53 protein-coding genes (1 of these 53 cut by a window edge) are annotated in these 57,671 nt (G+C 21.8%); 11 read left to right on the forward strand and 42 right to left on the reverse strand.

The features are described 5' to 3' along the window. Window positions 1–91 precede the first annotated feature (91 nt). The 19 genes from ruvB to infC all read right to left on the reverse strand — a co-directional run bounded on the left by ruvB (window position 92) and on the right by infC (window position 21,046). Window positions 92–1,060 (reverse strand): Holliday junction branch migration DNA helicase RuvB, encoded by a 969-nt coding sequence (gene ruvB / locus AADV48_RS02305; protein ID WP_341266460.1) that lies wholly within the window; start codon window positions 1,058–1,060, stop codon window positions 92–94. A gap of 51 nt (window positions 1,061–1,111) precedes the next feature. Next, window positions 1,112–1,669, reverse strand: a complete 558-nt coding sequence (ruvA, locus tag AADV48_RS02310) for a Holliday junction branch migration protein RuvA (protein ID WP_341266461.1) — start codon at window positions 1,667–1,669, stop codon at window positions 1,112–1,114. A gap of 692 nt (window positions 1,670–2,361) precedes the next feature. Next, entirely contained in the window at window positions 2,362–2,967 is a 606-nt protein-coding gene (locus AADV48_RS02315; protein WP_341266462.1) for a nitroreductase family protein, read from the reverse strand. Between the two features lie 134 nt (window positions 2,968–3,101). Beyond that, window positions 3,102–5,039 (reverse strand): threonine--tRNA ligase, encoded by a 1,938-nt coding sequence (gene thrS / locus AADV48_RS02320; RefSeq protein WP_341266463.1) that lies wholly within the window; start codon window positions 5,037–5,039, stop codon window positions 3,102–3,104. 115 nt (window positions 5,040–5,154) lie between these two features. Further along, window positions 5,155–6,525 carry a tRNA uridine-5-carboxymethylaminomethyl(34) synthesis GTPase MnmE gene (mnmE, locus tag AADV48_RS02325; protein ID WP_341266848.1) on the reverse strand — a complete coding sequence of 457 codons (1,371 nt, stop codon included), beginning with the start codon at window positions 6,523–6,525 and terminating at the stop codon, window positions 5,155–5,157. Between the two features lie 17 nt (window positions 6,526–6,542). Next, complete coding sequence (locus tag AADV48_RS02330; protein WP_341266464.1) at window positions 6,543–7,496, reverse strand: bifunctional oligoribonuclease/PAP phosphatase NrnA; 954 nt, start codon at window positions 7,494–7,496, stop codon at window positions 6,543–6,545. Between the two features lie 72 nt (window positions 7,497–7,568). Beyond that, window positions 7,569–9,077, reverse strand: coding sequence for an extracellular solute-binding protein (locus AADV48_RS02335; protein ID WP_341266465.1), 1,509 nt, complete (start codon window positions 9,075–9,077; stop codon window positions 7,569–7,571). 55 nt (window positions 9,078–9,132) lie between these two features. Further along, complete coding sequence (locus AADV48_RS02340) at window positions 9,133–10,047, reverse strand: carbohydrate ABC transporter permease (RefSeq protein ID WP_341266466.1); 915 nt, start codon at window positions 10,045–10,047, stop codon at window positions 9,133–9,135. A gap of 16 nt (window positions 10,048–10,063) precedes the next feature. Further along, window positions 10,064–10,987, reverse strand: a complete 924-nt coding sequence (locus tag AADV48_RS02345) for a sugar ABC transporter permease (protein ID WP_341266467.1) — start codon at window positions 10,985–10,987, stop codon at window positions 10,064–10,066. Beyond that, window positions 10,980–12,083 (reverse strand): ABC transporter ATP-binding protein, encoded by a 1,104-nt coding sequence (locus tag AADV48_RS02350; protein WP_341266468.1) that lies wholly within the window; start codon window positions 12,081–12,083, stop codon window positions 10,980–10,982. Before AADV48_RS02350 ends, AADV48_RS02345 begins: the two co-directional genes overlap by 8 nt. 43 nt (window positions 12,084–12,126) lie before the next feature. Further along, window positions 12,127–13,515 carry an asparagine--tRNA ligase gene (gene asnS, locus AADV48_RS02355; RefSeq protein ID WP_341266469.1) on the reverse strand — a complete coding sequence of 463 codons (1,389 nt, stop codon included), beginning with the start codon at window positions 13,513–13,515 and terminating at the stop codon, window positions 12,127–12,129. A 640-nt stretch (window positions 13,516–14,155) separates the two neighbouring features. Beyond that, the gene (locus AADV48_RS02360; RefSeq protein ID WP_341266470.1) at window positions 14,156–15,568 is read right to left on the reverse strand and encodes a 2-hydroxycarboxylate transporter family protein; all 1,413 of its coding nucleotides are present in this window, start codon (window positions 15,566–15,568) and stop codon (window positions 14,156–14,158) included. A gap of 168 nt (window positions 15,569–15,736) precedes the next feature. Next, window positions 15,737–17,338 carry a YidC/Oxa1 family membrane protein insertase gene (locus tag AADV48_RS02365; RefSeq protein WP_341266471.1) on the reverse strand — a complete coding sequence of 534 codons (1,602 nt, stop codon included), beginning with the start codon at window positions 17,336–17,338 and terminating at the stop codon, window positions 15,737–15,739. 21 nt (window positions 17,339–17,359) lie between these two features. Continuing rightward, complete coding sequence (gene rnpA / locus AADV48_RS02370; RefSeq protein WP_341266472.1) at window positions 17,360–17,695, reverse strand: ribonuclease P protein component; 336 nt, start codon at window positions 17,693–17,695, stop codon at window positions 17,360–17,362. A 387-nt stretch (window positions 17,696–18,082) separates the two neighbouring features. Further along, entirely contained in the window at window positions 18,083–18,217 is a 135-nt protein-coding gene (gene rpmH, locus AADV48_RS02375; RefSeq protein ID WP_341266473.1) for a 50S ribosomal protein L34, read from the reverse strand. A 574-nt stretch (window positions 18,218–18,791) separates the two neighbouring features. Then, a complete protein-coding gene (locus AADV48_RS02380) occupies window positions 18,792–19,181 on the reverse strand; it encodes a hypothetical protein (RefSeq protein ID WP_341266474.1) in 390 nt (129 codons plus the stop codon). Between the two features lie 247 nt (window positions 19,182–19,428). After that, window positions 19,429–20,220, reverse strand: coding sequence for a 50S ribosomal protein L20 (gene rplT / locus AADV48_RS02385; protein ID WP_341266475.1), 792 nt, complete (start codon window positions 20,218–20,220; stop codon window positions 19,429–19,431). A 53-nt stretch (window positions 20,221–20,273) separates the two neighbouring features. Beyond that, window positions 20,274–20,462, reverse strand: coding sequence for a 50S ribosomal protein L35 (gene rpmI / locus AADV48_RS02390; RefSeq protein WP_341266476.1), 189 nt, complete (start codon window positions 20,460–20,462; stop codon window positions 20,274–20,276). Between the two features lie 23 nt (window positions 20,463–20,485). Continuing rightward, window positions 20,486–21,046 carry a translation initiation factor IF-3 gene (gene infC, locus AADV48_RS02395; RefSeq protein ID WP_341266477.1) on the reverse strand — a complete coding sequence of 187 codons (561 nt, stop codon included), beginning with the start codon at window positions 21,044–21,046 and terminating at the stop codon, window positions 20,486–20,488. 677 nt (window positions 21,047–21,723) lie between these two features. On the opposite strand from infC, the gene AADV48_RS02400 reads away from it, so the two are divergent. Next, a complete protein-coding gene (locus tag AADV48_RS02400) occupies window positions 21,724–22,704 on the forward strand; it encodes an IS3 family transposase (RefSeq protein ID WP_341266478.1) in 981 nt (326 codons plus the stop codon). 103 nt (window positions 22,705–22,807) lie between these two features. Here the strand turns inward: AADV48_RS02400 and AADV48_RS02405 are convergent, their stop codons facing one another. The 7 genes from AADV48_RS02405 to AADV48_RS02435 all read right to left on the reverse strand — a co-directional run bounded on the left by AADV48_RS02405 (window position 22,808) and on the right by AADV48_RS02435 (window position 29,981). Continuing rightward, complete coding sequence (locus tag AADV48_RS02405) at window positions 22,808–23,722, reverse strand: hypothetical protein (protein ID WP_341266479.1); 915 nt, start codon at window positions 23,720–23,722, stop codon at window positions 22,808–22,810. An 82-nt stretch (window positions 23,723–23,804) separates the two neighbouring features. Continuing rightward, window positions 23,805–25,448 (reverse strand): hypothetical protein, encoded by a 1,644-nt coding sequence (locus AADV48_RS02410; protein WP_341266480.1) that lies wholly within the window; start codon window positions 25,446–25,448, stop codon window positions 23,805–23,807. Between the two features lie 86 nt (window positions 25,449–25,534). Beyond that, window positions 25,535–26,881, reverse strand: coding sequence for an ATP-binding protein (locus AADV48_RS02415; protein ID WP_341266481.1), 1,347 nt, complete (start codon window positions 26,879–26,881; stop codon window positions 25,535–25,537). 95 nt (window positions 26,882–26,976) lie between these two features. After that, on the reverse strand, window positions 26,977–27,600 hold the full coding sequence (locus tag AADV48_RS02420) for a hypothetical protein (protein ID WP_341266482.1): 624 nt from the start codon (window positions 27,598–27,600) through the stop codon (window positions 26,977–26,979). A gap of 106 nt (window positions 27,601–27,706) precedes the next feature. Further along, window positions 27,707–28,270, reverse strand: a complete 564-nt coding sequence (locus AADV48_RS02425; RefSeq protein WP_341266483.1) for a hypothetical protein — start codon at window positions 28,268–28,270, stop codon at window positions 27,707–27,709. Between the two features lie 231 nt (window positions 28,271–28,501). Next, window positions 28,502–28,999: a hypothetical protein gene (locus AADV48_RS02430; RefSeq protein WP_341266484.1), complete on the reverse strand. Its 498-nt coding sequence runs from the start codon at window positions 28,997–28,999 to the stop codon at window positions 28,502–28,504. Between the two features lie 241 nt (window positions 29,000–29,240). Beyond that, window positions 29,241–29,981, reverse strand: coding sequence for a hypothetical protein (locus AADV48_RS02435; protein ID WP_341266485.1), 741 nt, complete (start codon window positions 29,979–29,981; stop codon window positions 29,241–29,243). Between the two features lie 853 nt (window positions 29,982–30,834). Between AADV48_RS02435 and AADV48_RS02440 the strand changes: the two genes are divergently transcribed. The 9 genes from AADV48_RS02440 (at window position 30,835) to AADV48_RS02480 (ending at window position 37,891) form a co-directional block, all read left to right on the forward strand. Then, entirely contained in the window at window positions 30,835–31,191 is a 357-nt protein-coding gene (locus AADV48_RS02440; RefSeq protein ID WP_341266486.1) for a hypothetical protein, read from the forward strand. Continuing rightward, on the forward strand, window positions 31,160–31,399 hold the full coding sequence (locus AADV48_RS02445; protein WP_341266487.1) for a hypothetical protein: 240 nt from the start codon (window positions 31,160–31,162) through the stop codon (window positions 31,397–31,399). The genes AADV48_RS02440 and AADV48_RS02445 overlap by 32 nt, the downstream gene beginning before the upstream one ends. Window positions 31,400–31,823: 424 nt before the next feature. Further along, window positions 31,824–32,288 carry a hypothetical protein gene (locus AADV48_RS02450; protein ID WP_341266488.1) on the forward strand — a complete coding sequence of 155 codons (465 nt, stop codon included), beginning with the start codon at window positions 31,824–31,826 and terminating at the stop codon, window positions 32,286–32,288. Window positions 32,289–33,129: 841 nt separating this feature from the next. Further along, window positions 33,130–33,426: a hypothetical protein gene (locus AADV48_RS02455; protein ID WP_341266489.1), complete on the forward strand. Its 297-nt coding sequence runs from the start codon at window positions 33,130–33,132 to the stop codon at window positions 33,424–33,426. 98 nt (window positions 33,427–33,524) lie between these two features. After that, complete coding sequence (locus AADV48_RS02460) at window positions 33,525–35,009, forward strand: helicase-related protein (protein ID WP_341266490.1); 1,485 nt, start codon at window positions 33,525–33,527, stop codon at window positions 35,007–35,009. Window positions 35,010–35,025: 16 nt separating this feature from the next. Continuing rightward, a complete protein-coding gene (gene plsX, locus AADV48_RS02465) occupies window positions 35,026–36,054 on the forward strand; it encodes a phosphate acyltransferase PlsX (RefSeq protein WP_341266491.1) in 1,029 nt (342 codons plus the stop codon). A gap of 8 nt (window positions 36,055–36,062) precedes the next feature. After that, window positions 36,063–36,749 (forward strand): ribonuclease III, encoded by a 687-nt coding sequence (rnc, locus tag AADV48_RS02470; protein ID WP_341266492.1) that lies wholly within the window; start codon window positions 36,063–36,065, stop codon window positions 36,747–36,749. Beyond that, window positions 36,742–37,356, forward strand: coding sequence for a DnaD domain protein (locus AADV48_RS02475; protein ID WP_341266493.1), 615 nt, complete (start codon window positions 36,742–36,744; stop codon window positions 37,354–37,356). The genes rnc and AADV48_RS02475 overlap by 8 nt, the downstream gene beginning before the upstream one ends. Window positions 37,357–37,465: 109 nt before the next feature. Next, window positions 37,466–37,891 carry a hypothetical protein gene (locus AADV48_RS02480; protein ID WP_341266494.1) on the forward strand — a complete coding sequence of 142 codons (426 nt, stop codon included), beginning with the start codon at window positions 37,466–37,468 and terminating at the stop codon, window positions 37,889–37,891. A 62-nt stretch (window positions 37,892–37,953) separates the two neighbouring features. Here the strand turns inward: AADV48_RS02480 and AADV48_RS02485 are convergent, their stop codons facing one another. The 4 genes from AADV48_RS02485 to AADV48_RS02500 form a co-directional block, all read right to left on the reverse strand. Further along, the gene (locus AADV48_RS02485; protein ID WP_341266495.1) at window positions 37,954–39,567 is read right to left on the reverse strand and encodes a CTP synthase; all 1,614 of its coding nucleotides are present in this window, start codon (window positions 39,565–39,567) and stop codon (window positions 37,954–37,956) included. Window positions 39,568–40,523: 956 nt separating this feature from the next. Further along, window positions 40,524–44,993 carry an AAA family ATPase gene (locus tag AADV48_RS02490; RefSeq protein WP_341266496.1) on the reverse strand — a complete coding sequence of 1,490 codons (4,470 nt, stop codon included), beginning with the start codon at window positions 44,991–44,993 and terminating at the stop codon, window positions 40,524–40,526. Between the two features lie 949 nt (window positions 44,994–45,942). After that, window positions 45,943–46,275, reverse strand: a complete 333-nt coding sequence (locus AADV48_RS02495) for a hypothetical protein (protein WP_341266497.1) — start codon at window positions 46,273–46,275, stop codon at window positions 45,943–45,945. 178 nt (window positions 46,276–46,453) lie between these two features. Beyond that, window positions 46,454–47,113: a nucleoside monophosphate kinase gene (locus tag AADV48_RS02500; protein WP_341266498.1), complete on the reverse strand. Its 660-nt coding sequence runs from the start codon at window positions 47,111–47,113 to the stop codon at window positions 46,454–46,456. An 816-nt stretch (window positions 47,114–47,929) separates the two neighbouring features. Between AADV48_RS02500 and AADV48_RS02505 the strand changes: the two genes are divergently transcribed. After that, window positions 47,930–48,442, forward strand: a complete 513-nt coding sequence (locus tag AADV48_RS02505) for a hypothetical protein (RefSeq protein WP_341266499.1) — start codon at window positions 47,930–47,932, stop codon at window positions 48,440–48,442. A gap of 717 nt (window positions 48,443–49,159) precedes the next feature. On the opposite strand, the gene AADV48_RS02510 is transcribed toward AADV48_RS02505, so the two are convergent. The 12 genes from AADV48_RS02510 to AADV48_RS02565 all read right to left on the reverse strand — a co-directional run. Next, the gene (locus AADV48_RS02510) at window positions 49,160–49,690 is read right to left on the reverse strand and encodes an SVM family protein (RefSeq protein WP_341266500.1); all 531 of its coding nucleotides are present in this window, start codon (window positions 49,688–49,690) and stop codon (window positions 49,160–49,162) included. A 435-nt stretch (window positions 49,691–50,125) separates the two neighbouring features. Next, window positions 50,126–50,692: a Panacea domain-containing protein gene (locus AADV48_RS02515; RefSeq protein WP_341266501.1), complete on the reverse strand. Its 567-nt coding sequence runs from the start codon at window positions 50,690–50,692 to the stop codon at window positions 50,126–50,128. Between the two features lie 354 nt (window positions 50,693–51,046). Continuing rightward, window positions 51,047–51,214, reverse strand: a complete 168-nt coding sequence (locus AADV48_RS02520; protein ID WP_341266502.1) for an SVM family protein — start codon at window positions 51,212–51,214, stop codon at window positions 51,047–51,049. A 556-nt stretch (window positions 51,215–51,770) separates the two neighbouring features. Then, window positions 51,771–52,433, reverse strand: coding sequence for a hypothetical protein (locus tag AADV48_RS02525; RefSeq protein WP_341266503.1), 663 nt, complete (start codon window positions 52,431–52,433; stop codon window positions 51,771–51,773). Window positions 52,434–52,468: 35 nt separating this feature from the next. After that, window positions 52,469–53,734, reverse strand: a complete 1,266-nt coding sequence (gene obgE, locus AADV48_RS02530) for a GTPase ObgE (RefSeq protein WP_341266504.1) — start codon at window positions 53,732–53,734, stop codon at window positions 52,469–52,471. A 27-nt stretch (window positions 53,735–53,761) separates the two neighbouring features. Beyond that, window positions 53,762–54,058 (reverse strand): 50S ribosomal protein L27, encoded by a 297-nt coding sequence (gene rpmA / locus AADV48_RS02535; protein WP_423064660.1) that lies wholly within the window; start codon window positions 54,056–54,058, stop codon window positions 53,762–53,764. A gap of 79 nt (window positions 54,059–54,137) precedes the next feature. Continuing rightward, window positions 54,138–54,449, reverse strand: coding sequence for a ribosomal-processing cysteine protease Prp (locus AADV48_RS02540; protein ID WP_341266505.1), 312 nt, complete (start codon window positions 54,447–54,449; stop codon window positions 54,138–54,140). A 7-nt stretch (window positions 54,450–54,456) separates the two neighbouring features. Then, entirely contained in the window at window positions 54,457–54,774 is a 318-nt protein-coding gene (gene rplU, locus AADV48_RS02545) for a 50S ribosomal protein L21 (RefSeq protein WP_341266506.1), read from the reverse strand. Window positions 54,775–55,083: 309 nt separating this feature from the next. Continuing rightward, complete coding sequence (locus AADV48_RS02550; RefSeq protein WP_341266507.1) at window positions 55,084–55,224, reverse strand: hypothetical protein; 141 nt, start codon at window positions 55,222–55,224, stop codon at window positions 55,084–55,086. A 199-nt stretch (window positions 55,225–55,423) separates the two neighbouring features. Then, window positions 55,424–55,969: a DUF6119 family protein gene (locus AADV48_RS02555; RefSeq protein ID WP_341266850.1), complete on the reverse strand. Its 546-nt coding sequence runs from the start codon at window positions 55,967–55,969 to the stop codon at window positions 55,424–55,426. Window positions 55,970–56,638: 669 nt separating this feature from the next. Next, window positions 56,639–56,947 carry a hypothetical protein gene (locus tag AADV48_RS02560; RefSeq protein WP_341266508.1) on the reverse strand — a complete coding sequence of 103 codons (309 nt, stop codon included), beginning with the start codon at window positions 56,945–56,947 and terminating at the stop codon, window positions 56,639–56,641. 512 nt (window positions 56,948–57,459) lie between these two features. After that, on the reverse strand, window positions 57,460–57,671 hold the 3' portion of the coding sequence (locus AADV48_RS02565; RefSeq protein ID WP_341266509.1) for a hypothetical protein. The gene runs 373 nt beyond the window's last position; 212 of the gene's 585 nt are visible here — the last part of the coding sequence; the start codon falls outside the window, past its right edge; its stop codon occupies window positions 57,460–57,462.

The raw sequence follows: 57,671 nt of genomic DNA on the forward strand, positions 1-57,671 counted from the left end.
ATTATAACATTATTTCCTATCCATATTTATATAAAAAATTTGTTTTCTTTATTATATAAATGTTAAATTTACATACAAACAATGATTTTGATTATTTGTCAATTCCTCTTTTTTTCAAAAGTTGCGTAGATAATTCTGTTGCTACCCTTCCGCGAGAAGTTCTTTTAATATAACCTTCTTTAATTAAATAGGGTTCGTATACTTCTTCAATGGTTAAAATTTCTTCTCCAATTGTTGCAGCAATATTTTTAATTCCTACCGGTCCACCATTAAATTTATAAACCAGATTTTTTAAATAATTAAAATCTGTACCATCTAAACCATTTTCATCTATTTGTAATTTTTCTAAAGTATGTAAAGCTATTTCACAAGTTATATTTTTTTGAGAATAAATTTCAGCAAAATCCCTTGCTCTTCTTAATAAACGATTAGCTATACGTGGAGTGCCTCGACTTCTTTTTGCTAACTCTTCAACAGCTTTTTCTTCTATTTTATTTCCATAAACAGAAGCTGTTCTTTGTAAAATTGATTTTAATTCTTTTTTATCATAATATTCTAATTTTAAAATTAAACCAAAACGATCTCTTAATGGAAAAGAAATATTACCGAATTTAGTAGTTGCTCCAATTAAAGAAAAAGGTGGCAAATCAATTCTAATTGTTCTTTTTTCATCATTTTTCCTGATAACAAAATCTAAAATACGATCTTCCATAGCTGAATATAAAATTTCTTCAACGTTTTTAGGAAGACTATGCATTTCATCAATGAATAAAATATCACCTTTTTGTAAATTATTTAACAGAACAGCTATGTCACCTATTTTTTCTATATTAGAACCGCTTGCTGTTTGAAAATTAACTCCTAATTCATTTGCAATTATTTGCGCTAAAGTAGTTTTTCCTAAACCAGGAGGTCCGTAAAACAAAAGATGATCTATTGACTCTTTTCTTTTTTGAGCTGCTTTTAAATAAACAAACAAAATCTTTTTGATTTTAGTTTGGCCTATATATTCATTTAACATTTGAGGTCTTAATTGAATTTTATTTTCTATTTTGTTCATAAATATTTCATAACCTATATTCCAAAAATTTTCTTATAATTTTTGAAAAAACTATTTTATCATCAATAATAAAGCATCTTTAATAATCAATTCTATATCTTTATTAAAATCTAATTTTTTTATAATGTTATCTATTTCTTTATTTTTAAAACCTAAATTGTTTAATACTTCTTTGACATCTTTTTGTTTTGGATGCAAAAAAACTGTTTTATTAATTAAAGATTCGTTATTTTTTAAATGAAAAATAATTTGTTGTGCTGTTTTTTTACCAATCCCCGGAAATTTAGATAAATATAACGCATTGTCAAAATGTATTGCTTGCTGAATTTCTTTAAAAAGTACTTGACTAGTTAATAAGATAGCACTTTTAGGACCGATACCTGGAATAGAAATTAATTTTTTAAAAAAAAATAAAATTTCTTGTTCTAAAAAACCATATAAAAAATGAATATTTTCTTTAACATAAAAATAAGTAAACAGCTTAACTTCTTGATTAATATTAAAAATATAAGGATTAGAAAAACCAATATGATACCCAATACCATTATTATCTAAAACAATACTGTCGTTTTGTATAGATGTTATTTTACCTGTGATATAGAAATACATATAAAACTACTCCTTTAAGATGTTTTGTACAAAAATATTTATAATGAAAATATTTTATAATATAATTATCATTCATAATTCAAAATATTTTGAAATTTTTTTATTTTTGTTATTAAATCAACTTGTAACAATTGCAAATAAAAATAATAAATAAATTTTTATCTTATTAATATTATAAAATATTTTTAATTAAAACATATATAATCTCATTTATTAAATATACAATTCCAAACATTAGATATTAACTATCCTTAATTAAATTTTTAAAAATCTAAATTAGCAATTTGAATATTTTAAATTTATGATTGTTTTTTTAATTTCAATAAAAAAAGACTAACTTAATAGTTAGTCTTAAAGAATTTTAAAAAAAATGTCTAAACTTTTGTAACAGGAAGTGTTCTTAATATTTATGCAAATTAAAAAAGTTAAAATTTTAAAACTAAAACGTTTTTTTATAGTTTGTAAGTTAGTCATAACATAAAAAAACGTTTTGTTTAAAAAGATATAAATACATAAAAATTATATTTGTTTAAACAAAAATGTGAATTGCCGATTGTGCCATTTTGAAGTAACGCTCCAAGTTCCTAAATATGGGACCACTATAAAGTCTCAAAACAATAAATTTTTATATAATAAACAAATTACATTATATTCTTTTTAATTATTCTCCAATAATGAATTAGATTTACAAATTACAAAAAAGAAAAAATTTCTTTAGCATCTAATTTAAATTTTTTAGGTTTTTGTGTCAAAATTATATCAGGTTTACCAACAGAAATTAAAATAATAGGTTGATAATTGCTAGGGATATTAAAAAGAGCATTTATTTTGTCAAAACAATAACCACCCATAAAACAAGAAGCATAACCAAAATTTTTAAGTGTTGCAATCAAATTAAAAGAAATAAGACCACATTCAAAAAAAATTTCATTCTTTACTTGTTCAGAATCTATTTTTCCGTAATTTTGTTTGATTTTTGTAACTACTTGTTCTTTAGTTTTGTTATCAATTTCTTTATTCAACAACTTCTGATTATAAATGTAATCGCTTGAATTTTTTTTATCTAAAAGACCGCATACTAAAACTATAGCAGAACTGTTTTCTACTTGAAAAATATTCCCGTAATTCACAATTGTTTTTAATTTACTTTTAGCTTCTTCGCTTTCGATAATAAAAAAACGCCAAGGCTGTAAATCAAAAGAAGAAGGAGTATATCTAATATCATCAAAAATTTTGAACCATTCTTCCGAAGATATTTTATGATTTTTTTTAAATGTTCTAACTGTTGCAATACGCATAAAAATATTTCATTCCCTTAATATTTATTACAAAAACTTGTTCAAATCAATTGAATCAAAATCCAAAAACATATTAAAATATGTTTTATAATATTTTTTTTATCTTATTAAAATAAAAATGTTTACATAAAAATTTATGTTCTATCTATGATCTTTTTTTGTAACATTGTTATAAATTCTTCTATAGTTAATTCTTCTTGTTTGAAACTTTGATATTTTCTGACAGTTAAATAATCACTATTCATTTCTTTATCACCTATAACCATTTGATAAGGAATTTTTTGTTTTTGCGCTTCTCTAATTTTATAACTTAAACTTGCTTCTTTATCATTCAATTCTACTCTAAAAGAATTTTTTAATAATAGGTTTTTGATTTTTCGAGTATATTCTAAATGAATATCATTATGCACTGGAATCAAAATAATTTGAATAGGAGCTAGCCATAAAGGTAAAACACCTTTATTTTTTTCTAATAAATAAGAAATAAATCTTTCTAAAGTAGAAATAATACTTCTATGAATAACAATAGGAAAATGTTTTTTGTGATCTGGACCTATATAAGTTAAATTAAATTTTTGTGGTAATAAAAAATCCAATTGAATAGTCGATAAAGTTTCTTCGTTATGCAAAGCAGTTAAAATTTGAATATCTAATTTAGGACCATAAAAAGCAGCATCTCCTGGAACTTCTTTATAAGTTATATTATTTTCTTTTAAAATTTCTCTCAAAAAAGTTTCTGATTTGTCCCAAATCAAATCATTATCAAAATATTTATTTTTATTCAAAATATCTCTAGTACTTAAATTAAAACTATAATCTGTAATTTCAAAATCTTTATAAACCTCTAGTATCAACTGAATAATTTGAATTATCTGTTCTTTAATTTGTCCTTCGCTTACAAAAATATGAGCATCATTCAAAGTCATTCCTCTTGTTCTTTGTAAACCTGAAACAGCACCTGAATGTTCAAAACGATGCATCATACCTAATTCAGCAATTTTTAAAGGTAATTCTTTATAACTACGCAAATTTTGTTTAAAAATCATCATATGATGAGGACAATTCATAGGACGTAAAACTAACTTATCTTCATTAGGAAATTCTATTATAGGAAACATATTCTCTTTATAAAGTTCTAAATGTCCTGATTGTTGATATAATTTGATATTAGCTAAAATCGGAGTATAAACATGTTGATAACCATAACTTATTTCTTTATCAATAATATATCTTTCTATAATACGTCTGATTGTTGCTCCTTTAGGTAACCAAAAGGGCAAACCTATACCTACTTCCGAAGATAACATAAAAAAATTTTGTTCTTTATTAATATTTTTATGATCTCTTTTTTTTCTATCTTCTAATAATTGCAAATATTGTTTTAAGTCTTTTTTATTAAAAAAAGAAACCCCATATATCCTTATCAAAGGAGATTTATTTGCATCACCTTCAAAATATGAACCAGATATATTTAATAATTTAAAATTTTTTATTCTATTAGTATTCGCTAAAAAAACATTAAGCTTATCAAGCTGAAAATCTTCAAAATCTAAACAAGAATAAATCTCTATAAATTCTATATTTTGTATTTTCTGAAGTATATCTTTTTTATATTTGTTGACAGCAAATTTATCATATGCTTCTTGATAAGCTATTTTTTTTTTACTAATATCTAAATTTTCTTGAGAAATTTGATGCATCATTTTTTCTATTTCAGATAAATAATTTTCTGAAAAAATCATACTTTGAAAATCTATTTCATAATAAAAACCTTCTTTATAATTTGAACCAGAAACTAAAAGAGCATTAGGAAAAAGTCTTTTAATAGCTTGAGCCATTACAAAAGAAGTAGTATAATTTAAAATTTGCAAACTTTCTGGTTTATCTGAAGTAATAATTTCTAAACAACCATCTTCTTCTAACTCTGTGTTTAAATCAATTATTTTATCATTAAAATAAGCAGCTATCGGTTCATGAGCAAAATGAAAATTATTTTTTTGTATAATTTCTAAAACATTAATTTTTTTAGAAAATTTTTGAACTGAACCATTATTAAATTTAATATCAATCATTACTAAATTTTAAGTTTACCCCTTTTATAATTAATTATTAAAATTTTCTTAAAAATATAAAAATATTTTGAATACCATTAAAACATATTTAACATTTTATAATTATTGATATCAATTATTTGCCTAAACAAAAATTAGAAAATAATTCGTTCAGTAAATGTTCTGGGATATTTGTGCCTAAAATATTTCCTAAAGCATTATAAGCTTCTTTTAAATTTATTGTGTGTATATCGATAGGCATTTTTTTTTGAATATCTATAATAATATTTTGTAAAGAGTTTAAAGCGATTTGTATTTCTTTAATATGTCTTGCATTTAAACAATAATTAAATTCTGTATTTTGTAGATTATCTAATTGGAATTTTGTTAAAATTTTATTTTTTAATTCTTCAATGCCCTCTTGATTATAACTAGATAATAAAATCATTTCCTCTTTAATTTGACTTAAATTCAATTTATTCGGTAAATCAGATTTACTACCTATTATAATTCTAGAATATTCTTTAGTTAAATCAAGCAATATTTGATCATCTTTATCTAAAACATTGCTTTGATCTAATAACAACAAAACTAATTCTGCTTCTTTTAAAAGTTTGCGAGATTTCTCAACACCTATTTGCTCTAAAGGATCTTTAGTTTCGCGAATACCTGCGGTATCAATTAAACATAAAGAAACACCTTTAATATCAACATATCCATCTACATAATCACGAGTAGTACCAGCAATATCAGAAACAATAGCTCTGTTGTTCTGCAACAAAACATTTAATAAACTAGATTTTCCTACATTAGGTTTTCCAATGATTAAAGTTTTAATACCGTTTTTTAACAAACGGTTTTGAGTATACAAATTTAAAATCTCTTCCATTTTATAAATCAATTGTTTAATTTGAGGTAAAATTATTTGATTAGTAATTTCTTCAATATCTAAATATTCAGGATAATCAATATTGACTTCTATCTGGCCTATTATTTTAATGATTTTATTACTTAAATCTTCTATTAATTTAGAATTTTTTTTTTGCAAACCTAAATTTGCTAATTTAATAGCGTTTTCGTTTTGAGCAAAAATCAAATCCATAATTGATTCCGCTTGTATCAAATCTATTTTGCCATTTAAAAAAGCTCTTTTACTAAATTCTCCTGGTTCGGATAATCTAATATCTAATGATAAAATTCTCTCTAATAATAATTGAGTTATTAAAATCCCTCCATGACCTTGGACTTCAACAACATCTTCGCCAGTAAAAGAATGAGGATTTTTAAAAATAGAAATTAATACTTCATCTAATATATTTTGGTTTTGATCTAAAATAAAACCGTGATGAATAGTATGCGAAGGGGCTTGAGATAAATCAAAATTTCTTTTAGAACTTTTAAAAATTTGATTAATATTTTGAATAACTTTAGGTCCACTCACTCTTATAACATTAATACTACCACTTCCTAAAGGGGTTGCAATAGCAGCAATATTATCATAAATAATCATATATTTATTTCTTTCTATGTGGATAATATTTGTTGTTGTGAATTAAAATCTTTGATACTTTCTTTTATTGCTTGAATAACTTTATTCATTACATCTTCATTTTTAACAAAAATACCACAAGCCTTTTTATGTCCACCACCGCCAAATTTATATGCAATAGAAAATACGTCAAAACGTGAAGAACGAATACTAATTTTATAACAACCGTTTTTTAATTTTAAAATAAATCCCCATACTGGATTATTTTCAATATAATTTAAAACATTAACAATCGAAAAAGCTTCTTCAATAGTTAAATTAAATTTCTCAAGTGTTTCTTCACAAAATTTAAAATAAATAAAACCGCCGTCAATTATAAAATTAGAACATACATAACCCTTAAATTTTAATAAATTCACACTTTGTGAATGTATTTGTTTATCAATATCAAAAACATTTAAACCGTATTGTAATAAATCAATAGCATATTGAAAAGTTTTTTCATTAACTCTTTCAAAACGAAAATTATCTGTATCAGTTACAATACCTGTATATATTGGTAAAGCTCCTTTTTTAGTTAATTTATAATTATGAAATTTTTTAAAATAATAAATCATTTCTGAACAAGAAGCAAAATTACTATCTATCCATTCATAATCAGCAATTTTATTCAGAAATAAATGATGATCTATTCTAATACTCATCTTCCCTAATTTATATCTATTATCGCTAATATTAGAACTATTACCACAATCTACAATAAAAACTAAAGCATCTTTATAAACATCATCCGTTATTTTATCCATATTGCCTAAAAAAGATATTTTTTTTTCTTCATCTCCAACAACATAAACTCTTTTATCAGGATAATTTGTTTTAATTATATCTTTTAATCCTAATTGCGAACCATAACAATCTCCATCAGGTCTTTTATGACCATGAATAATTATTATATTAAATTTTTCAATTTGTTTTCTAATAAATTCCATTTATAAAAAACCTTTCTTTTGCTGACTTATTAGATAATATTAAATTAATAAAACATATTTAGAATTATTTTTTTAATTTGCTATTATTCTTTTAATAGCTATTTGTAACTCTTGTGCTATTTGTGAGTCTAATTCTGTATCATCATCAATATCTGTTTTAGGTAAAATCTCTAGAAATAAATCTGTTATAATATTTCGAAAAAAATCAGATTTTTCAAACACAGTAGTAATAAAAAAATCTTGTCTTCTTTGTTGATTATTATTTAAAATAAAATTTTCAAAAAAATTTTGTCTTAATTGTTTTAATTTAGGAGGGTAATTAGAATGTTCTATTCGATCTTTTATTTTGTTGATAAATTCATTTTTTTTGTGGATAATTTCATTTTTTGAAGAATCTGTATACTTGAAATAATCACGTGTAATATTAAATAACTTATTATTTTCTAAAAATTTTGCATATACGTCATAAGATATTAATTTTTTTAAAAAAAACCAAGAAGCATAATTTTCTTTTTTATCTGTTGAAAAAAATAAATTAATATTAGAACCTTGTATAATATTTTTTTCTTTATCAAATGTAGGTATAGAAGTAAAATCAGGTACAAAACCATCAATTGTACATAAGCTATCTATTTTTCTAGTTGACGTAATATAAAAAGCGATATTTTCATCTTTAATAATTTTTTGAATATTATCTTCTCCAGTTAATTTACTTAAAGTCAAATAGTCTTTTTTAGAAAATTGGTGAAAATACTTAATTATGTCTTTTGTTCTTGAATCTTCTAAAAATTCTCTTACCTTTTCTTTATTATCTGGATAAATGATTTCTTTTTGTTTAGTCGAAATAATAAATAAATTAGATTCGCTATCAACTAATATCGGAACAAAGTCTTTAGTTTTATATTTTTTTAATTGTTTACATATTGTATCCATTTCGTCCCAAGTTAAAGATGTGTGTTTTATAATTTTTCCTTCATTATCTACTATTGTTTTAAAATCTTGAAAAGTATCATCCCCACGATCGTTATTATAATGTTCATAAACTTTTTTTAACAAATCCTTATTATAAAACATAATTTCAGTTGTTTTCAAAAAAGGCAAATAATAACGTCCTTGTTTGTCATCATCTGTTGTAATTGTATCAAAATAACCATCAAAAAAAGGTTGGTCTTGTGTTTCTTTTTCAAATTCTTTATCTGTTTTTATAAATTCATCCAAAGATAATGCTTTATCGGATTTATGATAAAATCCTATATGATCTGGATAAGATACAACCAAATTAGGTTGTTTATTCACAGTCAAAGCACTATTAACACTTTTAAAAATTTGCTTCCAATAACCTTTATTATCTTCTAAAACTTCAATACCAGGATAATCTTTTTTAAATTCAGAAATAATTTCTTTTAATATTTTTCTTTCTTCAGGATATAAATTATGCCAAAAATTAATTTTAGTTACATCAGCATTTTCTTTTTTAAATAAATTATTGTAATAATCTAAATCAGATTTGGTGGGTTTAAAATTACTTATTTGTTTTTTATTTTGTTCTTCATTATATCCAGAAATTAAATTGCATAACAAAACGATAAGAAATAAACATAAAAAATAAACCAAAACAATTAAATAATTCTTAAGTTTAACCTTTAATACCACTTTTATTGTCTCCTGAAATAATATATTTTCTAAAAAAAATAAAAATTAAAATCAAAGGTATATTAATTAAGACAGCCACAGCCATTTGAATATTGATTGTTTCAATGCCTGTTTCGGTATCAAAATTTTTTCTCATCATATTAGTTAATAATTTAGCACCTATTAATTCTGGCCAAGCATAAGAGTTCCAAGTAGATACTATCCTAAAAATAACAGTAATAATAATAGTAGGTTTAGTTATAGGTAGTAATATTTTCCAAAGATATTTCCAATCACTGGTACCATCTATTTTAGCAGCATAATATAATTCTTTTGGAACATCATTAAAAGTTCTTAATAATAAGAAGACATGAACTATATTAATTAAATAAGGGAAAGTCATCGCAAAATCAGTACCAAAAGGAAATCGCGAACCTCTACCGAAATCAATCCATCCTAAATCAGAAACAATCCTATAATTAATTATTGTTAAAGTTTCAGAAGTTGTCAACAAACCTAAATATAATAATAACATTATTGCTGGTTTAAAAGTAAAATCAAAAATAGAACTCAAAGCATAAGCAGTGAAAATACAACATAAAGTTCCTAAAAAAGTAGAACAAAAAGTAATTTTTAAAGTGTTCAAAAAATAAGGAATAAATTTAAATTGTTCCTGAAAAGCATTTTTATAATTATTCACAACATTCGATAAATTCATAGAAAAAGATAAAGGATTATTTTCGATAATTTCTGATGAACTTTTGATAGACGTAATAAACATTAAATAAAAAGGTAAAACAAATAAAAAAGTAATAAAAAAAAGAAATAAATATAGAATTAAAGAATAAATTTTAATTTTTTTTATTTTAGTTTTATAATTATGCCAATGATTTAAAAAAATCTTTTTATAATTATTCATTATATTTTATAACCTTTTAATTAATTTGTTGTTTTCGAAAAATAATAACACTCATTATAGTAAAAAAAATAAAAATAACAAATAATATCATAGCTGCAACCGTTCCTTTGGAATAAAAATCATGAGCAGAAGAAGATAATTGATTATAAATATAACCTACTATTGTTCTCATTTTAAATCCTGGGTCATCACCAAATAATCCAACAACAGAATCATATTCTTTAAAAACAGCTATCATCTCTATAATAAACTGATAAAAAAAAATCGGCATAATTAAAGGACAAGTAATTTTAGTAAAAATACGCCATTTAGAAGCTCCATCAATTTTAGCTGCATGATAATATGATTTATCAATATTTTCTAAAGCTAAAATAAAAATAAAAATTTTAAATGGTAACCTGACCCAAATATTATATAAAATTAAAACAAACATTTTATTAATATAAGGAGCTGTCCTGCCAGTCCAGTCACAAGAGGAAACGCCAAACATATTTATAAAAGAATTAAATAAACCAGTAGGTTTATTTGTTAAAAGACCAGAATTATAATAAAATAAAATACTAAAAATCATTCCCATAACTATACTATTAGAAATCAAAGGAAAAAAGAAAAAAAATTTAAAAGTGTTTTTAAAAAAATAATTTTTAATATTATTCAAAGCTAAAGCAATTAATAAAGCAACAAAAATAGATATCGGAACCGTAAACAAAACTAATAATAAAGTATTTCGCAAAGCACACTGAAATTCTTCATCGCGACAAACTTTTACATAATTTTCAAAAGTAAATCCTTCGAATACATCATAAAATTGTTTATAACACGTCATAGATATAACACAAACTTTAATTAAAGGGAAAAAAGTAAAAATACTTAAAACAATTAAAGCAGGGGTTAAATAAAACCAATGTTTATTCTTTTTTTGACTTATAATTTCAAACATTAAACAAAATCCTATTACCAGTTTGTTTATCAAAAATAAAAAATCTATTTTCAATAATATTAAAGCGAAATTTTTTTTTATAAACATTAATTAAATTTAATGATTTTTGTTTATAAGTTGGGATAATAATTTGAAAAGTATTATTTAATGAATGAGGATGTTTGGCTAATAAAAATAATTCCCTGCCTATATTTTCCAATGTTATTCCTTCTACTTCTAAAATACCGTTTGCTTCTGAGACATAACCTTCTGGTCTGATTGCAATTTGAACTTCTTTATTTGTATTCTTAAATGTAGAATGTTCTAAAATAACTACATCACCAATCATCAATTTACCATCTAAAATTAAACCATTGAAAATAGAAATATGCGGAATCCCTAAAAAAGATGCTACAAATAAATTAATTGGATTGTCATAAATTTTTTTAGGAATATCTTTTTGTTGAATAATTCCTTTATTCATTACATAAATTTTATCACTAATAGACATAGCTTCTTCTTGATCATGAGTAACAAAAATAGCTGTAATTTTGGTCTTTTTTTGAATTCTCCTTATTTCTTCTCTCATTTTAAAACGAAGTCTAGTATCCAAATTAGATAAAGGTTCATCTAATAATAAAATTTTGGGATTTTTAATCAAAGCTCTAGCTAAAGATACTCTTTGTTGTTGTCCACCAGAAAGTTCGGAAGGTTTTTTGTCTAAATATTCCTCAATAGAAGCTAAAGAAGCAATTTTTTTAACTTCTTTTTGGATTTGTTCAGCTGAAAATTTTAAATTTTGTAATGGAAAAATTATATTTTGAAGAGCTGTCATATGCGGATATAAAGAATAATTTTGAAAAACCAAACCAATACCTCTTTTTTCTGCGGATACTTTTGTAACATTTTTATCATCAAAAAAAATATCTCCTTCTGATACACGAGATAAACCCGCAATCATATAAAGAATAGTTGATTTACCACAACCCGAAGGACCTAAAAGACTTACCAACTCACCAGTAGCAATTTCTAAATTAATTTTTTCAACCGCATAAAATTTCTTTTTATTTTCTTTATTTATATAAAATTTAGAAACATTTTTTAATATAATTCCCATGATTAAAATCCTTTAATATTTAATTTTCCATTCATTTATCATTTTAACAAGCTTTTTTAGGAGTTCTTGGAAATGCTATAACGTCTCTAACATTATCTAAACCAGTTAAATAAACTAATAAACGTTCAAATCCTATACCAAAACCTGAATGTATACAACCGCCAAAACGACGTAAATCTAAATACCATTCCAATTCTTCTGGTGAAATATTAAATTTTTTCATCTTTTGTTGTAAAATTTGTAAATTGTCTTCTCTTTGAGAACCACCTAACAATTCTCCTATTTTAGGAACTAACAAATCCATAGCCGCAACAGTTTGATTATCTGAATTATTTTTCATATAAAATGCTTTTATATCAATAGGCCAATCAATAATAAAAATAGGTTCTCCAAAAAAATTTGTTAAAAACTTTTCATGTTCTGTAGATAAATCTAGACCATAAACAGGTTTATTGTCGAAATCAGATTTACTTGTTAATAAAATATCAATAGCTTCTTTATATCTAATTTGTTTAAATTCTTTTATATTAGCTACTTGTTCTAATCTTTGAATTAAATTTGTTTCTATATTTTGTTCTAAAAACAAAAAATCTTCTCTATTTGTTCTTAAACAAGTTTGAATTACATATTTAATCATTTTTTCGGCTAATTTCATATCTTCTTGTAAATCACAAAAAGCCATTTCTGGTTCAATCATCCAAAATTCAGATATATGCCTTGCAGTATGAGATTTTTCAGCTCTAAAAGTTGGACCAAAAGTATAAATTTTCTTAAAAGCTAAAGCCATTGCTTCACCTTCTAATTGTCCTGTAACAGTTAAAAAAGTCGGTCTTCCGAAAAAATCTTTGTTATAATCAACTTTTTGATTTTGATCTAAAGGTATTTTATTTAAATTTAAAGTAGTAACTTGAAATAATTCTCCAGCTCCTTCTCCATCGCTTGTAGTAATAATTGGTGTATGTGCCCAAATAAATCCTTCTTTTTGAAAAAAATCATGAATACTTAAACTAACTGCATTTCTAATTCTAAAAACAACTCCAAAAAGCTTAGTTCTTAATCTTAAATGTGCTATTTGACGTAAAAAAGCTCTAGAATGTTTTTTGGGTTGAATCGGATAAGATTCGTAATTAAGACCTAAAATAACTATTTTATCAGCTAATAACTCGAAAGGTTTAGAAGCCTGAGGAGTAATAATTAAATGCCCTTCTAAATATAAAGAAACTCCTACTTGAAGTTTATCTTTTATTTCGTTAAAATACGTTTTTTGAACATCTTTATAAACCACTTGTAATTCTTTTGCAAAAGAACCATCACTCAAATCACAAAAAAATAATTTTTTTTGAAAGCGACAATTTCTAGCCCACCCATTAATACAAATCTTTTGATTTGCATATAATTCGTAATTCTTATAAAGATCCTTAACAGAATACATTTCTTCTCCTCTTTATAATTTATTACTTAATTCATCGTTTTTCAATTCTTATTATTATATTATGTTTTTGTTTTTAAATTTATTAAAACATTTATATTATACTCAATAATAAAAAATACTTATTATAAATTTGTAAAAATTTAAAATATAAATTTTTTATTATTAATTAGATTTGATAATATAATAATATTATAACAATATTTCGAATAATTTAAATAATGTTTATCATCTTTAATACATTAATTTTATAAAAATAATTAAATTTGTTGAAAAATGGCAGGTTATTTTTTCAAACAAATTTTAGCTATAAAATATTCTTTAAGACTTTACATTAAGTAGATCATTCAATATCTTGTCAAACTAAAAAAATATAATTTTAATTTGAATCATAGCTAAATGAATACTTATTATTAAATAATTTTGCAAAATAAAAAGCGTCTAAATTTTTAAAAAAAAGAATCAATTTTTTGCAACAAAAACTTTATCATAAATTTATTAAAATTTCAAATATACACAATATCTAAAATATTAAATTTCTTTAATTTTTTTAAATTAGATATTTTAAAATAAAAAGCTAAACTGTTTAAAATAGTTTAGCTTTTTATTTTAACTAATTATTTTCAAATAAATAAGAAAAATTTTATTGATAAATACGACAAAAAGAAAAAGAAGTTATAATAAAAAATAGAGCACCTACAAGACGGGTTGATATAATCGACAAAGGTAATAATTCAGTTCTTTTACTTACAGACATAACTCCTATATTCCCAGTACTACCAATACTATAAGAAGAAATACCTACAATTAAAGCAAACTCTAATAGATAAAAATTAAATAAATAAGCCAGATAAAAAGATATAAAAACAGAAATTAATAATGAAGCACAAACTAACAATATGGTTTGATAATTAGTAATATATGATTTCAAAACTTCAAAATCAATAGTCAATCCTAAAGCAACCATCATAGGCACAGTAAAATGCATAGACATAATTCGACCTACTTGCACTGAATAATTTTGATATTTTTTAGGAATCAAACAACACATCTTAGCTATTAAAGATAAAATAATCACATATACCATTTCATCTAATCCCGAAGAAATATTTTGATTAATCAAAACTCCTAAAGAATAAAAACCTAAAATAATCATCAAACCCATGCCGATATTTTTATAATCTAAAGGATATGTCGAATTTTTAATTTCTTTAACAAAAGTATTTCCATTTTTTTCTAACTTGCCTTTGCCACTATATTTAGTTTTATCTAATATCAAATATAATAAACCAGATAACACAATGCTAAAGCATCTTGCAATAATGAGTGGCGCTAAAAGAATGCTTTTCATTTTATCGATATTTATGTCTAAACAAAAAAATTTTTGATAAATATCAGCAACACCATTAATACCTAAATTAGCACCTCCATTAGTTAATGGAACGGAAATAAAAAAAATAGAATCTATAAAAAAATTTTGAAATTTATTATAAATAAATTCTGGTGGTTTATATCCTAATAAATAGCCTAATAAACCTGTAAAAAAATAAGAAATAAAAACAGTCAATAAAGCTAAAGGGACAAATTTTAAAATAAATCTTTTCAATAAAATATAATCTATATTTAATATTCCACCCACAATAACAATAGTAATAACAAACTTAGGAAAATTAATTCCATCGTTTGAATTAGAAATAAAATTTGTTAATTGTTTGTGTATTAAAGGAGTTATAATAATTTTTTTATATACCAAATAAGAAGGAACAAAAATACAAAGTAAAAAACCCAATCCTAATTTATTCAAAAAAGGAATTTGATTACCAACAAAATTTAAACCCATCCCCGAAACCATTATAAAAAATAACGAAGTTGAAAAAGGATGCCACATTTTTTTAATTATTTCTTGTGGATTATCAGAAGTGTTAATGAAATGTATATTACAAAGCAGAACCAAAAACAATATTAAAAATATTAAAAAACGTGAATTATAAATTTTTATTTTCTTTACCTTATTCAATAGCATAAAAATATAAATTTTTATTAAAAAACCTTTCATTTGTAAGTATTTATTTAGGTATCCACTTGTTTTATCCTTCCTAAAAAAGAAGTTGGAAGGTGTTTTTTTGAATAATATCTAATAAAAATTTTGATCTTTTGTAAAATAAATTATTTTAGATAATATCTAAAATAATTTATTTAAATGTTTTATAAACAAGAAATTATATTAAAAATCTTTTTGTTTTAATAAATTATATTTTTTTTTAATAAAATTAGCATTAATGATTACTTGAAATAAAGTATAAATATTCCCTGTTATCCAATATAAAGATAAAATTGAATCTTGAAAAGAAGCTGTAAACATAAACAAAATTGTAATATAACTAACTATTTTCATTGTTTTTTCTTGGTTTTTTTGTTTTAACTTCTGTTCAGCATTTAAATTAGAATTATTTGTTTTTAAATAAGAAGGTTTTTTCAAATTATGTTTATTTAACAAAAACATAGTTATAGCAACAATTAAAGATAAAAATATTCTGACAATAACTTGTGTGTTATCATTAAAAGATGACGAAAACAAATCAAGTTCTATAAATCCTAAAAAAGGTGTTTTATATTTAGCTGCGAAAATACCACCAGGAGTACGAAAACGATTTAAAGCTCTATATATAGCCATTAAAATAGGTATTTGTAAAAAAGATATAAAAATGCTAAAAATATTAAAATTATGTTTACGATATACTTTCATAATTTCCATTTGCATTCTTTGAACATCTTCTTTATCTTTTTTCAAAATATATTTTGCTTGTATTCTATTAATTTCTGGTTGTGCTAAACTCATATTCATACTAAAAGTACTAGATTTCGTATAAATAGGCCATGTTAAAGTTCTTATACAAATAGTAGTTAAAATAATACCTAAACCTAGATTGCCAAAAAAAACTCCTGTGCAAGATGGATTGATAAATATATTGGAAAAAAAATCTAAAAAAGAACCAATTACAACGAGTAAAACATTCCAAATGTATCCCCAACCGATAAAAAAATTCCATTCTTTTTTATCAGGCCATTGAATAGGTAAATCTCCTGAATTATCAACAAAAATTTGAATATAATTTGGAGGATTTGGCATATTATCATATTTTAAATAAAAATAATTATTATTATCTTTATTTTTTCTTGTTCTAATACGCTTATTATATTCATCCTTATTATCTTTTACTGATTTGGCATCAACTTGTTTATCAAGTAAAATTGGAAAATTTGTAATAGAATATGGTTCTAAGCGACCTTCAACTATTCTACCAACTTTTAATGAATCGTCTTTCGGATCATTATATTTTGTCTCAAAATATTCTAGTTTAGTACCTACTTTAATAGTGAAAAAATCTTTAATTCGAGAACTTATTTTTTTAACATTAGTTTCATCTTTATCTAAATAAAAACAATTGTCTTCGCCTCGTAAAATTTTTGATATTTGTGTTTTAATTTTTTCTTCTAAAACACTTGTTATTTTTGATGTATCTAAATGTTGAAATATAACAGATTTAGAATTATCGTCTATTATAACTTCAAATATTTGAATGTTTTGTTGTTTTAAAAAATCTGATATTGACTTTTGTTCCTCAAAATGTTTTATTTTAAAATTTTCTGCTTTTTCGTCTAATTTATTTTTAGTAAAAATAATTTTTAATTCTACAGGGCGACTAGGCTCAACTTGTTGAGAATAAAAATGTTTTATAATAAAATATATCGAAAAACATAAAAGACAAAAAAATAAAAATTTTTGTAACAACTTATTATCATTTTTATTTTGAATATTATTCACAATTAATTACCTTGTTTTGTATTATCCCAAAGAGGATTTCTTTATTAAAATTATAAAATTTTTTTCTAAATCAGAAAATTTTAATTTCTTTGCAGCTTCTTTAACAACAAGAACAAAAGAAAAATTATTATCTATTAAAGAGACATTATTATGGATAATCATTCTTAAACGTCTTTTTATTAAATTTCTTTCATGAGCCTTGCCATATTTTTTACTAACACTTAAAGCGAATTTAAAATTTTCTAAATTTTCATTTTTTATATAATATAAAAGAAAAAAATAATTTCTTACATTTTTTTTAAATTTAAAAATCAAATCTATTTCGCTTTTTTTTTTTAAAATAAATTTTTTTTTCATATCTAAAAATTTATATATTCCTCATATTTTTATTAAAAACCATATTTTGACATCTTTCTCCTTAAAAATTAAGAAAAACTTTACTAATGAAATAAATTTTAATTTTAGTGAAGTTTCACTAATTAACAAGTTAACTAACACCAAATTCTAAGAAAAAATACCTGCTTGAACAGATATCTTGGAAAATGTCCTTGTACTGATGTTTATAAAAATATTTCGCTTGAATAATATAATCATTAGAATACGTCTTTTTTTATTTCCATAGTTAAAATAGTCACTGAATTTTTATGATTATATTTGTGTATATATAAATATTTAGAATATCATGAAGGATCGGTTTGCTTTTAAAAGAATCAATTTTATGATTTTTGAATAATGCATTTGTAATCAAACAGTTAATTTAGCACGATTTTTTCTTCTTCTGTCTGAAAGCACACGACGACCACCAACAGTAGATATTCTAGCTCTAAAACCATGTGTTCTAACTCTTTTTATTTTACTTGGTTGATATGTTCTTTTCATAAATAACAAAAACCTCTTTAATTTTGTTTTTTCTTTTGAATTATTTGTGAAATAAAATTGGAATATATTTTATTTAAATTTTAAATTATCAGTTTTTAAATAATAAAAATAATAATTATCATTTTCATTTATAAATAAAATATACCTATATTGTCCAAAATTAATTTATAACAATTTAAATAATTGCAATCTTTTGTTCTTCCTAAAAATTAAGAAAAACTTTACTAATGAAATAAATTTTAATTTTAGTGAAGTTTCACTAATTAACAAGTTAACTAACACCAAATTCTAAGAAAAAATACCTGCTTGAACAGATATCTTGGAAAATGTCCTTGTACTGATGTTTATAAAAATATTTCGCTTGAATAATATAATCATTAGAATACGTCTTTTTTTATTTCCATAGTTAAAATAGTCACTGAATTTTTATGATTATATTTGTGTATATATAAATATTTAGAATATCATGAAGGATCGGTTTGCTTTTAAAAGAATCAATTTTATGATTTTTTGCATATATTTATCAAAATATTTTACTACTTAATATTTACAATTTATTTTTATTTCAAAAAATTTATTCTTCTATATTTCTATGTTTTTTAATCAATAAAATCCTACGAATACCAATATATATATAATATATATAGTATATAAAGATAATTGAAAAGATAATAGCTAGAACATATCTAATAACTTTTTCTAAATCTGTTCCAGCGCCTAATAAATAAAAACTAGAACTTAACAAACAAATATAAAAAATAAAAGTCAAAAAAGATAAAATACTATTTTTATCGTCTAATATAGTTTCAACATATAATTTTGTAATACTATGAATTATACAAACTAAACAAATAATATGACTTAAATCAGATATTTTAAATAAAATTCCGTCTTTTGGTATATAAAAATGCGAAATAAGTATCAAAGAAATTAAAATAAATACAAAAGTTTCAATAAAAAACAAAAACTTGACAATATTTTTATTTTTTTTAAAATTAGGGAATATCAAAAAAAAAGTAATATAACAAATAAATAAACCTAATAAAAACTTGTAAAGTTCAAAATTTCCAAATATAAAGTTATTAGGCAACCAAAATGTCAAAGCGATAAATAAAACAAAAACCGATTTAATAAATACTAAAATAACATTTTTTTTCGTAACATCTTTTATCATAATTTAATTTGTATACCTTTCAGCAAATTAATTTTTATTAATTTATTTTTTTTAATAATTCAATCAATTCAGATTTTTTTAATTTTGAAAAATTATTAATTTTATATTTTTGTGCTAACTTTTTAAGTTCTGGTAAAAGCTTTTTATTTAATTCTTTTTCTTTTATATTAACTTTTGTTTCTTTTTGTTTTAATTCTTTTTGTGTATTATCTTGTAATTCTTGTGGATTTTCTACTTCTTTTTGTTTTAATTCTTTTTCTTTTATATTAACTTTTGTTTCTTTTTGTTTTAATTCTTTTTCTTTTATATTAACTTTTGTTTCTTTTTGTTTTAATTCTTTTTCTTTTATATTAACTTTTGTTTCTTTTTGTTTTAATTCTTTTTGTGTATTATCTTTTAATTCTTGTTGTTGCAATTCTTGAACTTTTGTATGATCTTTTAATTCTTGTTGATTTTGCTTTTCTACTTCTTTTTGTTTTAAAGCATTTTTAGCTAAATTTATATAATTAACAAACATGTTAGGTTCATTAAAAGCCATATCAGACAATATTTTACGATTAATTTCTATATTAGATAATAATAGTCCATGTATAAATTTAGAATAACGAATATCATTTTGCAAACAAGCAGCGTTAATTCTTGTAATCCATAATTTTCTAAAATTTCTCTTTTTTTGCCTTCTATCTCTATAAGCATATTGCAACGAACGCATTACTTGTTCATTAGCTGTTTTATACAGAGTACTTTTAGATCCGAAATAACCTTTCGCTAATTTTAATATTTTTTTACGTTTTTTATGTCTTGCTGTAACAAAATTTGTTTTAACCATCTTTATTTTGCCTTCTTAATATGAATTTAGAATATATATTAATTCAAAAAGAATTAAATGAGATATTTTATTCTTCTTACATCTGAAATATCTACCTTAGTAATTCCTCTTAATTGTCTATTTTGTTTTGTTGTTTTAGAACCAGCTAAATGATTTTTATAAGCATATCTTCTTAATAATTTACCAGTACCAGTAATTTTCAGTCTTTTTTTTAAACCTCTATGAGTTTTTTTCTTTATCATAAATTTCTTTATTTATTCCTTTTTTAGATTTTAACATCATCTTCAGCCTCAAGAGATGGGTTTTTTGTTTTTTTTGATAAATTTTTATTTATTTTTTTAGGAGATATAATAGTCATCATTTGATTAGACATCATTTTAGGAGGTATATCCAAATTACCTAAACATTTTAAATTAGTTAAAATTTTATCAAAAGTCTCTTTACCTAAATTGCTATGTGTTATCATTCTGCCTTTAAAACGCATAATAATTTTAACTTTATCACCTTGTTTTAAAAAATTACAAGCTTTTTTTATTTTAACATTTAAATCATGGTCATCAATAGTTGGATTGACACGAATTTCTTTTAAAACTACAACTGATTGCTTTTTTTTCATTTCTTTTAATTTTTTTTGATGCTTATAACGAAAATGCGAATAATCCATCAAACGAACAACTTTAGGATCTGAATTAGGATTAATCATTACTATATCTGTTTCTTTTTCTTCAGATAATTCAACTATTTTATCTTTTTCTAAAATACCTAATTTATCTCCTGTTTCATCAAGTACTAAATATTCTCCTTGCGGAATATTCTCGTTATGCAAAACATTCAGTTTTAAATCTTTTTTATTAGTTTTATTGTATTTAATATTAAATATGCTCCTTTTGAACAAATAATTTTAATAAAAAAGAGAGTTACTCGTATAAATAAGCACTCTCCTTTTGCTAAAAAACAATAAATAAACAAAATAAAATATTTAATCAATAATTATCTTTTGTATTTATTATTTTTTGTGCTATATTACCTAAAAACAAATAAAAATATTATTTTTCAGGTAGAGGAGAGTAGACTCTTCTTTTTCACATTTTTTTATATTTTTAAAATTTTATTTTTTTTAAATCACTAAATTATTATACAATAAAAAAATATTTTGTTATATTTTATATGAAAAATTAAATATGAACTGCACCCAAATAATTAAAAAAAATAAAATTTTAAAAATCTTTTAATTATAACAAATTGAAACATTATCAAAAATAAATATTCAATTTTAAAAATTATATAAAAAAATAAAATATAATTGAATTATATATTATTAAATAAATAATTCAATTAAAAAATTATAATTCACTATATATATGCAAACAAAAATAACAATTTCCCAAATAAAATTTATTTTTATGCTTTTTTGAAAAATAAAATACATTTAAATTTAAATAATTCTATAATATTTTTCTATCTTTTTATACAATCAAATTAAAATATAGGAAAAATAAAAAAATGAAAAAATCCGAAATAAAAAAGCAAGAAATTATAATACAAAAAAAAATCGAATTATTACAATTAGTTATTAATTATCAAAAACCGAATTTTAGAGAATTTATTTTTGTTTTAGTTAAATTTTATAAAAAATATTTCAAAATTCAAGAAATTCTAAAATTACTTAAAATCAATCGAAATTCATATTACTATTGGAATAAAGTGAAACATATCAAAGAAAAACGAGAATCTAAATATAAAATAATTACCCAAAGAATAGGAAAATTATGTAAACAAAATAAATATTCTTTTGGATATAGAAAAATTACAATACTTTATTTGAAAACCTATAAAGAAAGAGTTAACAATAAAAAAGTATTAAAAATCATGCATCTAAATAAATGGCTTATGACATATAGAAAACCTTATAATAAAAAAACATTGCATACAAAAAAAGAACAAAAAACTAATCTAATTAATTTAAATTTTAAAGCAGATAAACCATTACAAAAAATATATACTGATTTAACTTGTTTCTCAACTAAAAACGGTAAATTATGGTTATCTGTTATAATGGATGGTTTTAATAATCAAATTTTATCATCTGAAATAAGTAAAAACCCAAACTTAGAATTAGTAAAAAAAACTTTTAAAAAATTACCTAAACTAAAAGAGCCTTGTATTATGCATTCAGATCAAGGCAGTGTTTATCAAAATATTAAATTTAAAAACTATCTAAACAAAAAAGGATTTTTAATTAGTATTTCCAGAAAAGCTTTTCCCAATGATAACGCAATGATAGAATCTTACTTCGGTACTTTAAAAGGGTATTTAAAAGAACAAAAACCAAATTTCTATACAGAAAATTTAGAAACATTAAACAAAAAGATAAAACATTTTATTAATTATTATAATAAACATTGGTTGTTAGCTAAATTTAATTATAAATCCCCTTTTCAATATTTAAGATCTAAAAAAATTGAAACAAATAAACGAATTTAATTTATCATTAATATTTATTCAAAATTTTGAAATAAAAAAAACATATGAAATAAACCAGTTGTTTTTTTTAAATTTTTACAAATAAGATTTTTATTTAATTTTTTCAATTTGTATAATCAATTTTAGTACTTTCTGGTGTATAAAACATTTTATGTCTCACATTGCCGCTCGGCGGACGTTTTCTGGATTCAAATATTTGGGATTTTAAACTAAAAATATAAATATTTTGTGCTCCATTCGCCATATTCAAAAGATCTTGAACACTGCCTTTCTTATTATCCATAATACGGACTCCTTCATCAAAATAAATATTCGTCACTTCATGATTATTATAAAAACCCTGAGGTAAAGGAATTATAAACCCAGATGTTTTAGTCATATTATAACAACCTTTTCGGACATTTCTATTGATTCTAGAAATATTGTGTGAATCTAAATAATCATTTATATAACTTTCTATTCGATGATCTGGAATAGGTTTTACAATATGATGAACTCGAACATTTTGTTCTCTGGTCCTATCCCTAACATTCCAAAAACAATAAATTTCTTTCATAGAAACCTTATTATCATTTAATAATCCAGATAATGTATTGGAATATTGATTATGAGAATATTTTATATGAAAAGGATTTGTTCTAGGGCAAATATAAACGCCTAACAAACCTTTGGGAGATTCTTTCAAAGAAATATAATTTAATTGTGTTTGTTGAAAACCGTTGTAACCAGGTACATGATTATTTAATTCTGTATCTAAATATTTATATTCTTTTAAAAAGAGTTTCATACCTTCATAATCTTGAACATTTATGTTATATATCTGAGTAGGAATTTCAGTTATCAACCATTCAGAAGCAAGTACATTTATATCCATAATTTGAATTTGATATTTGCTTTGGTTTAAATCGTCTCCTAAATGAACATGAAAATAACTACGTGCCAAAATAAATCGAACAGAAAAAATAATAAAAAAATAAAATAAAATTATAAAACAAAATTTAATTTTTTTTAAAATCATTCATAATATCCTTTGCATATATCAATTTTGAATTGAATACAAAAATATTTTTATATTTTAATAAAATTTTATTTTATAAAAACTAATTATTGACTCTTTGTATTTCAAAATGAGGCACTTTTATACCAGTTTTCTTATTTCTTTTATCCAAAAGAATTTCTTGAATTTTATTATAACTAGGATTTTGTTGTTGTAATTCGGTATATTCTATTTCTTTTTCTTCAATATTTTCTTCAATTCTATATTTTTGTGTATCTAAATTATCTATTTTATTTAAATGATTTTCTTTTTCTATAAATTCATCTTGTTTTTGTCCTAATTCACCTGTTAATTTTTCATATTCTCCTATCCATTTACTATAATCACTCATTACCATATCATTTTCTTTCATTGTTTTTATCTTAAAATCTCTGATTTCTTGAATAATTTTATTACTGTTATTTTGTGCTTTATAATCGTTATATTTGTCTTCTTGAATTTTATATTCTTTTTCTAATCTTTCTATTTCCTTATTAATATCTTCCATATAAATTTTTAACATTTCAGCACTTATCATTTTAGGTGCTTCTCCTTCTTTTTGAACTAAACTATCTACTATAACAGATATAGGATGATTTTTAGGTAAATTGATTGATGTTCGATTAATTCGTTCATTATTATTTGTATTATTAAAAACTACTTTATTATTAGATGTATTAAAACTCATCTTAGGAGTTAAAACATCGGTTATTTTGTCAAAAGCTTTAAAAACAAGTTTAGATATATTACCAAAAGAAAATGAATTTGATCTCTCCCATGATTCAGCATTTTGTCTAAATACTAATAAAATAGATTTAAAATTACGATAAGCTTCGCATTCTAATTTTATTTGTTCTATTTTTCCTTTTATTTCATCTATATTTTTTTGTATTTCATGTTTTCTTTCTTCTATTGTAATAATATAAGAAGCCATTTTTTTTAATTCTATATTTAAATCATTCATGGATTGAATTAAATGTTGTTTAAAATCTTCTACTATTTTTAATTGTTTAATTAATGTTTTTTCCGCTGTTTCTAATTTTTTAATTTTTATTTTTGTATTCGTTATTTCTTCAACTATTTGAATATGTTTTTGCCTTAGTTGATCGATTTCTAAATATAATTTAGCTTTTTTTTGTTCATTCACTTCTTTTAATAATTCTTGTTCTTTTATTTTGATTTCGTTTTCAATTTTTTCTTTTTCTTTTTCTAAATCTTTTAATTTACCTTTTTCAATCAAGATTTCGCCATGAACATGAATCAATTGTGCTTTGATATTAATAATTTTTTCTTCATTTTGTTCTAAGATAGATTGAATTTTAACTTTTTCAGATTCAGTAATTTCTTTCATTTCAGAAATTCTTTTTAATTCGTCTTCAGCATCTTTCAATTCTTTTTCCCAATTAGAAGCTAATCCTTGATATTTGTTGCAAATATTGTCGTATTTATTAATAGCTTGATTAACTTCGCCAATTAATTTATCATAATTTTTAGTTATAGGTTCTTTTTTCAAGACAAAAAACCAAATTAAAAACAATGCTCCAATTAAAATAGAAAAATAAATTATATTTTCTTTCATAGAAGTTTGGTGGCCGCTAAATTTTTTAATTATCCAAAAAAGAAAAAACATAATCGCGCCAATTAAAAACAATACAAAATATGTTTTTAAATGTCCAAAACCGCCAATTAAATCAAAAGGTGATAACATTATTTTGTCTCCCTTTTTATTATAATTTTAAAAAAATATTAATCAAATTTTTTTTACATATCTTAATTAAGAAATAAATCTTATTTTTATCTATTTTCTGCTTTTTTTAAAGATTGAAGTGATTCATCAATTATTATTTGATAAGATTTTTGTAAATCTTCAATATTAATTCCTTTACATTCACAACAATTTTCTAAAATATGAACATCAGTTTTTTGCTTCAATAAATTATTACGTGCAAAAATCTTATTATTACTAAAACGTTCTTCATGTTTCGGATGTGAACATTCTTTATTTTCTTGAAGATTTATTATTTCACGATCAATAGATTTTAAACTTGCTTCTTTTATTAAACTTTCCAAAATACGATAAGCTTTTTTATAATTTTTTTCAGCAGGAATTTCCAATACAATTCCATCCATTGTTTTTTCATGTTGCAACGGTAAATATTCTAATGCCTCATTAATTGTCTCTAGTAAATATTTTTTAGCTTCTATCGTAATAGGGAATTGATTTTGTTGCAAAATATTATTAAATTGACTTTTACGTTCTTCTTTATTACCTGGTTTTAATTCAATACGATGTGTAAAACGTGATAAAATAGCAGGTTCTATGCCGGCCATATGATTTGTAGCTCCTATAACAAAAATAGGTTTATCTAAATCATTTTTTCCTTCTTTAACTTCTAATTGAATTTTGAATTCATTAACAACATTAGCAATTTCTGATCCAGGTTTTAAACTATCAATATTTAAAAAAATATTTTCACATTCATCTAAAAAAATAATAGCTCCTTTATTATTTTTATAAGCTACTTCTCTAGCTAAATCAAATAATTCTGTTACCATTTTAGGGGCTCTACCTACAAATTCTTGTGCAAAAATAGAGCAAGATACCTCGATAAAAGGTAATTCTGTTTCTCTTGCGATTGAACCCGCAAAAATAGTTTTACCACAACCAGGTGTCCCATACATCATTAAACCTTTTGGCACAACTACTTTTCCTCTATCTTCAAAAGCTTTTTTATTTTGAAAAAAATTCACAAAACCTTTAGCTGCTGATTTAGATTCATTCAAACCCACTAATTTGTCAAAAGTTGGAAATTTTTTAAAATCTTGTACTACGAAATTCTCACTTTCTAATAAAATATCTTTATTAGGAAATTTATTTTTCTCAAATGATTTATAGGAGTTCAATCCTGTTGTCTTCATTTTTTCTTGATTCATTTGATTTTCTTTAATATTTTTTTCAATATGTTTTAAATTATCTCTTATAGAAATATTCATTTTTCCTATTTGTTCTATTTTCTTTTCATTTTCAGTAATCGCTTTATGGTGAATCCAAATATAAAAAATCGAAATTAAAAAAATTAAAAGAAAAATAAAAAGAAAAAATATTTTTTTTAATAATTGAATATTTTTTTCTTTCCACACAAAGATAACCTCTATTTTCTAAAACTTTTTGTTAACTTTTCAAACTATAATAGATAGTTTGAAAAGTTAATTTTATTTATCAACAAAAAAACAAATCAATTATCAGTAATATTAGTTATTTTATTTGAAACAATATTATTTCCGCCTTGAATTGATTTTCCTTGTTGATCTACTAATTCATAATCATAAATTAAATAAAGTTTAGGATTAAAAGATGGACAAACTTCTTTTTGTTGCAATTGCGTCAAAATAATAATTTTTTGTGTTTCGTTTGGTTTCATATGTAAATAACAAGGTTTTTTGTCATCAGAATAAATTTGTTTTTGTTCATTAGTATCCGTTACAAGAACTTGAAATGCAAAACATTTATTTCGATTTTCAACTGTAATATTCGGTGATTCTAAAGAAATTTTGATTTTTAAAAATAAAAGTTCTTTTATTTCTGTATTTTTAGAATGTAAAACAGCTTTATGTTCGATTTCTATTAAATGTTCATATTTTTCTTTATTTAAATTAGGAATAGAAATTGGAATAAGGTATTTATTTTGATGATTTCCGCCTATAAGTTCTACTTCAAAAAGAGGAAAATCTTGTTCTAATTGAATATCTTCTTTTTTTCTATGAAAAAAATAAATTGAAGTCGCTAATAAAGAAAACAACATTGTTAAAAAGAAAAACAAAATAAAATATTTTAATTTATTTTTTTTATTTATTTTCACAAATTTCAAACCTTCTCTTATTTCTTGGATTTTAAAATTAAGAATACTTGATGAAATTTGTATTCCTTTGCAAAAATTAAATTAAATAAATTTTCTTAATCTTTTTTTATTCAACATCATCGTTTTCATTCAATATTTTTGGATTTTCTATATTTAAAGAATCCATTTGTTCTTGTTGTATATCTTTTAAATAAACTTCATCATTTAAACAATTTTCTAAAAATATAATTCTTTCTTTTAATACAGAATTCAATTGTTCAGAATTTGCAAAAGAATTTTCTAATTGACTAATTTTAATTTGTAAATCTTGTATTTCTTTGTCTAAAGCAAATGAATTTAATTCTGATTTCGAAATATTTTCGCCATCATCACTTCTTTTCTCCAGAAGTAAATCATTCAGCACATTAATTTCTTCTTCTTTAGATTGAATATTTTGTTGTTGTTGTTGAATTAATTCTTGTAATTCGTTATGTATTTGAGTAAAATCAATAGATTTTTGTATATTACGTGAAAAATCATTAGAATCTGAATTAGAAAAAAATCCGTCCTCTGTAGAATCTTTACTTTTATCAGAAAACATAAAAGAAAATACAGCAAACAAAGTTAAAATAACAAACAAAAAGAAAGAACCAAAAATTTTTAAAATTTTTTGTTTATCTGGAAAATTCATATTTTATATTTCCTTTTTTATATTTTTTATTTTATAATCAAAATAATAAATATGTATGATATCAATTTAGTTATTTTTTAAATATCATTTTTTTTAACAAATTTAATTCAAAAAAATAAAAAAGAATATAAAAAAGATTAAATTATTTATTAATTGATTTTATCAATTTAAAAATAAGCAACTTTTTTATCGAAACATAACTTATTTTTAATTAATTTTTTTATTAAAATTTTATTCACTTTCAGGAATTTCTTTTGAATCATCAGAATTTTCTTCCACCAAATTATTTTTCGAATGATTTATAAATGTTTGAGAAACAAATTCTGCAATAAGTTTATCAGTATCTTCTTTTAAAATACTTTGATATTCATTTTCTAATTCATTAAATATTTGTTCTTGTGTTTTATCATCATTTAAAACTTTTTGTTTAATTCTTGCGTATAATAAATCACATTCTTCCTGAAGAGAATTATTATCCTTATTAAATGGTTTCATTTTATGACGATACTTATTTAATAAAATAATTTGATAATGACAAGCAATAAAATTTTTTAAAAAGAATAAAAAAGACACATTTAATCTTTTAATTTGTTCTAAATTCCATTCTTTATAAATATTAAAAACTAATACAAAAACAATAATTTGCATTATAGTTGAATTTAAATTTTTGCATAATATTTCTGGATTTTTCAATATAAAACCTTTATCTTTGTTATCTTTTTGCTCCATTTTTTGAACTCCTTATTTTTTTAATTCGTCATCATAAAATAAATGAAATAATTTCTAAATTCAAAATTAAAAAGAACTTTAAAAAATAGTTATTTTTGATAACTCGCGATTATCTTCAAATTAAAATAATTGAAAAACACTTGTTAACAGATGAATTTCAATTTCAGCAGTTTTTAGACTTACTTAGGTCATATAAATATAAATAAAATCATTTATACAAAAATTATTCATAAAATTCATTTTAAATTAATTTGTTTATATAATTCTTTTTTAATTTGAAAATAGCTTTTTCTCTATATTTATAAATTTGTTTTTTGGTTATATCTAACCTTAAAGCTATTTCATCATCAGTCCAACAAAATTCATAATATGTATTATTAATATGTTTTTTTGTAATGCCATAACTGTGCGCTAAAACTTGATATTCCTTTTTATTCAAATATTTGTTCATTTTATGCAACATTATTTCATAATTAAGTTTGTTTATATATACTTGATGCGGATTAATCATTTGAGGAAAATAAAATGCATTTTCGTATTTTGTAACTATTCTATTTTCTGTATATTCAAGTGAAGAAAACAATTCAATATCTTTATTGGGTCTTTTATTTTTTTTATTTTTATTATAAACTCTTATAGGTGTAGAAGGATAATGACTCAAACGGATTAATGTATCAATTTTTTGTTTAATTTTTCCTTTAGCAAAGGTAACAAAATCACATTTATATTTGTTATAAACATAATTTGATAATGTATCTTCGATAATTAAAACACCTTCATGAATCAAATCCATTTTCTCTAAGCACCTGGGATAATATTTTAATTTACGAACAATACGCCAAATAATATCTCGGTAAAACAATAAAAATATTTGTTCTCGGATTAAATAATCATGTTTATCATGTTTGTTATAAATAAAAAATAATTCATTTATTTTATTTTCTATATCTAAATATTTTTTTATACCACAACCATATATCATTATTTTTTCCTTATTTTTATTTATTATTTTATAAACACTTATCAAACATAAATAAAAATTAAAACAAAAAAATTTAATATATAGGATGCAGTTAAATATGAGGTTATAATGCACTTTTAAAATTTTAAATTACTTTAAATTAACCTTAATATCTTTAAAAAAGATTTTGTACTATTCCCTTGTGTTAAAAACTTTTTATTTTTATATCGATAAAAGAAATTGACTACTGAAACGCATTTTATCTATCCATATTAAATATTTTTTTATATTTATATTTGACAAATCTTTTCTTTTTATTTTTTGAAATGATTATAAAAATTAGTTTGTTAAATAGCTTAATTTAATAAAAAAACTGAAATATTATTAAAAATTTTAAAAATGTCCTCGTTCTTATAAAATAAAATTTCAAACTAAAATATATGAATAAATATTAAGTTCCAATTATTTGGAATAAAATTTAATTAATTTAAAAAACAAATTATTAAATTTAAAAAAGAATTTAATAATTTAGGTACCCATACATACGTTAGATAATTTACAAAAGTTTTGTGAATATATAAGTGGCTTGTTTACCAAAAAATAATTTCCAAAAAGAAAAAATGAATAAATAATAGAAATGAAACAACAATTACAAAATGTTATTCCGGAATTTTAATAAACTGAAGTAAATTATGATATAATTGAATATTATATCTTGTCTAAAAACAATAAAATAAAATTTTATCACTCAATGATCTTTCTAACCGACAAAAATCAAAATTTAAAAAGATAAAGATAATAATATTTAGAAAAAATACCAAAAATAAAAACTTTTCTTAAACAGACTTAAACAAAAGTATTAATTAAAAATAATATGAAACCAATCAAATTCCTAACAAAAGTGTTATTAATTGTTTTTTTAATAATTCTTATTTTATTCCATATGCCTGTCTTTGCCACTAAATATTTCCAAATACAAAAAGAATCAACAATAAACCTTGCCGACCATGAAACCCTTACAGTTGAATTTTGGGCCAAACAACCTGACATGAAAAAAAATATTATTAAAGTCTCAAATCCACAACAACATGAAAAAGATAAAATCTGGAAAGGCAAACAACACCCCACATACAACCCTTATAATGATGAAAATCAATTCAATATTGAATTCCGAGATCCTCCTTCAGATCTTTTAGGGGGTGCATTTCAAACCACGAAAAAATCCTTTTAATATGCAATATCCTTCTGATAGCGGTCAAAACTCCCTAGACGAACTTCTTACATACACAAGAGCCATCGAACAAGCCGATATCTATTTAGATGATTCAAAAAAGGATGTTTCGGAACAACCTAAGAGTTTTATAGAGAAATTTGCACAATTTGGACAAAAAGTCTATAACAATACCAAAAAAATATCAGGAAGTAAGTGGTTTTTGTAGAGGGGAGTGACTAAATAAAGTATAAACCTGAAATAGCTAAAACATATTATAGAAGAAAATTAGAGATTCCTAAAAGTCCAAATAAAATTTAAATTTAAGAGATTTAAAAGCTTTATAAACTAAAAAAAGAAAGCTAATTAGTATTCGTTGAACTTAAAACTCAATATAGAAAAATCGAAATAATCGATCAACCTAGACAAAAATTAACAAACTTAGTAAACTAAAATTAGTTAGCTTCTAAGATGCCGAAAATACTATGCTTAAAAACTTAATCGTATGGTTTAGATAAGAACAAATTTGAAATAATAAAATAAGAAAAAAATCTATAACTAAACTATCATATATTATATTATTGTAGAAAGAACTAAATCATGAAAATATTAAACAAAAAATCAAATAAAAGAACTATATTAGCATTATTATTGTGGCTTTATTTATCGCTACGGTATCAATTTGCTTTATATTTTATTACTTCAAAAAACAACAAACAGAAAACATTAAATTAATGAATAATGTCCCTGTGTTTACTGTCCAAAGAAAAAGCGGCAATAATACAGACAAAATTCTTTTACCACTTAACATTGAGAATTTTGACGACAACAAATATAGTCGCTTAATTACATTCGAACACGAAAGTAACTCTACAAAAAAAGATATGGACAAGATTATACCATTATTACATTTAAAAATAACAAAAAAATTTAATCCTGACAACAATTCAACTGTTGAAAAATTAGATGAATATTTTAATTTTAGTTGCGAAGTTAATGACGAACATTACGTCGATAATAAAAAACCAAAAATATTACAAGAAGAAAATTCAAAAACGTTTCAAATTCAAATTAAACTCGAACAAAAAAAATCATTGAAAACCCAAATTTTCAATTAACATTAAATTGCGATTACGAATTAGTAAATTCAGAAGGTAAATCTTTGAGCGGCAGCAGTTCAAAAATCGATACATCAATCAATTAAGAAAAATAAAGACGATAATAAATATATATAATATTATATATATATCTAACGAATTAGAGAGGATATTATAATAATAGTATCACTATACCATTTGAATATTTTTAAATTTTAGAATATTTAATTAAAACGAAATAAAGAAATTATTATTAAAATATTTTTTTAAAAATCTAGTCTAAATCTAAAAATCACTAACGTTTATAAACGCTAAATTGAGAAATAATTTATAAAGTTTTTTTAATTTTTATATAATATATAATAAGTAAATAACATATACTTAATATATATTTTTAGATTGAGATTTTAAAATTTTTTATCTTTATTTCCTTGTTTTGTTTCAAAAATTAATTATAAAAATAAAAATTATTTTGTAAAGAGATAATTTTTACAAATATTAAAAATGTTTTTTGAAAGATTAATTTACTAATTAAATTTTTCAAAAACTATTGAAAAGAATTTATAAAAATTTAATTAGTAAACAAATTGAAATGTTAAAAATTTGGGCTTTCTAACTGGGTCAAAAGAATCATCAAAAAATAAATTCCGTTTAATAATAAAGGTTAAGAAAATAGAAATTTAAAATATGTTATAATTGAATAGAAATCGAAATTATTTTTAAAAAGTTTAAAATCATCTTTATTTTAAATTTAATATTAATTTTATGAAAATTTAAAAGAAATTTTTAAAAAATTAATATTAATTAAAAAAAATATTATTTAATTAATTTTTCAAATCATCATAAAAATAACGAGGTAATAATGACGAATAACTTAGGAGAAATTTTTATAAAGTCTAATTTATATACTAAATTAATCAAAAATAATATAAATAATGTAGAAACATTAATTTTAAAAAAACCTAAAAAATATCAAAATTTTATTTTATCTAAATTAGAAACAATACAAAATAAAGACAAAGTTAATTTATATGGTTCCATAATACAAGAACCAATTCCTATAAAAATTTTTTTCAAACAAAATACCAAAATTTTTCAAATATCAACAAATCAAAAAATGAATTTCAAAATAATTATTTTTAATAATTTTTTTTTCTAAATTTTTTAAAAATAAATCAAAATATTTTTGTTAAAGGTACATATTATATTAAATATAATGCCATTATAGCTTCTTTTATATCTTGTAAATTGAATTTAATGAATAAAATAAAACCCATTTATCAAATCAAAGATATTCCGGATGAATCAATTTATACATTGATGCAACAAATTTTTAAACATCCTGATTTAAGAATAAAAGAAAATTTAGATAGCAAAATTTTAAAAAAATATAATTTAATAGATAGAAAACAAGCTCTTCAAAATTTACATCTTCCTTCGAATCAACAAATATTACACAAAGCTTTTAGAAGATTTAAATACGAAGAAGCTTTTATTATAATTAAAAAATGGTGTCAAACATGTGTATTACCCTTGAAAAAACCTTTAATATGTAACATGAATTATGTTAAACAAATGATTAACAAAATCCCTTTTCAATTAAATTTAAATCAAAAAAAAATAGTCAACGAAATATATTCTGATTTTAAAAAAGATTATCCTACTCAAAGATTGATTCAAGGAGATGTCGGCGCTGGTAAAACTATTACAGTTTTTATAGCTGCTATCGGAATAATTAGTTTAAATAAACAAGTTTTAATGATGGCTCCTACAGAAATTTTAGCTAAACAACATTATTTAAACTTTAAAAAACTTTTTCCAACAATCGAAACAATTATTTTAACTTCTAAAAGTAAAAAAAAGAAATTATACGAAGAAGAAATAAAAAATAATAAATATAAAATGATTTTTGGAACTCATTTGTTAGCTAACATAGATTTTTTTCAATTGGGACTCATTATTATCGATGAAACTCATAAATTTGGAACAGATATTAAAAATAAAACTATTGCTCAAAATAAAATATCAGATACCTTATATTTAACAGCAACTCCTATCCCCAAAACTTTAGCTCTTATCTATTCGGGTTTATTAAAAATATCAGTATTAACTGAAAAACCTCATGCGAAAGGAAATATTATTACAAAAAAATGTTCTGTTAAAATGATTGTATCTATTTTAAAACAAAATCAATCCCGTAATGAACAAAGTTATATTATAGTTCCTGCTATCAAAGATAATAAAAAATTTTTTAATATTGAAAATGTAACTTCTTTTTTAAAAAAAGAAAAGCTAGAAAATGTTTATGTTTTACATGGTAAAAAAACATCAGAACAACAAGAAAAAACTATTTCAACATTTATATCCGATCAAAAAGGTATTTTATTAGCGACTTCAATAGTTGAAGTAGGAATTGATATCCAAAATGCTACAACTATGATCATTTTAGGAGCAGAATATTTTGGATTAAGTCAATTACATCAACTAAGAGGTAGAGTAGGTAGAAATAATAAACAAAATTATTGTTATTTAGTTTATAAAAAAGATAACGAACGTTTAGAAATATTAGAAAAAGAAAATGATGTTATAAAATTAAGTTATTTTGACCTTTATAAAAGAGGACCAGGTGATTTATTAGGAAAACAACAAAGTGGTTTTTTTAAATGTCAATTTTTACATATAATCAAAGATTATCCAATAATACAACAAATTAAAAAAGATTTTAACAATATAAAAAATTAAAAAAGGTATGTCACGAATGATTAAATTAGCTATAGATGCCATGGGTGGCGATTTAGCCCCTGAAATAACAATTAAAGGAAGTTTAATGGCTTTATCTAAAGAAGAAAAATTATATATTTATTTATACGGTGATAAAGATAAAATAAATTATATAATAAAAAATAAAATCTCTTCTTCTTATTATAAATCAGTTGAAAACAGGATAAATATTATTCATACTCCGTTTTTTTTAAAAATGAATATCAAAAATACAAGAGAAGAATTAAGAGATAATAATAAAAATTCTCTTTTTTTAGCTCTCAAAGCTGCTCAACAAAATCAAGTAGACGGAGTCGTTTCGGCTGGTCCAACGCAAGCTTTGGTTTTATCAAGTTTTTTAATAATAAGAACTCTTAATAATGTTTCGAGAATAGCTTTGGCACCTATTTTTAAGTCCATGAATAATAAACAAAAAATTTTAATAGATGCTGGTGCTAATATTGAAATTGAACCAGAAAATTTATTAAATTTTGCTATTTATGCTTCTTGGGCGGCTAAAGGATTATTAAAAATCGAAAAACCTATAGTAAAATTATTAAATATAGGAATAGAAAAAAATAAAGGAAGAAGTTTTGAAAGAAAAGTTTATAATTTATTAGAACAAGACGACAGAATAATTTTTAAAGGCAACGAAGAATCTAAAAATGTTTTTAATACTGAAGCAGATATTTTACTGAGTGATGGATTTACCTCTAACATGGTTTTAAAAAGTTATGAAGGAGCTTTTCAAAATGCTTTCTATTCAATAAAACAAGTTTTAACTAATAATTGGTTGAAAAAAATTGTAAGTAAAATTTTATTTCAAAAAAAATTCAAACAAATGAAAAAAAACTTAGATGCTCGAGAAATAGGTGGCGCTATGTTATTAGGTTTAAATAAAATTGTAATAAAAGCTCATGGTAATTCAAATGAATATGCTTTTTATAAAGCAATCATTCAAGCTAAACTTTTAATTGAAGCTAATTTTTTAAATAAAATTTCACAAAATAACATAAAAAAGAGTTAATAATAATCATGCATTTAAAAAAATTATTTAAAAGATTAAATATAAAACCAAAAAACATTAAATTATATATAAATGCTTTAACACATAGTTCTTATGCTAATGAACATCATTTTCGTAAAAATAATAATGAAAGATTAGAATTTTTAGGAGACTCTGTTATTAATTTTTTAATGGCGAGTTATTTATATAAAAAAAATAAAGATAATGAAGGTATTATGACTAAAAAAAGAGCTCAAGCAGTTTGTATCGATTCTTTATTAATTTATGCAAAAGAAATAGAATTAAAAAATTATATTTTATTAGGTAAAGGTGAAAAGAAAAGATATGATAATAATTATTCTATCATAGCTGATGCTTTTGAAGCGTTATTTGGCGCTATTTACTTAGATTTAGGTTATATTAAAGCTCAAAAAACCTTTCAACATATTGTATTACCTTATTTACAAAAAATTATCAATATTATAGATTTTAAAACTCAATTACAAGAATTAATCCAAACTAATAAACAAAATATTTGTTATAAAATAATTTCTGAAAAAGGCCTTGCACATGAAAAAGAATTTATAGCAGAAGTTTATTTAGAAAATAAATTATTAGGAAGAGGTATGGGAAAAACCAAAAAAGCTTCTGAACAAAAAGCGGCAGAACAAGCTTTAATCAAAATTAATAAAGAAAAGGAGATAAAAAATGTTTAAAATTCTTTATGAAAAAGGCTTTTTAAATATTGAAAAAATGTTAATCGAAGAATATCATAAAGTAAATTTAACATTTCAAGAAGCAAGGATTTTAATTTTATTATTAGATTGTCTCGAAGATAAAAATTTTTCTTCTTTATTTTTAGCCAAAAAAGCTAATTTATCTAAAAATGAAATAGAAAATATTTTAGAAGAATTATTCCAAAAAGAATTTTTTGCTTTTTCAGAAGACAAAGAAGATAATAAAATAATAGAAGTTTTTAATTTAGATAACACTTTTCATAAATTAGAACAACTTTATTTTAAAAAAAAAAAAAATATTCAATTAAAACAACAAAATAAATATATTACTGAAACAATAGACAAAATAGAACAATTAAAGGGTTTAAATTTATCATCATATGAATTAGAAATAATTAAATCTTGGTATTTAGATAAAAATTATTCTAACGATGAAATAAAAAATTCTATAAATATAGCAATTGCAAACAAAAAAAAATCTATTTATTATATAGAGAGGATTTTAAATCATAAAAATAGTTTAAAAATAGAAAAAGATGATAAAACAGATAAAATTTTACATAAAATTTTTAATAAAATCAAATAATTTATTTAAATAAATATATGTTATAATAAAAGTATTGAATCTGAAAAAAGATTTAATAAATTCTAATTTTTTTTTAAATTAGAATTAATCTTGAAGAAAGGATATAATAATGCAAAAAGAAAGTTTGTTAAAAACTAAAAAAGGCAAAATAATTGTTGGTGTTTCTTCTGTTACAGTTGTATTATTGTTAGTATTGACTTTAGGTGTTTTTTTAGGTTGGTTTAAGAGTATTACTAAACAATCTGTAGAAGATTTAAACACAAAATGGGAAGAAATGTTAAAAGATGATGAAAAAGCAAAACCAAAAGCGTCTGAACTAAAAACATATATAACAAACAAAGTGGAACCTTTACAAGACAAAAAAATTAAAGAAAAAGAAGTCTCAACAAGTACTAAAGATAAAATAAAAACTTTGCAACAAGAAATAACTGATTTAGGAAAAGATCATGAATTAACCAAAACGCAAAAAAGTGATTTCAAAGGCAAATTAAAACCAATATTAGAAGCAATAGTTAAAGACTTGAATTTAGAATAATATTAAATAAGTTATTTAAAATAAAAAAAATCGATGATAAATCGATTTTTTTTATTTTAAATCTAATTTTTTTGTAAAATAGTTTTTATAAAATCTTTGAATAAAGGATGAGGTTTAAAAGGTCTTGAAACAAATTCAGAATGAAATTGCACCCCTATAAACCAAATATGATTTTTTAATTCTATAATCTCAGGAAATTTTTCTTTTTCATTAATTCCTGCAATAATAAAATTACCATCATTAAAACAAGAAATATATTCAGAATTCATCTCATAACGATGTCTATGTCTTTCGTGAATAATGTCTTGTCTAAAAATTTCATAACTTTTAGTATTTCGCTTTAAATAACACGAATATAAACCTAATCTTAATGTACCACCTAAAACAGAATTTTTCCTTTTTTGAGTTATAACAGGTATTAAAGTATCAGCATCAAATTCTATAGAATTAGCATTTTCTAATTTTAAAACATTTCTAGCATATTCAATAACCATTAATTGCATCCCTAAACAAATACCAAATACAGGAATATTATTAACACGAGCATAATTAATGGCTTTTATTTTGCCTTGAAAAGCCCTCAAGCCAAAACCACCAGGAATTAAAATACCGTGACAATGTTTTAATAAAGAAACAACATTTTCATCATTAACATGTTCTGCATCAATCCATATAATTTCTATATCAGTTTCATGATAATAAGCAGCATGTTTTAAAGCTTCTATAATTGATAAATAAGAATCTTTAACAGCAATATATTTCCCTACTAAACCAATCTTAATTTTTTTTTTTAAATTTTGGATTTTATTAATCAAATTAACCCAAGAAGATATATCGGATTTTTTTACATTATTTATTTGAAAATGTTCTAATATAAAATCATCTATTTTTTGTTTATTTAAATTAACAATAATTTTATATAAAATATCCACATCAATATTTTCAAAAATAGCATCTTCATGAACATCACATAAAATAGAAATTTTTTGTTTTATTTCAGAAGAAATAGATTTTTCACTTCTTAAAATCAATATTTGAGGTTGAATTCCTAAAGATCTTATTTCTTTAACACTATGTTGAGTAGGTTTCGTTTTTATTTCGTTAGAACTTTTTAAATAAGGAACTAAAGTATTATGAATATAAAGGGTATTATGAAAACCCAAATCATAACGAACTTGCCTAATAGATTCTAAAAAAGGTAAAGATTCAATATCTCCAACTGTTCCGCCGATTTCGACAATAATAATATCATAATCCTCATGCATAGTTCTAATTTCTAAAATTCTTTTTTTAATTTCATTAGTAATATGAGGAATGACTTGAATAGTTTGGCCTAAATATTGACCTTGTCTTTCTTTATTAATAACATCTTGATAAACTTGGCCTGTAGTAACATTAGATTCTTTAGATAAATTTTCATCTAAAAATCTTTCATAATGACCCAAATCTAAATCAGTTTCAGCTCCATCATCAGTAACAAAAACTTCACCATGTTGAATAGGATTCATAGTACCAGAATCGACATTAATATAAGGATCTATTTTTTTCATAAAAACTTTTAATCCACGTTTTTTTAAAATTTGACCTATAGCGGCACCAATAATACCTTTTCCTAAACCAGAAACTACTCCACCCGTTATAAAAATAAATTTTTTTTCTTTGATATTGTTAATCATTTTTAAATTTCTTTCTTCTGACATTCTAAAAATAAAGTTTATTTAAATCAACAAATGAGAATAAATCAGCTATTTTTAAGTAATTTTTGTTATATAACAAATTAGCATGTCTTAAAATTTAAATAATTTACTAAACAGACGGTTTTCCTAGAATTGTAGTAGTTGAAACTCTTGCATTTTGCTGTTAATTGTGGTTAATTAATTTGATTAACTAACTATCTATAAAAGATATCTGAAAACGTCTATATCTCTAATCCTCTAAAAGTATTTTTGACCGCTTTCAGAAAAGATAAAACGAGTATTCGCTCTCTTGTTTGCATATACAAATATTTATTAATTTATCTATGATTTACTTTTTATTATAAACTCTGTCATTCTCAATCATGACGATGTTCATAACTTGTCTATTATTGAATATGACAGTTTATCAAACAGCATAATATTGCGCTTTAATCATTGAATATTCAAATTAATAACTACTTGCTTTTTGTCAAAAACTTTCTTTTATCTAATTACTTGGATGATTGTTATAACCATGCCAGGTTATATTTTGTTCCAACAATTTTTACTAAGTTTCGTACCTTATCTATGATAATCTTAGTATTGTGATGTGGATTGTTCTTAAAAACAAAACCGTTAAAAAATCTTAATTCTTTCTAAAAAATGACTTTTTTAAAAATTTCAAATTATTTATTCATTATTTTAATAATAACATAAATAAATATGTTTTAAACCAAAAAATATTTATTAACAATATTTGTTTAAATTGGGAACTGAAAAACCGTTCAAAATCTTATCAAATATTTTGGTTAATTTTTGTAACTAATAAAAGATCTTTTGGATAAATTTTAAACAAAAAAGTCAAATTGTTTATTTTTGTGAATAAACAATTCAACTTCATCTAAGACTTATAATGATTTTGTTTAAGAAACTCAATCAAAAAATTATCTTTTTAATTAATTTTTTTTAGATTGAAAAAAATATTTACAGATAATTATAATTAAAACAAATTTTAACCAATAAAAATTTTCTGTAATGATAGAAAAAATATCTTTGGAGTTTTCAAATTTTGCTTCATGCGTTTTATAATTTTTAATAAAATAATTTATTTTTTCGTATATTTCATCTTCTTTTATATTTCCTTTTTTTAATTCATCTTTAGCGATTAAAACAGCTCCTTTATTTATTAATTCTATTTCTTGATTAGAAAATTGTTTATTTAAATCTTTATTTAACAATATATATCTATTTATATTTTCTGATATTTTCTGATTTAAATTATTTTCTAAAATTTGAATTTCTTTGGCAGCTTCTTTGTTAAGGAATTCAATTATTTGATTTAAATCTAAATTAGCATAAAATAATTCTTCTTTAGTTATTTTTTCTAATTTATTTATTATCTTGTCTTTATCTAAATTAAAATCAATATTTAATTTTTGTAATATTAAACTCCATTTTTGTTTAAAAAGTTTTTCAGTATATTTATTTTTTATTTCGTTTATTTTATTTTGAATTTTTTCTACCGTAAAATATTCTTTGTTTATGAAATAATTATAAATATTTTCAATCATTTTGATTTTAATCATTTGTATGTCTGAATTATCAAATATTTTTTTATTAAAAGACATTTCGTTTATAAATTGTTCAATTTGATCTTGTAAGAAACTGTTTTTCTTTGTTATCATTTGTTGTTGCATACTAAAAATAATTTTATTTTTTATTTCTTCTAAAGTTTCTGAAATTTTATTTTGATTAAAAATTGTATTTATCTCTTGTTGGATTTCTTTTTTGATTTGAGAATGATATTCTAAATTTTTAAAATCATTACTGCGTTGTATTTGATCATAAATATCATTTATTAATTTTATTTTTATTTCTTCTATATATTGAATTATTTTTTGTTCAAAATCTATTTCATGATTTTCAGGTATTTTGATCATTTCTGATAATTGTGTTTGGACAAGATTATCTAATTTGAAAAACTCCCAATTATTTGTATATAGAGTTAATAATTTGTTCATTTTGTTTTTATTATATTTTATTTTTTCTATATCCCATATAAAATAAATTTTTGGAACTTTAGCATTAACACTTTCACTTAAAATATTTTCTAAATTATTTATTGTTTTTAATTCTTTTATTTTTTTACTTTTATCATCTGTTTCAAAATAAAATCCTAATAAATCATCAGGTAAAGGATTGGTAGAAGAATAAAAATTATTTATGTTTTTTAAATTATTTTGATCGATTTCTACCTCTATTATTTTTTCTGGCAAATTTGTATTGTAAACAAATTTTTTATTTTTCATATAACCATTTTTAATTAATGTAAAATATTGTTTTTCTTTATTAATAAAAGGACTGTCTATAAAAAGATGTTTTATAGGAGTATTTTTAAATATTTTAGTCGTAAATAATTCATCTTTGTCATGTTTTTCGTGTTTATGTGAAGTCCAATCAATCATGTTCTTTTTTTGTGTTATCCTATCGAATGATAATTGCAAATCTATTGGCATAATATTTAAATGTTCATGCTTTGAAATAGCAATTGAAGCAGCTTGTTCTAAAAGTTCTATTATTTTTCTAGGAGTTCTTAATTCTTTTCTTGATGATTCCATTATTTGTTTAGCAATATTATCTAAATATTTATAAGTTCTAATATCTAAATTATATTTAGCAGATGTTAATTGAAGAAATATAATTATATCTTTTTCTACCCAAAAATCAACTTCAATCATTTTATTGAATCTGCTTAAAATAGCATTATCAATATCATCTTTAAAATTTGTTGTTGCTATAACAAAAACAGGTTTATTTTCGTCTGTATAAATACCTTCGATTTGTGATAAAAAAGCAGTAATCACGTTCCCGTGATCAGAATTTAAACCTTCACTGTCACGTTTTCTAAATACTACTTCACATTCATCTATTAAGATGATACTTGGTGAATTTTTTCTAGCTGCTTCAAAAAGATTTTTAATTAATTTCGGAGATTCTCCTACATATTTATTAGAAAAATCAGATGATGTTAGAGAATAAAAAGGTAATCCAGCTTCTTTTGCAAAAGCTTTTGCTAAATAAGTTTTTCCTGTTCCTGGCGGTCCATATAATAAAATACCTTTAGGCGATGTAGTTGAACCCATATTTTTATGTAAATCTAAATTTTTTAATTTTAATACACTTTCTCTTAATTGTTCTTTAACTTCTTCATTTCCTATAACTTTGTCAAAAGTAGGAAACTTATCTGTTTTTTTTAAAAAAATTTGAACACTGTCTGTGTCGACCATTTTTTGAGATTCTTGTTGTTTCACAGTTGTCTGCACAAAATCTAAAGTTTGTTTATGAACATTGTTCATATATGACATCGCTTTAACAATTAAAGAATTAAACATTTGGTTATTCATCAAAGATGTTTCAATGTCTGTTTTATATTTATCTAATTTTGTTTTAATTTGGTGTAAAGATGTAAATTGATTATTAATTTTACTTTTTAACATAAATTTATCATTATTATTAACAAGTTTATTATATTCTAATTGTTCTGTTTGTTGTTGCAAGTTTTTTTCTAAATTACTAATTTTTTGTTCAGCTTGATATACAAAATTTTCTTTTTGTTTTATTTTGGATTTTAATATTTGAATTTCTTTTTTGAAATTTTCTATTTCTTCATTTAAAATCTTTTTTTGTTCATCAGTTAATAATGCATTTTCCAATAATTCTTCTGTTTTTTTATTTAAGTCAGAATTTAGTTTTTTTATGTTCTCATCTAACAAATGAATATCAGAATTTTTTTGTTTAATATTAGACTCTAAAGAGTCAATTTGTTCTTGCTTTTTAATAATAATATCTGTTTGTTCTTGAACAGTTTTTTTGAATTGATCAATTGTTTGTTGATTAGCGTTTAAATCATTTTCTAAATTAGTTAAAAGAATTATTTTTTCTTTTATATTCATTTTTAATTCATTTTGTTCATTTTCATTTAACTTCTTAATTGCAATAATTCTTTCTTCTTGTTGATCCAATTGATTTTTTAAATTTTCAATTTCTCTTTGCGTTTCAATTAAAAAATTTTCTTTTGAATATAATTGTCCTTTTAATTCTTCGATTAATTTTGTTTTCGTATCAATATCTTCTTTTAATTCTTGTTTTTCTTGTTCTGATAAAGATTTATTCTCCGAAAGCTCTTGTTGTTTTTTAATTAAATTGGATTCTGTTGTTTGTATTTTGTTACTTAAAGAAAGTATAACATTATTTTTTAATCCAATATCTTTATGTAAATTTACGATTGCTACATTTTGTCGCTCAATAAGATTTTTTTGCTCTGCAACAGTTTTTTTAAACTCAATAATACGTTCACGTGATATATTTAATTCTTCTTGAATTATTTTTAAATTTTTTATTTTATTTTCTATGTCTGTTTGTAATTGTTTTTTTTCTATTTGATTTAAATTTTGTACATCTTGAATTTCTTGATTTTTTCTTTGCAATTGAAACATTAAATTATCAATTTTATCTTGATTACTATTTAAAATAAATTCTTTAGTATCTAATTTTTGTTGTAATTCTTTTTTATTTTGTTTAAGTTGTTCAATATCTAAATCTAAATTGTCTCGAATTACTTTAGAAAGATATTTATTTGTTTCGATTTCTTTAACTTTTTCAGCTAATTTTGTATTAATTGCCACTATTTCTGTATTTAACATATCAATATGTTGTTTATTATCTTCAAGTTCTTCAGTTAACTGTTGGATTTTTATTTCTTTTTTACTCAATAATTCTGTTTGATCTTTAAAAGTTATACTTAATTTATCGATTATTTCTTGTTGTGATTGTATATCTTGTTGTAAATCACTTAATTGTTTAATCTTTTGTTGAATTTTTGTTTTCCAAGCTTTTTTTTCTTCAATTTGCAATTCTTTAATTTCACTAATTTCTTGTTTTTGTTCTTGTAATTGAATTATTAAATTTTGAATTGTTACTTCTTTATCACTAATAGATAATTCTTTTTGTGATAACGTTTGTCTTATAGCTTGAATGTCATTTTGCAACACCAAAATATGACTGTTAAGACTGTTTTTTTGTACTATAGATAACTTATTATTTTCTATTAATTCTTTATTTTTTTGCATTAATTGTTCTCGCAAATTTTGCATTTGCTGTTTTAATGATTGAATATTACTTTTATCTATATTAATTATATATTGTAGAGTTTCGATATTTGTATTTTTTTGTTTTATTTTTTGTTGTTGTTGATTGAATATGAAATTATAATGATTAATTTGTTGATTTAATGATTCTATTTGTTTTTCTATTTGATTTAAATTTTTTATTTTTCCTAAATTGGTTTGTTTATGTTCTTCTAAAAGCATAATTTCTTCAAAAACATTGACAAAAAAATCAACTGTTTTTTTTGAGATAAATGTCATATTTGCGGGATGCCATAAACGCCAAGATATTCCCGTGTTGGATTTAAAATTATTTTTTTTATGTTCTAGGTAATTTTTATAATTCTTAAATTCTGAATAATTAGCTATAAAAACAAAAAGGTATTCGCTTTTATCATAAATTGTTTGTTCAATTATATCAGGAAATTCATTTATTAAATTATCGTGATAGATTCATTGTGTTTTGGTTATTTACAACAATCCCCACACAACATCGTACAAGCAAGTTTCCAAGCATACGGCGTTTTTAAATTATTGAGCCAAAGACAGCATAAAATTGCTTCTATTTGAATAAACATTTTAGAATTTTTTAATTCAATTGTTAACTTTGTTTATGAAATTCTTTTTTATTCTTGAACTCAAAATTAATTCCCTTTTCGCCTTGTAAAGGTTATTAACCTTTTCCTCGGTTAGACGATTATCTTAAATATTCCAATTTAAGTTTTGTTCTAACGACTACTATAGTTCTGCTTTTTCCTTGAGATTATAAACTTAATTATTTTCAATTTTATTCTCGAAAATAAAATCTTTTAGGAAGATACAAGTTATTTTAATAAACTACGTAAATCCTTTAGGTATGCTAACTCATATTTTAACTATTATAAACAAAAGTCCATATATATAGTTACTTTGAGTAGGTCAAGAAGTCGGAATTTAATCCAGATTGACTTTATAGTCATGAATAATTTAATTAATCAAATATAAAATATTAATTAATTCCTTCTTGCAAATCGTAATTTCACAGTTATTTTCGATTTGGTTTTAGATTACCCCATTTTATGCATTTAGACTCTTTGCAGAGCTTATCCATTGAATTCATTCTTCTTGCAAAATCATTTTGGTTAATAACTTCACCTCAATTTGCTTTTATCTTCTGCTGTAATTTTCAATTCTTTCGTTTCAAAAACCAAAGATATGAAGTACGTGATTATTACACGTTGTAGTTCGTTAATCTACTGTTTATTAAACCTCTTTGTCGCCCATATTTTTCTAATAATTGAATTTTATCCTTAATATTATCTTTTTTTTCTTGATTATAATAATTTTTATCAAATTCTTCTAATATTTTATTTAAAACTTTTTTCAATAAAGCAGGTTTGTTTAATTTTGGAAATGTTGTTTTTAATTTTGTAATAATTGGATAATTATTCAATTCTTCATTATTTTGATTATTTAAATTAGAATTAGCATTTAGTGAATAAGCAGAACAAAATATTATGGATACTAATGAAATATTCAATAATATTTTTAATTTTACTTTCATTATGTCGAAAACTTTCTAATTTTAGATTATCACGAACATTATTATTAAAATATTTTTTTATTTCAAAACATAATTAATTTTTTTAACAAAATATTTAGAACAATATTTTATTTTTTTAATTTTTATAAAAAATTTTTTTCTATTTATTTTATCAATTCAATAAATAGAAAAAAATTTTTTATTTTATATTTTTCAATTGTGTCAATATTATATTAGTAATGTCTTGTATAGATTGTTGAGGTTCTTCTACTTTAATCTCCAATAATTTATGCATTTGTTTATAATAATCTATTAACGGAAAAGTCTCTTTTTCATAAATGGATAAACGGGTTTGTAAAGTATCTAAATTATCATCTATTCTTTGGATCAAAGGGGTATTATCGTTATTACATAAACCAGATCTTTCAGGAGATCTTTTTTCTTTATGATAAATATCTCCACATTGAGGACAAACCATTCTACCTATTATTCTTTGTTTTAATATTTTTTCATCAACATTAAAATAAAAAACTTTATTTAAAAAAATATTTTTTGTGGATAATTCTTTAGTTAAAAAACGACCTTGTTCTAAATTACGTGGATAACCATCTAAAATAAATCCTTTTTTAATAATATCTTGGATTAAATATTTACTTATCATAGAATTAGTTATATCATTTGGCACTAATAATCCTTTATTAATATAAGATATAACTAATTTGCCTAATTCTGTTTTATTTTTTAAATTTGTTCTAAAAACATCTCCTACAGAAATATGTGGAATATTAAAATATTTGGATAAAATTACAGATTGTGTTCCTTTCCCAGAAGCAGGTGGTCCTATCAAAATTATATTCATTATTTTATCCTTAATATTCAAATAATACTTTTATAAAATTCATAAAAAAATTCTTTTTTTAAATTGAACTTCTATTTAATTTTTTTCTATACAAAAAACTTGAATAACATAAAAAGATAAATATTTAATTGCTATAATCATATGCTATAATCATATAAAAATTCGAACAAAAATTACAAATGCAAAATTATCTTTTATCTTTTCAAAAATGTTACAAAATTTACAAAATATATTATATATTACCTAAAAATTCATTATTTTAAACATTTTTATTAATATATTTTATTATATTTCTAATTTAAACTATTGTATATTTATTATACAAAATTTACTCATAATTTTATATAATAAAATATAAAATTTTACTCGATTAAACAATTTTTAAAGTTTATACCAAATGTTTTTATATTAAAAAACAAAGTTATCCCATACAAAAACTAAATAAAAAAATAATATTTATGAAAAATTACATAAATAAAATTTATGATAATTCTATAAAAATTATAAAATAATGATAAAATGATTTTATTTTTAGCTATTTTTATGATAATAACACCTTTAAAAGATATTAAATGTTAATGGTTCACTAAATAAGATAACTATAAAAATATAAAAATTCGTGAAAAAATTAGATATTTCAAAATAATACATAAAATAATAATCGATAAAATTAAGAATTATATAATTTTAATATTTTTATAATGATAATATTTGCAATAATTAAAATAAAATTTATTTATATGTTTTTGTTTTTTGGCAAAAACATATAAATCATAAAGAAATATAATAACACAAAAAGGACGGACATTATTGTAAATGAAAAATTATATAAATAAAATATTTGTTTTATTTATTGTAATTTTATTTATTTGTTTATTTATAATACATACATGGTTTTTTAAAAAACAAAATTCTTTTTCACAAAAAACAAAACAAGATTTAAAAACACAAGAAATAATTACCACAGAATTTGATTGGAATTTAAATGAGTGTTTTTGTGATGCTTTTGTATTTAAAATATCAAAAAAATTTTCTTATATTTTAGGTATGTCTTATGGTGAATTAGAAAAACAATTTTTGCAAAATTATAACGTTGTTTATCAAAATGATAATTTTGTATACGATAACCAAAAGAAAAAAATTTTAATAAAAAATATTACTTCTTTCCTAAATACTAAAATTTTTTTTGCTAAAAGTTATTTAAAAATTTCTCTTGGCATTTATAAAATAAGAGATGATATATTTATCAATATAGGTATTTATTTTAAATTAAGAAAACATAACAATCAATATAAACTCCATAGTTATTTCAAAATAAAATCTTTTTAATTTAATATTTCAAATAAAAATTATAATGTATAGTTATGTTTACTCTTTCTTAGTTTTTGTTGGTTCATAAATTAAAGCCAATTATACTAAAAATTATTAATATATTCAACTAGTGTTAATTTATCAATCTTTTCATTATCCAAAATAAATTTATTAATAACATCCAAAAATATTTTAATTAAAATTAATAAAAATGATTTCGATTTTTTTTAATAAATAATTTAAGAAGTAAATAAAAAATATAATAGAGAAATCTAACCCATAACATCAAGTAAAAACGGAAACATTGCCCGGCGCAAAATAGTAAATTTAAAATAAATTTATTTATTTTTTCTTGTATTTGTTGTAAATATATCTTTCAATCTACTAAATAATTTTTTTTGAATGAAATCCCTTCAAAAAAAATTATTTATATATAAAAACTTAAGAATATAAATTTATTATAGCAAAAATAAAAATATAATTGTTTTTTAAAAAATTTTTGAGATGTTAAACATTTTCAAACAACTCAGTTTAATGAATAAAATAACGATTAATAAAGAAATGGTTATAAAAACTTTTTTATGGGTTTTATTTTAGTCATGGTTTATTTATTTCCTTTAAGGTTTTAGTTTAATGGCTTTGCCAGTTGTTGTGTGTTTGGCTTAGGTAAAAGAAAAAGACCCTGGATGAGGGTCTTTATAAAGTGTTTATAAAAAATAAGATTTATATATTAAATTATTTTGTTATACTAGTAGATGCTTGATTATTGAATAAATATTGGCGGTTTTGAATAAAAGCCTTAAATCTGTTTTCTTTTCTGCTTAAACAAGAAATTTGTCTATTTATTATCGAGATATTTATAATGTTTTGGGCTCTAATATCGCCTTGACTATTTACAAGTTCAATAATGGCATCATTACGTTGATTTATAAATGTATTTGTTTTTTCATCAATTATTTGTCTTTCGGTTAAAATATAAATTTTTTCTTTTATGTTCAAAATCGAAGCACTTAATGATTTAACTTGGTTCAAAAAATCTTCTGTCGTCGTTACAGCGTCAAATTCGGGCTTCAAAGCTTTTGCTATCATTAGATTTTGTTCTTCTAATTCTTCATTTAATTTTTTATTTAATTCAACAATTTGATTCAAAACATTATTTTGATTCATCGCCATTACTCGATTATTATTATTCATAAATAATAATCCTATAAAACTTATTAAACAAATACAAACTATTCTACTAAGTTGATTTTTTAATTGAATCATTAATTACCACTCCTTTATTTTTAAAATCGTTCTTTTTAGAACTTTCTGGTTTATCAACCGAATATATATTAGAATTGTTGTTTGTTAAATTAATATATTTTATGTTTAGGATCAAAACCAAGAATATAAACAATATTATTTATTTTTAAACCTAATAAACGATTTTGTTCTGTAGTTTTTAATTGATAAACCGTTTCACCTTCTGCAAGTGTTACAACGTTTTTAAAACCTTCATTAACAAGTTTATGTTTGTTAACTTTATGAAAATGTAAATCACTATTTATGACACTTTAAAAACTAACATGTTGTATAGGTTTGTCTAAAGGATAAAGAATATCATCAAAAAATTGTTAAATTTTAAAGCGTTTAAAATTTTTATAAGGTGAATATTTTTGAACAAAAGAATAACGAAATTTTGCTTTTGAACTCATAAAATTACTTTATTTTTTTGAGATTTTTTATAAAATAATTTTTTATCATTTCATCTTTAATAACATTTTTAGACCAATCTTCATTATTATCCCAAGTTGATTGCCAAGAAGTTTCTTTATGTGTCAAATTAGAAAAAGTAGTAGCTTCTTTATTTCCATACAATTCTATTATTTTATCAATTAAAACACGATGATCGTTTGTTAAACGTTTTTCTTCTCCTTTTTTAGTTCCGTTACAAATTGGTTTATAGGTATAACGTTTAAATTCGTTATATAAATTAGGGGAAACAGGGCCGTGAAGCCACGCTTCAATGGGCTCATTGAAAATTGGTTGATCATTTTCAACTAAATATTTAGCATATGTATAATAAACCAATTTTTGTAATTTCATATTAGTAACTTTACTCTTATTTTGTTTAATAATGTAATTAGAGACGTCAAAAACATTAACTTTTCCTTTATTTCCCATATTTAAATCAACTCCTTTATGTTTAACATTTGCTATATTATATAATAATTTTAATTGTTTTTCAAGAGAAATTATTTTTTGTTGTATTTCTTTTTTAGTCATGATTGGTTTTGTTCCTTTTGATTGTTTGTTTTTTTGTTTTTTTCATTGTGTTTTTCTCCTTTAATTTTTAGTTTAATGGCCTTGCCAGTTATTGTGTGTTTGGCTTAGGTAAAAGAAAAAGACCCTGGGAGGGGTCTTTGTTTTATTTTTCATATAAATTAAAAGATTTTTTTAATCATGTAAATAATTTAAAAGTGTTTTATATGTTTTTAGTTGTTCTTTTTGATTATTAATTAAATTTTTCAAAATTGTTGACATTTGAATAAGAATTTCAATTTTTTGAAAATTATCTTTAATTGCTTCTTTTAATATTTCTTCTTTTATTTTAACTTTTTCTCTTGCATTTTCGCGAATTTAATTTTTTAAATTAGTTATTATTTCTTCGATTGACGAAGCATTACTAGTTCCAGCTTCGTTATCATTCATCGCCATAACTCTATTATTATTAAAAATAAATAATAATCCTATGAAAGTTATTAAACAAAGATAAATTGTTTTACATTGGTTTTTTAATTTAATCATTATTCATTAAAACTCCTTTATTTTTATCTTCAATTGAGGTAATTTCGTAGAGAGAGTTGAGAGAGGATAGTAAGAATACACTTTGATTTAATGGTTGGCACTGTTCCCAAATTTAAACATTTTTTAAAAAAAATAATAATTTTTAATTTTTGTTATAAAAAAAGATTTTTTTTAAAAAATGTTTAAATTTGGGAACAGTGCATCATAAAAATTAAAACAAAGAACTACATAATTTTCAAAGACTTCATTAATTCTAAAATTCCTTCTTTAAATAAATCTTGTCTGTGAATAATTATTCAAAAATATCTAAATTTAGAAACTACTTTTATTTACTATTAGCGTATATAACTCTATTAATTTATTTCTAAGTTCTAAATTATGTTTAATTTGTAAAAAGTATTTTAATAACATTTTTCATATCTTTTTGATTAGATATATTCACAACTCTTTAATTCGATATTTGACTTGATTTTAACTTTCAATAAAAAAGACTAACTTAATAGTTAATCTTAAATAACTTGAACAAAAAAATTGTCTAAAATATTAAGCAGTGTGCTTATATATTTGTTTCAAATAACAATAAAACTTGTTTCTTAATACGAAGATATAAATAAGTATTTATTAAAGATATAGTAAATAAAGAAAAAAACTTAATTATGACACGAAAAAGTATATATAATTTGGTTGCGTGCGAACAATTAAACATGTTTGTTATTAAATCGTAATGTATTTTGGCATTAAAGACCTTACCATACAAAATAAGACCATAAATATCATAAAAGAAAAAATGAAAAATAAAAAGTAAAAGGATACAAAAATAAACTTTCGTAAAAGAATTATTTTTTTTATTTAAAAACAAACTAGGACATAAACCCCAAATAATACCAAAAATAATACTCAATTCAGGTTTATATGGTACAGAACGAGCACCAGAAGAGCTTCCAAAATACCAAAACGCTATTCCTTCTGATAAAGAAACAGCTAGAAAAGACACATATTTATTAGAATATAAAGGGATCATAAGCAAAGGAATGAAACATAAAAAATCTTTAAAAAGCATTCGACTAAATTTACGTTTAAAGTGCTCTGGGACTAATTTAGTTAGTGGTAATTGAATTAAAATATGTTGGATACAAATAGACATAGCAACTAACATGGATGCTAAAATAATTTGTTTTAATAAATCTTGATGATTATTATATTTTGGTTTTATTTTCATTATTAGTTTCTTTTCTCTATTATTAATTATTTAGATTAATTAACTAATTCAAAAATATGATCACAAATTTTAACTTTGTCTTCGTTTATCATACCTTTTTTTTTTAATTCTTCTTCTACGCCCATTTTTTTCAATGAATAAGAAAATTTTTTTAATGATTCGTAATTATTTAAATCTGTTTTATGAAATAATTTTTCTATTTTCTCGGATTTAATGATAAAACAACCTTGTTGGTCTTTATATATTTCGAATTCATCTTTATTTTCTAGAGTAAATAATTTATATTTTTTTAAATTTTCGATAATTGGTTCATATTCATGATTAATCAATACATCTTTAATTTTATATTTTAAAGAATCTAAATTTAAACGATGCCATATTGAACAAGCTATGATAATTTGTTCATTATCAAAATAAGTTTTAAATAAATCTAATTTTTTTTGTGCACCATCTAAATCTATTTTATTAAACACTATAATTTGTTTTTTATCTAAAATTTTAGGATTATATTTGTGTAACTCTTCATTTAACTGGCAATATAGTTCATAAACATTATCATTATCAGCGCTACATACATGTATTAAAACTTTACATCTTTCAATATGTTTTAAAAAATCAATGCCCATGCCACGTCCTAAATGTGAATCTTTAATTAAACCAGGAATATCAGCTACTATAAAACTAAAATCATCAACATTAACAACTCCTAAAAAAGGTTTTAAAGTAGTAAATGAGTAAGAAGCTGCTTTGGATTTTACATTAGAAATAGCAGAAATCAAAGAAGATTTACCAACATTAGGAAAACCTATCAAACCAACATCTGCTAAAACTTTTAATTTTGTTTTGATAATTAAGCTTTCGCCTAATTCTCCTTTTTCAGCAAAAGAAGGGACTTTATTTTTAGAATTAGCTAAAGAATAATTACCTCTACCACCCTTGCCGCCTTTTGCAATAACTAATTCGTGACCATCTTCTAAAATTTCACCAATAAATTCTTTATTTTCATTATTATAAATTAACGTTCCTAAAGGAACTTTGATAATTAAATCTTGTGCTTTCGCTCCATTTTGGTTTTTATTTTTACCATTTTCTCCATTTAAAGCTATTATTTTTCGTTGATATTGTAATTTAAATAAAGTATTTAAACCTGAATCACCTATAAAAATAACAGAACCGCCTTTACCTCCGTTACCCCCTGAAGGACCTCCGTAAGGTACATATTTTTCTTTTCTAAAAGAAACAATTCCGTTGCCACCATTTCCAGCTTTAACGAAATTGATTGTTTCATCTATAAAATTCATTTATTATGGGACCCCATACCAAATTTTTTAATTAATTATTTTATCAACAAAATACATAGAAACTTGTTTTTTCTTTTTACCTTTACTTTTGTATTGAACTATACCATTAATTAAAGCAAATAAAGTATGATCTCTTCCTATACCTACATTATCTCCTGGAAATATCTTTGTTCCTCTTTGGCGATAAATAATAGAGCCTTTATGAGCGTATTGACCATCAGATAATTTACATCCCAATCTCTTCGAATGTGAATCACGACCATTACGAGTAGCACCAACACCTTTTTTAGTAGCAAATAATTGTATATTTAATTTCAACATAATATTAAAAATCATCTCCTCTCCCAATAATTAACATCCTTCTCTATCTTTTAAAAAAGGGTTTATAATATTTTTAAATAAATTAATTTTGGATTTCTTGTAAATATTTTGGATAATTCTGATTTAAATCTTTTAAAGTATATTCTAAATTTAACAATAATTTATTTAAAATATAATCATATTTTAATAATTTTAGCATAAAAAAACCTTCTTTTAAATCATAACTAATGTTTGATTTAAATTCACATATTTCAATAATATTTAAAGTCATAATAATAGCTGTCGAAACAGATGCACAAACAATATCTCTATTTTTAATATCGTATAAAGAATGACCTTTAATTTGTATTTTTTCTATTTTGGCATTGTTTTTAATAAAAAAATATTGAATCATTAGGCCTTTAAAAACTAATTTGAGTAATTAATAATTTTGTATATAATTGTCTATGGCCTTGTTTTAAACGATATTTTTTCTTCTTTTTATATTTAAAAACGATAATTTTTTTATCTTTGCCCTGTTTAATCACTTTAGTCTCTATTTTAGCTCCATTTATAAATGGGGTTCCTAAAATACTTTTCTTATTTTGAATATCTTCAATAGCTAAAACTTTATCAAAAGTATAATTTTGATCTACTTCAAGAGGTAATTTTTCAACAAAAATTTCTTGGCCTTGAAATACTTTAAATTGTTTACTGCCAGATTTAACAATAGCAAACATAAATAAATACCTTGAACTCTCTCTAATTAAGTATGAATAAATAATTTATAGATTTTTTTAATATTTTTAATATTAAAATAAACTTTTATATTATTTTTTAATCATTAAATTTTTTCTTTATTTAAATAAAAACTACATTAATAATATCACACATACAATAAATTGTCAATATATAAACATCTATTTTTATTTAAAATATTCTGTATCTTTATATAAGATATTGTTTTTATTATCATAAAGTTTTTTAAATTTATTCATAAAAATATTGAAATCATTATTTTTTTATATAATCATTTGAATAACATCATATTATTTTTTAACTTTAGCAATGGATATTTCAACTTTTACTTGTTGTTGTTCGAGTTGCATCATATTGTAGTATAAAATAATCTGAGAAGGAATAGGTATTTGTTGAATTATAGTGGCATCATCATTTTCTCTATCATCCAAAATAATTAAATAATTTATTGTAACTTTTTTGTTTCGTAATTTATCTTGAATTGTTTGTAGTAATTCTTTTTCTTTAATTGTTTTGTCGTCCTTGTTTAATTCTTTTTCTTTAGTTTTGTTTTCTTTGTTGATTAAGTCTTCGACTATTTTGTGTAGAACTTTCTCATAATTATTAATTAAATCAGGATTATTAATTATTTTATGTGATAAAAAAACTTTGAGAACTTAAACGACTAATTGATGCACCATTATAAGAGCTCTTGGTACCATATTTATTCATTAAATTTTTAACATGACAAAACATAATATTGTCTTCTTGTTTTATTCCAAAAATATCACAAACTTCAATTCTAAAATTTGGGTTATTTTTAATGGTCAAGGGTTTTTGATGACATTTTATTAATGTTATGTTATTTTTGTTTGATTTATTTTGATTATCTTTTTCTTTTATTATTTGGTCTATATATTTATCTTCACTATTTTCTTTTTCCTTATATAAGAATAAATCTTTATATTCAATATTTAAATGTTTTACTAAATAATTTGTCATTTTTTCTCTATATTTTGAATTAATGACAAACCATTTACCTTTTAAAAACAAATATTTATTATATGTAGTTAAAATACAATTTATAAAGTTTTTCGTTTCTGATTCATCTGAAGAATTATCTATTTTCCTTACAAGAAGTATTTTACTTATATTTTGAAATATTTTATCATTTTTATCTTTTCTAAATTGCTTGATATAAAAATTTTAAAAGCATTCAAATATATCATCTGTTTTCTCTATTGTATTTAATTTCTGACATTTTGATTTTAATTTAAAATAAAATTCATTATGTAAATCAGAATTTTCTTGAAAATCCATAGTTATTAAATTTAATTCAAATTTTTGTTTTTTGTTGTCTTTTTTGTTGTCTTTTTTGTTGTCTAATAGTTGTTCTGATAATTGAATATTTAAACATTGTTCTTTCTTTTTGTCAGAAACCTTTTCTAAATTAAATAAAAAATCAAATTTATTTGGGGGCTTTATCCTTGCAATAATATGTATTTTTAATTTGCATACATAATTTACATAATCGACGTAATTTATATTCAGAAGTTTTTATTTTAAAATTAAATTTATCTCCGCCATGTACTTTTGTGTTCGATTGTAATCCTTGGATTGCACCTGAAACAAGACAACCTTCTAAAATCGGTAATAAACCATTATAATCATTAAGAATTTCTAAGTCTGGTTAAAATCCAGAACGACCAAATAATTCTACTTGTTTAGTTTTTTTATCAAAGACAGAAAAGCATTTAACTTTTTTTATTTTTGTCTCATCAATACAATTCAATAATGTTATAACACCGAAATTGGATTCTACATATTTTTGAATACGATAATCAGCTATTTGGCCGAATGTTATAGCTAAATAAGATGCTTTACATCTTTTTTGTCTTTATCATGCGTTTTTATTAATATAATAGCATCTCTATTTAAGCTACAAATGTTTGGGTTTAGGTCCTCCAAACCTAAATATTGTTCCCAATCATATAATTCTTGTTCTTTAATTTGTGTTCGGTAATAAACTTGGTAATGTTTATCTTGTGATAATTCTTCCAGCAACTTAAATTCATTGTTATCTTCATCCTTATTCAATTTATCAATGTCGAATTCTTCTTTTAATAAAAATAAAGAAATTTCAATTGATTTATTTGTATTTGAACTAATATTCAAACAACCTCCTATATTAATTTACAATGTTAAATATGTAAATATAACTTAATTGAAAAATTAAATTTGGATTAAATAAAAAATATTAAAAATATTTAGAAACCTTTCTACTTGAGTTAAAATTCAAAACAAAAATCAAAATTAAATAATTTTAAATTTAATTATTTAAACAACTTAATAATGAAATATTTTATTCAACAAGAAATTTAAATATTGTCTGCATAAATAATAAATTTTAAAATTTTTTATATTATACTATAAAATACTTTTTTATTTTTTATTTAATTTAAAAATATATTTTTAGAAAAGATATAAAAACTATTTGATGAAACTTTGAATTTTGATTCTTAACAAATTAACTTACATTCTGTTTGAGTTGTTTTATATTAAAAAAAAGATCAACTAAATAGTTGATCTTAAAGAATTCTTTTTTATAATTATCATTACTAAGAAAGGAGTGATTAAATGATTATAAAAATTAAATATGAATAAGTTGTTTGAAAATATTCCACAATTTAAAAATTTTTATTCTTTATATCCCCAAAATCTTTTAATTGAACTTTGAAATAATAAACTAAAAGTCCACCTAAAAATAAATTCAAGATAAAAGGGATTAAATTATGAATAAAAACAAAAACCAAAATATTGTTTGCCAAACGTTCATTACTAGAAGAATAAATAAAAAAACTAGATAAAAAAGAAGAAAACAATCTTAAACAATTAATTA

It is taken from the genome of Candidatus Phytoplasma fraxini (genome assembly GCF_038024965.1).
Classification (GTDB): Bacteria; Bacillota_I; Bacilli_A; order Acholeplasmatales; family Acholeplasmataceae; genus Phytoplasma; species Phytoplasma fraxini.

Coding starts and splice junctions, on each gene's coding strand:
- AADV48_RS02330 (WP_341266464.1), bottom strand. CDS start 7,496: ATGGAATTTATTAGAAAACAAATTGAAAAATTTAATATAATAATTATT.
- AADV48_RS02490 (WP_341266496.1), bottom strand. CDS start 44,993: ATGACATTTATCTCAAAAAAAACAGTTGATTTTTTTGTCAATGTTTTT.
- AADV48_RS02410 (WP_341266480.1), bottom strand. CDS start 25,448: ATGTTATCACCTTTTGATTTAATTGGCGGTTTTGGACATTTAAAAACA.
- AADV48_RS02540 (WP_341266505.1), bottom strand. CDS start 54,449: ATGATTCAATATTTTTTTATTAAAAACAATGCCAAAATAGAAAAAATA.
- AADV48_RS02515 (WP_341266501.1), bottom strand. CDS start 50,692: ATGACTAAAAAAGAAATACAACAAAAAATAATTTCTCTTGAAAAACAA.
- rpmH (WP_341266473.1), bottom strand. CDS start 18,217: ATGAAAAGAACATATCAACCAAGTAAAATAAAAAGAGTTAGAACACAT.
- AADV48_RS02520 (WP_341266502.1), bottom strand. CDS start 51,214: ATGATTAAATTAAAAAACCAATGTAAAACAATTTATCTTTGTTTAATA.
- AADV48_RS02435 (WP_341266485.1), bottom strand. CDS start 29,981: ATGATATATGGTTGTGGTATAAAAAAATATTTAGATATAGAAAATAAA.
- obgE (WP_341266504.1), bottom strand. CDS start 53,734: ATGAATTTTATAGATGAAACAATCAATTTCGTTAAAGCTGGAAATGGT.
- AADV48_RS02460 (WP_341266490.1), top strand. CDS start 33,525: ATGAATAAAATAAAACCCATTTATCAAATCAAAGATATTCCGGATGAA.
- thrS (WP_341266463.1), bottom strand. CDS start 5,039: ATGATTGATATTAAATTTAATAATGGTTCAGTTCAAAAATTTTCTAAA.
- AADV48_RS02500 (WP_341266498.1), bottom strand. CDS start 47,113: ATGAATATAATTTTGATAGGACCACCTGCTTCTGGGAAAGGAACACAA.
- AADV48_RS02505 (WP_341266499.1), top strand. CDS start 47,930: ATGAAAAATTATATAAATAAAATATTTGTTTTATTTATTGTAATTTTA.
- ruvB (WP_341266460.1), bottom strand. CDS start 1,060: ATGAACAAAATAGAAAATAAAATTCAATTAAGACCTCAAATGTTAAAT.
- AADV48_RS02315 (WP_341266462.1), bottom strand. CDS start 2,967: ATGCGTATTGCAACAGTTAGAACATTTAAAAAAAATCATAAAATATCT.
- ruvA (WP_341266461.1), bottom strand. CDS start 1,669: ATGTATTTCTATATCACAGGTAAAATAACATCTATACAAAACGACAGT.
- AADV48_RS02400 (WP_341266478.1), top strand. CDS start 21,724: ATGAAAAAATCCGAAATAAAAAAGCAAGAAATTATAATACAAAAAAAA.
- AADV48_RS02455 (WP_341266489.1), top strand. CDS start 33,130: ATGACGAATAACTTAGGAGAAATTTTTATAAAGTCTAATTTATATACT.
- AADV48_RS02525 (WP_341266503.1), bottom strand. CDS start 52,433: ATGAAAATAAAACCAAAATATAATAATCATCAAGATTTATTAAAACAA.
- AADV48_RS02440 (WP_341266486.1), top strand. CDS start 30,835: ATGAAACCAATCAAATTCCTAACAAAAGTGTTATTAATTGTTTTTTTA.
- rplT (WP_341266475.1), bottom strand. CDS start 20,220: ATGGTTAAAACAAATTTTGTTACAGCAAGACATAAAAAACGTAAAAAA.
- AADV48_RS02360 (WP_341266470.1), bottom strand. CDS start 15,568: ATGAAAGGTTTTTTAATAAAAATTTATATTTTTATGCTATTGAATAAG.
- AADV48_RS02485 (WP_341266495.1), bottom strand. CDS start 39,567: ATGATTAACAATATCAAAGAAAAAAAATTTATTTTTATAACGGGTGGA.
- rpmI (WP_341266476.1), bottom strand. CDS start 20,462: ATGATAAAGAAAAAAACTCATAGAGGTTTAAAAAAAAGACTGAAAATT.
- plsX (WP_341266491.1), top strand. CDS start 35,026: ATGATTAAATTAGCTATAGATGCCATGGGTGGCGATTTAGCCCCTGAA.
- AADV48_RS02475 (WP_341266493.1), top strand. CDS start 36,742: ATGTTTAAAATTCTTTATGAAAAAGGCTTTTTAAATATTGAAAAAATG.
- rnpA (WP_341266472.1), bottom strand. CDS start 17,695: ATGAAAAAAAAATTTATTTTAAAAAAAAAAAGCGAAATAGATTTGATT.
- AADV48_RS02345 (WP_341266467.1), bottom strand. CDS start 10,987: ATGTTTGAAATTATAAGTCAAAAAAAGAATAAACATTGGTTTTATTTA.
- AADV48_RS02510 (WP_341266500.1), bottom strand. CDS start 49,690: ATGATTCAATTAAAAAATCAACTTAGTAGAATAGTTTGTATTTGTTTA.
- AADV48_RS02480 (WP_341266494.1), top strand. CDS start 37,466: ATGCAAAAAGAAAGTTTGTTAAAAACTAAAAAAGGCAAAATAATTGTT.
- AADV48_RS02430 (WP_341266484.1), bottom strand. CDS start 28,999: ATGGAGCAAAAAGATAACAAAGATAAAGGTTTTATATTGAAAAATCCA.
- rnc (WP_341266492.1), top strand. CDS start 36,063: ATGCATTTAAAAAAATTATTTAAAAGATTAAATATAAAACCAAAAAAC.
- AADV48_RS02425 (WP_341266483.1), bottom strand. CDS start 28,270: ATGAATTTTCCAGATAAACAAAAAATTTTAAAAATTTTTGGTTCTTTC.
- AADV48_RS02350 (WP_341266468.1), bottom strand. CDS start 12,083: ATGGGAATTATATTAAAAAATGTTTCTAAATTTTATATAAATAAAGAA.
- asnS (WP_341266469.1), bottom strand. CDS start 13,515: ATGTATTCTGTTAAGGATCTTTATAAGAATTACGAATTATATGCAAAT.
- AADV48_RS02340 (WP_341266466.1), bottom strand. CDS start 10,047: ATGAATAATTATAAAAAGATTTTTTTAAATCATTGGCATAATTATAAA.
- AADV48_RS02405 (WP_341266479.1), bottom strand. CDS start 23,722: ATGATTTTAAAAAAAATTAAATTTTGTTTTATAATTTTATTTTATTTT.
- rplU (WP_341266506.1), bottom strand. CDS start 54,774: ATGTTTGCTATTGTTAAATCTGGCAGTAAACAATTTAAAGTATTTCAA.
- AADV48_RS02495 (WP_341266497.1), bottom strand. CDS start 46,275: ATGAAAGTAAAATTAAAAATATTATTGAATATTTCATTAGTATCCATA.